Origin of the sequence: Enterobacter genomosp. O (assembly GCF_001022965.1) — a bacterium.
Classification (GTDB): domain Bacteria; phylum Pseudomonadota; class Gammaproteobacteria; order Enterobacterales; family Enterobacteriaceae; genus Enterobacter; species Enterobacter cloacae_L.
Map to the genome: position 1 here is coordinate 173015 of NZ_LECZ01000027.1, position 56780 is coordinate 229794.

At 55.4% G+C, this 56780-nt stretch carries 53 protein-coding genes and 2 pseudogenes (2 of these 55 running past the window's edge); 31 read left to right on the forward strand and 24 right to left on the reverse strand.

Annotated features, from left to right (window positions below; all coding sequences use genetic code 11):
- The 3 genes from tssE to ABR39_RS19730 form a co-directional block, all read left to right on the forward strand.
- A protein-coding gene (gene tssE / locus ABR39_RS19720) for a type VI secretion system baseplate subunit TssE (protein ID WP_047349053.1) crosses the window boundary here: on the forward strand, positions 1-22 show its 3' portion. Its footprint begins 422 nt before the window's first position; the window shows 22 of its 444 coding nt (coding positions 423-444); its start codon lies beyond the left edge, outside the window; it ends in the stop codon at positions 20-22.
- 23 nt (positions 23-45) lie between these two features.
- On the forward strand, positions 46-1359 hold the full coding sequence (locus ABR39_RS19725) for a VasL domain-containing protein (RefSeq protein ID WP_047348318.1): 1314 nt from the start codon (positions 46-48) through the stop codon (positions 1357-1359).
- Between the two features lie 159 nt (positions 1360-1518).
- Positions 1519-1998: a hypothetical protein gene (locus tag ABR39_RS19730; protein ID WP_047348319.1), complete on the forward strand. Its 480-nt coding sequence runs from the start codon at positions 1519-1521 to the stop codon at positions 1996-1998.
- Positions 1999-2064: 66 nt separating this feature from the next.
- Here ABR39_RS19730 and ABR39_RS19735 read toward each other — a convergent pair whose 3' ends face one another.
- The 4 genes from ABR39_RS19735 to ABR39_RS19745 form a co-directional block, all read right to left on the reverse strand.
- Positions 2065-2628 (reverse strand): DJ-1/PfpI family protein, encoded by a 564-nt coding sequence (locus ABR39_RS19735; protein ID WP_047348320.1) that lies wholly within the window; start codon positions 2626-2628, stop codon positions 2065-2067.
- A 216-nt stretch (positions 2629-2844) separates the two neighbouring features.
- The gene (locus ABR39_RS26025) at positions 2845-2985 is read right to left on the reverse strand and encodes an Ecr family regulatory small membrane protein (protein WP_048339062.1); all 141 of its coding nucleotides are present in this window, start codon (positions 2983-2985) and stop codon (positions 2845-2847) included.
- A gap of 73 nt (positions 2986-3058) precedes the next feature.
- Entirely contained in the window at positions 3059-4291 is a 1233-nt protein-coding gene (locus ABR39_RS19740; protein ID WP_047348321.1) for a sensor domain-containing diguanylate cyclase, read from the reverse strand.
- Positions 4292-4383: 92 nt separating this feature from the next.
- Complete coding sequence (locus ABR39_RS19745; RefSeq protein ID WP_047348322.1) at positions 4384-6513, reverse strand: putative bifunctional diguanylate cyclase/phosphodiesterase; 2130 nt, start codon at positions 6511-6513, stop codon at positions 4384-4386.
- Between the two features lie 456 nt (positions 6514-6969).
- Between ABR39_RS19745 and ABR39_RS19750 the strand changes: the two genes are divergently transcribed.
- From ABR39_RS19750 to dbpA, 4 genes are all read left to right on the forward strand, one after another.
- On the forward strand, positions 6970-8112 hold the full coding sequence (locus ABR39_RS19750) for a methyl-accepting chemotaxis protein (protein ID WP_065365752.1): 1143 nt from the start codon (positions 6970-6972) through the stop codon (positions 8110-8112).
- A 155-nt stretch (positions 8113-8267) separates the two neighbouring features.
- A complete protein-coding gene (gene zntB / locus ABR39_RS19755; protein ID WP_047348324.1) occupies positions 8268-9251 on the forward strand; it encodes a zinc transporter ZntB in 984 nt (327 codons plus the stop codon).
- Between the two features lie 273 nt (positions 9252-9524).
- A complete protein-coding gene (locus ABR39_RS26275) occupies positions 9525-9707 on the forward strand; it encodes a hypothetical protein (protein WP_072059265.1) in 183 nt (60 codons plus the stop codon).
- Positions 9708-9734: 27 nt separating this feature from the next.
- The gene (gene dbpA, locus ABR39_RS19760; RefSeq protein ID WP_047348325.1) at positions 9735-11108 is read left to right on the forward strand and encodes an ATP-dependent RNA helicase DbpA; all 1374 of its coding nucleotides are present in this window, start codon (positions 9735-9737) and stop codon (positions 11106-11108) included.
- Between the two features lie 42 nt (positions 11109-11150).
- Here dbpA and ttcA read toward each other — a convergent pair whose 3' ends face one another.
- Positions 11151-12086, reverse strand: a complete 936-nt coding sequence (ttcA, locus tag ABR39_RS19765; RefSeq protein ID WP_047348326.1) for a tRNA 2-thiocytidine(32) synthetase TtcA — start codon at positions 12084-12086, stop codon at positions 11151-11153.
- Between the two features lie 38 nt (positions 12087-12124).
- Positions 12125-12473, reverse strand: a pseudogene (locus ABR39_RS25135) (tyrosine-type recombinase/integrase); the annotation flags it as partial.
- Positions 12474-12915: 442 nt separating this feature from the next.
- On the opposite strand from ABR39_RS25135, the pseudogene ABR39_RS19775 reads away from it, so the two are divergent.
- The 7 genes and pseudogenes from ABR39_RS19775 (at position 12916) to ABR39_RS26280 (ending at position 17571) form a co-directional block, all read left to right on the forward strand.
- Positions 12916-14438 (forward strand): annotated as a pseudogene (locus ABR39_RS19775) (EAL domain-containing protein).
- Positions 14439-14533: 95 nt separating this feature from the next.
- Positions 14534-14878, forward strand: coding sequence for a DUF1294 domain-containing protein (locus ABR39_RS19780; RefSeq protein WP_047348328.1), 345 nt, complete (start codon positions 14534-14536; stop codon positions 14876-14878).
- A gap of 122 nt (positions 14879-15000) precedes the next feature.
- Positions 15001-15450, forward strand: coding sequence for a hypothetical protein (locus ABR39_RS19785; RefSeq protein ID WP_047348329.1), 450 nt, complete (start codon positions 15001-15003; stop codon positions 15448-15450).
- Positions 15451-15704: 254 nt separating this feature from the next.
- Positions 15705-16736 (forward strand): methyltransferase, encoded by a 1032-nt coding sequence (locus tag ABR39_RS19790; RefSeq protein WP_047348330.1) that lies wholly within the window; start codon positions 15705-15707, stop codon positions 16734-16736.
- Positions 16737-16801: 65 nt separating this feature from the next.
- Positions 16802-16999: a hypothetical protein gene (locus ABR39_RS19795; RefSeq protein ID WP_023616678.1), complete on the forward strand. Its 198-nt coding sequence runs from the start codon at positions 16802-16804 to the stop codon at positions 16997-16999.
- 3 nt (positions 17000-17002) lie between these two features.
- Positions 17003-17419 (forward strand): GFA family protein, encoded by a 417-nt coding sequence (locus ABR39_RS25140; RefSeq protein ID WP_072059266.1) that lies wholly within the window; start codon positions 17003-17005, stop codon positions 17417-17419.
- 74 nt (positions 17420-17493) lie between these two features.
- Positions 17494-17571 (forward strand): hypothetical protein, encoded by a 78-nt coding sequence (locus tag ABR39_RS26280; RefSeq protein WP_223239581.1) that lies wholly within the window; start codon positions 17494-17496, stop codon positions 17569-17571.
- Positions 17572-17909: 338 nt separating this feature from the next.
- On the opposite strand, the gene ompC is transcribed toward ABR39_RS26280, so the two are convergent.
- Complete coding sequence (gene ompC, locus ABR39_RS19800) at positions 17910-19019, reverse strand: porin OmpC (RefSeq protein ID WP_047348331.1); 1110 nt, start codon at positions 19017-19019, stop codon at positions 17910-17912.
- Between the two features lie 389 nt (positions 19020-19408).
- The gene (gene nifJ, locus ABR39_RS19805) at positions 19409-22933 is read right to left on the reverse strand and encodes a pyruvate:ferredoxin (flavodoxin) oxidoreductase (RefSeq protein ID WP_047348332.1); all 3525 of its coding nucleotides are present in this window, start codon (positions 22931-22933) and stop codon (positions 19409-19411) included.
- Between the two features lie 272 nt (positions 22934-23205).
- Between nifJ and ABR39_RS19810 the strand changes: the two genes are divergently transcribed.
- Complete coding sequence (locus tag ABR39_RS19810) at positions 23206-23472, forward strand: putative hemolysin (protein ID WP_047349054.1); 267 nt, start codon at positions 23206-23208, stop codon at positions 23470-23472.
- Here the strand turns inward: ABR39_RS19810 and hslJ are convergent, their stop codons facing one another.
- From hslJ to ABR39_RS19825, 4 genes are all read right to left on the reverse strand, one after another.
- Positions 23473-23910 (reverse strand): heat shock protein HslJ, encoded by a 438-nt coding sequence (gene hslJ, locus ABR39_RS19815; protein ID WP_047348333.1) that lies wholly within the window; start codon positions 23908-23910, stop codon positions 23473-23475.
- 131 nt (positions 23911-24041) lie between these two features.
- Entirely contained in the window at positions 24042-24170 is a 129-nt protein-coding gene (locus ABR39_RS24255; RefSeq protein ID WP_008501283.1) for a DUF2474 domain-containing protein, read from the reverse strand.
- A complete protein-coding gene (gene cydB / locus ABR39_RS19820) occupies positions 24170-25180 on the reverse strand; it encodes a cytochrome d ubiquinol oxidase subunit II (RefSeq protein WP_047348334.1) in 1011 nt (336 codons plus the stop codon). The genes ABR39_RS24255 and cydB overlap by 1 nt, the downstream gene beginning before the upstream one ends.
- Positions 25180-26580 carry a cytochrome ubiquinol oxidase subunit I gene (locus tag ABR39_RS19825; RefSeq protein WP_047348335.1) on the reverse strand — a complete coding sequence of 467 codons (1401 nt, stop codon included), beginning with the start codon at positions 26578-26580 and terminating at the stop codon, positions 25180-25182. Before ABR39_RS19825 ends, cydB begins: the two co-directional genes overlap by 1 nt.
- 391 nt (positions 26581-26971) lie before the next feature.
- On the opposite strand from ABR39_RS19825, the gene ABR39_RS19830 reads away from it, so the two are divergent.
- From ABR39_RS19830 to patD, 7 genes are all read left to right on the forward strand, one after another.
- Positions 26972-27160 carry a hypothetical protein gene (locus tag ABR39_RS19830; protein ID WP_047348336.1) on the forward strand — a complete coding sequence of 63 codons (189 nt, stop codon included), beginning with the start codon at positions 26972-26974 and terminating at the stop codon, positions 27158-27160.
- A gap of 82 nt (positions 27161-27242) precedes the next feature.
- Positions 27243-28652, forward strand: coding sequence for a PLP-dependent aminotransferase family protein (locus tag ABR39_RS19835; RefSeq protein WP_047348337.1), 1410 nt, complete (start codon positions 27243-27245; stop codon positions 28650-28652).
- Positions 28653-28924: 272 nt separating this feature from the next.
- A complete protein-coding gene (ydcS, locus tag ABR39_RS19840; protein WP_047348338.1) occupies positions 28925-30070 on the forward strand; it encodes a putative ABC transporter substrate-binding protein YdcS in 1146 nt (381 codons plus the stop codon).
- 17 nt (positions 30071-30087) lie between these two features.
- Positions 30088-31101 carry an ABC transporter ATP-binding protein gene (locus ABR39_RS19845; protein ID WP_047348339.1) on the forward strand — a complete coding sequence of 338 codons (1014 nt, stop codon included), beginning with the start codon at positions 30088-30090 and terminating at the stop codon, positions 31099-31101.
- A 7-nt stretch (positions 31102-31108) separates the two neighbouring features.
- Complete coding sequence (locus ABR39_RS19850) at positions 31109-32047, forward strand: ABC transporter permease (protein WP_430748984.1); 939 nt, start codon at positions 31109-31111, stop codon at positions 32045-32047.
- Positions 32037-32843: an ABC transporter permease gene (locus ABR39_RS19855; protein ID WP_008501291.1), complete on the forward strand. Its 807-nt coding sequence runs from the start codon at positions 32037-32039 to the stop codon at positions 32841-32843. Before ABR39_RS19850 ends, ABR39_RS19855 begins: the two co-directional genes overlap by 11 nt.
- 24 nt (positions 32844-32867) lie before the next feature.
- Positions 32868-34292, forward strand: coding sequence for an aminobutyraldehyde dehydrogenase (gene patD / locus ABR39_RS19860; protein WP_047348341.1), 1425 nt, complete (start codon positions 32868-32870; stop codon positions 34290-34292).
- A 37-nt stretch (positions 34293-34329) separates the two neighbouring features.
- On the opposite strand, the gene ABR39_RS19865 is transcribed toward patD, so the two are convergent.
- From ABR39_RS19865 to ABR39_RS19875, 3 genes are read right to left on the reverse strand one after another with little or no spacing between them, the layout of a single operon-like run.
- The gene (locus tag ABR39_RS19865; protein ID WP_047348342.1) at positions 34330-34512 is read right to left on the reverse strand and encodes a DUF1869 domain-containing protein; all 183 of its coding nucleotides are present in this window, start codon (positions 34510-34512) and stop codon (positions 34330-34332) included.
- Between the two features lie 4 nt (positions 34513-34516).
- Entirely contained in the window at positions 34517-34870 is a 354-nt protein-coding gene (locus tag ABR39_RS19870) for a DUF1971 domain-containing protein (RefSeq protein ID WP_047348343.1), read from the reverse strand.
- Between the two features lie 27 nt (positions 34871-34897).
- Positions 34898-35224, reverse strand: a complete 327-nt coding sequence (locus ABR39_RS19875) for a DUF1971 domain-containing protein (protein WP_047349055.1) — start codon at positions 35222-35224, stop codon at positions 34898-34900.
- Positions 35225-35468: 244 nt separating this feature from the next.
- On the opposite strand from ABR39_RS19875, the gene ABR39_RS24260 reads away from it, so the two are divergent.
- Both ABR39_RS24260 and ABR39_RS19880 read left to right on the forward strand, forming a co-directional pair.
- Positions 35469-35642: a GhoT/OrtT family toxin gene (locus ABR39_RS24260; protein WP_003856960.1), complete on the forward strand. Its 174-nt coding sequence runs from the start codon at positions 35469-35471 to the stop codon at positions 35640-35642.
- Between the two features lie 86 nt (positions 35643-35728).
- On the forward strand, positions 35729-36511 hold the full coding sequence (locus ABR39_RS19880; RefSeq protein ID WP_047348344.1) for an alpha/beta fold hydrolase: 783 nt from the start codon (positions 35729-35731) through the stop codon (positions 36509-36511).
- A 38-nt stretch (positions 36512-36549) separates the two neighbouring features.
- Here ABR39_RS19880 and ABR39_RS19885 read toward each other — a convergent pair whose 3' ends face one another.
- Genes ABR39_RS19885 through ABR39_RS19895 form a run of 3 tightly spaced genes read right to left on the reverse strand, consistent with a single transcriptional unit; the run spans position 36550 to position 43056 of the window.
- Positions 36550-38727 carry a virulence factor SrfC family protein gene (locus ABR39_RS19885; protein ID WP_047348345.1) on the reverse strand — a complete coding sequence of 726 codons (2178 nt, stop codon included), beginning with the start codon at positions 38725-38727 and terminating at the stop codon, positions 36550-36552.
- Positions 38724-41705 carry a virulence factor SrfB gene (locus ABR39_RS19890; protein WP_047348346.1) on the reverse strand — a complete coding sequence of 994 codons (2982 nt, stop codon included), beginning with the start codon at positions 41703-41705 and terminating at the stop codon, positions 38724-38726. Before ABR39_RS19890 ends, ABR39_RS19885 begins: the two co-directional genes overlap by 4 nt.
- Positions 41706-41709: 4 nt before the next feature.
- Positions 41710-43056, reverse strand: a complete 1347-nt coding sequence (locus ABR39_RS19895; RefSeq protein ID WP_047348347.1) for an SrfA family protein — start codon at positions 43054-43056, stop codon at positions 41710-41712.
- Between the two features lie 283 nt (positions 43057-43339).
- Between ABR39_RS19895 and ABR39_RS19900 the strand changes: the two genes are divergently transcribed.
- Both ABR39_RS19900 and ABR39_RS19905 read left to right on the forward strand, forming a co-directional pair.
- Entirely contained in the window at positions 43340-44938 is a 1599-nt protein-coding gene (locus tag ABR39_RS19900; RefSeq protein WP_047348348.1) for an ABC transporter substrate-binding protein, read from the forward strand.
- Positions 44939-45039: 101 nt separating this feature from the next.
- Positions 45040-45273: a YdcY family protein gene (locus ABR39_RS19905; protein WP_047348349.1), complete on the forward strand. Its 234-nt coding sequence runs from the start codon at positions 45040-45042 to the stop codon at positions 45271-45273.
- Between the two features lie 3 nt (positions 45274-45276).
- Here ABR39_RS19905 and ABR39_RS19910 read toward each other — a convergent pair whose 3' ends face one another.
- Entirely contained in the window at positions 45277-45726 is a 450-nt protein-coding gene (locus tag ABR39_RS19910) for a DMT family transporter (RefSeq protein WP_032656841.1), read from the reverse strand.
- Complete coding sequence (locus ABR39_RS19915; protein ID WP_047348350.1) at positions 45723-46241, reverse strand: GNAT family N-acetyltransferase; 519 nt, start codon at positions 46239-46241, stop codon at positions 45723-45725. Before ABR39_RS19915 ends, ABR39_RS19910 begins: the two co-directional genes overlap by 4 nt.
- Before the next feature lie 148 nt (positions 46242-46389).
- Between ABR39_RS19915 and ABR39_RS19920 the strand changes: the two genes are divergently transcribed.
- From ABR39_RS19920 to ABR39_RS19930, 3 genes are all read left to right on the forward strand, one after another.
- On the forward strand, positions 46390-46965 hold the full coding sequence (locus tag ABR39_RS19920) for a helix-turn-helix domain-containing protein (protein ID WP_008501301.1): 576 nt from the start codon (positions 46390-46392) through the stop codon (positions 46963-46965).
- A gap of 65 nt (positions 46966-47030) precedes the next feature.
- Complete coding sequence (locus ABR39_RS19925; protein WP_047348351.1) at positions 47031-48071, forward strand: NADP-dependent oxidoreductase; 1041 nt, start codon at positions 47031-47033, stop codon at positions 48069-48071.
- 255 nt (positions 48072-48326) lie between these two features.
- The gene (locus ABR39_RS19930; RefSeq protein ID WP_047348352.1) at positions 48327-48995 is read left to right on the forward strand and encodes a GntR family transcriptional regulator; all 669 of its coding nucleotides are present in this window, start codon (positions 48327-48329) and stop codon (positions 48993-48995) included.
- A 119-nt stretch (positions 48996-49114) separates the two neighbouring features.
- Here the strand turns inward: ABR39_RS19930 and pqqU are convergent, their stop codons facing one another.
- Positions 49115-51229, reverse strand: coding sequence for a TonB-dependent receptor PqqU (gene pqqU, locus ABR39_RS19935; protein ID WP_047348353.1), 2115 nt, complete (start codon positions 51227-51229; stop codon positions 49115-49117).
- 242 nt (positions 51230-51471) lie between these two features.
- Between pqqU and ABR39_RS19940 the strand changes: the two genes are divergently transcribed.
- Positions 51472-52533: a YncE family protein gene (locus ABR39_RS19940; protein ID WP_047348354.1), complete on the forward strand. Its 1062-nt coding sequence runs from the start codon at positions 51472-51474 to the stop codon at positions 52531-52533.
- A gap of 51 nt (positions 52534-52584) precedes the next feature.
- On the opposite strand, the gene ansP is transcribed toward ABR39_RS19940, so the two are convergent.
- Together ansP and ABR39_RS19950 are read right to left on the reverse strand one after the other, a co-directional pair.
- Positions 52585-54081, reverse strand: coding sequence for an L-asparagine permease (ansP, locus tag ABR39_RS19945; protein WP_047348355.1), 1497 nt, complete (start codon positions 54079-54081; stop codon positions 52585-52587).
- Between the two features lie 328 nt (positions 54082-54409).
- Entirely contained in the window at positions 54410-55300 is an 891-nt protein-coding gene (locus tag ABR39_RS19950) for a LysR family transcriptional regulator (RefSeq protein WP_047348356.1), read from the reverse strand.
- Positions 55301-55412: 112 nt separating this feature from the next.
- Between ABR39_RS19950 and ABR39_RS19955 the strand changes: the two genes are divergently transcribed.
- Complete coding sequence (locus ABR39_RS19955; RefSeq protein ID WP_047348357.1) at positions 55413-55811, forward strand: (R)-mandelonitrile lyase; 399 nt, start codon at positions 55413-55415, stop codon at positions 55809-55811.
- Here ABR39_RS19955 and ABR39_RS19960 read toward each other — a convergent pair.
- On the reverse strand, positions 55808-56780 hold the 3' portion of the coding sequence (locus tag ABR39_RS19960) for a methyl-accepting chemotaxis protein (protein WP_047348358.1). Its footprint extends 563 nt past the window's final position; only the last 973 of its 1536 coding nucleotides appear in the window; the start codon falls outside the window, past its right edge; it ends in the stop codon at positions 55808-55810. The two genes, ABR39_RS19955 and ABR39_RS19960, sit on opposite strands and share 4 nt — an antisense overlap.

Sequence of the window (56780 nt, forward strand, 5' to 3'; positions counted from 1 at the left end):
TGATGCCCGTGCCGCTGTCTGATTTTCCCTTACACTGAAACCACCATGAACGCATATACAGAACGACACCTGAAAACCGGCGGCGACCCGCGCACGCTTGCGGATTACGTCGCCCTTCGCGATGAAATGAACAAGCTGACCCATCCGGCGCGCCCGGACGTCAACTGGCCGCAGGCCGAAAACCTCTGCCTCAGCCTGTTTGAGCACAACGGGGTGGAGCTGCAGACCGCCGCCTGGTACACGCTTGCCCGCACCCATCTGGCCGGTCTGTACGGCATGAACGAGGGGCTGGCGATACTGGAAGCGCTCCTCTCCAGCCAGTGGGGCAATGTCTGGCCGCAGCCTGTGCATGCCCGGATGGAAATCCTCCGCGCGCTCAGCAGGCGGTTACAACAGACGATGCGCACCCTGGCGCTGACGTCTGCCGACCTCAGCCAGCTGTACCAGGCGGAAGCACACCTGACGGCGCTGGGCGACGTCCTGCAGCGTCTGGAGTTAAGGCATGCCAGCCAGCTTGACGTCCTGCGCACTCAGGTGCACAACGCGGCGGTGCGGCTGGAAAACAGCGATGCTGCGGGCGTCAGCCTGCCCGGTGAAGCCCTTACCGCAGCCCGCCCCGGTGAAGAGTATGTGAAACGGGTGTATGTCGTGCAGCCGGAGCCACCGGCAACGTTACCGGCTGTGACAGAACACCCCGCCCGGCCCCTGAAGCCGTTTGCCGCCGGCATGCTGACGATGCTGGTTGCGGGCGGCGCTGCGGTAGGGGGATGGCAAGTGACGCACCGGCCGGACCCGGTGCAGATGCAGTTTGCCGCCACGCTTGCCCCGTTGCCCGCCGCACTGTCTGCAAAACAGTTACAGTCGCTGCGGCAGACGCTGCCGTCAGCGGAAACGGGGCTGAAACAGACGCAACAGCAGCTGGCGAGGATTACGCAGTCGTCACCGGACCGGGCAATCCGCTACGGCGACAGCCTGGTGCAGCAGGCGCTGACCCTGTGGCCGGAAGGGGCGAAACCGCTGGCACAACAGTGGCAGCAGCAGCTGGCCGCCGCCGCGCTCCCGCCCGAAAACCTCAGCGGCTGGCATCAGGGAATGACACAGCTGCAGCAACTGGCAAACCGGCTTAACGCGCTGGATGAGCAGCGGGGGAAGTACATGACGGTCAGCGAGCTGAAATCAGCAGTGTTTACCATGATGCAGTCATTTAACAGTGCCGTGCCGGCAGAGGAACAGCTGCGACAACTGTCAGAACTCCCACAGAACCAGCCGTGGCCTGCCGCGCAGCAGAGCCAGACAGAACAGCACCTGCAGCAGCTGACGGCCCGCTATGCCCTTCTGAAGCAAAAAACGGCGCAATAATCCGGATAAACTCAGGCGCGAGGAAGAAAAGGGCACAGGAGCCGTCAGTCGGTAAAGAAGGCGAGGGAGCGGCTGAGAAAAAGAAAGAGACTGGCCGGGCAGTGCCTGTCGCGATGAATCCGGCTTAACAGAATGTGAAAAGATAACAGGGACGACAACGTGTCAGCCAGAGAACGATTTTTCAGGAAAGTGCAGCAGAATATCACCCGTATCCCGTCCGGCCAGAAAACCGCTGAAGCCGAAATTCAGGTATTCCGGCAGCGGATGGATGACCTCGCGCAACAGGTCAGCCAGTGGCTTGCGGGGTCAGGGATTGAGGTCACCCTGTCGACGAAACATATCCACGACCTGAGCACGCCGGGCTACAGCCTGAACAGCGGCATCTGCCGTTATGACATCACCACTGTCCTGCTGCAGAACGGCGAGCGCAGCGTCAGCATCGTGCCGGAGCAGCTCTGCCGCGGTACGGAGACGGGATGTGTGACCATGCGAATTAATGTCTCCGGCGTTGCTCAGGTGTTTTACCTGAGCATGGCGCCGGAAAGCGGCTGGTTTATCCGCAGTGAACATCAGGGCGCGAAAGAGAATGTCATCATGACAGAAGAGCGTTTTTTCCAGGCGGTCGACAGGCTGGCCTAAGCACCCCTGTGGGGCTTCGGCGTGATATCGCGCCCGCTCAGGCTGCGCTGGCGGGAGCAGGTATTGCTATTCTAACAGCGCATTAAACTTCGCCAGCCACTGCGGATGCGCGGGCCAGGCGGGGGCGGTCACCAGGTTGCCGTCAACGTGGGCCTGATCGATGCCGATACTGGCATAGTGTCCGCCGCTGAGGCGAACTTCAGGGGCACAGGCAGGGTAGGCGCTACAGGTTCGTCCTTTCAGTATGCCAGCAGCAGCGAGCAGCTGTGGGCCGTGGCAAACCGCAGCAATCGGTTTACGTGCGGCGTCAAATGCCTGTACCAGCTTTAACACCTCCTCATTTAACCGCAGATATTCGGGCGCTCGTCCGCCGGGGATGAGCAGCGCGTCGTAGTCCTGCTCCTTAACAGTGGAAAAGTCGGCGTTGAGGGTAAAACGGTGGCCGGGTTTTTCGCTGTAGGTCTGGGCGCCGTCAAAGTCATGGATCGCCGTCATGATGTAGTCGCCCTTTGGTTTGTCTGGGCATACCGCATCGACCTGGTGGCCAACCATCTGTAACGCCTGAAAAGGGACCATGGTTTCGTAATCTTCGGCGTAATCGCCAACCAGCATCAGGATCTTCTTGCTCATCATTCCTCACCTTTATCAATAACGATGATTAAGATATAGCCTGGCGTGGCAGAATTGCGGAAATAAAAAAGCCCGTCAGAGAACGGGCAACATAAGCAAGTGAATAAGTGATTCGTTATCAACGTTGTTGGAGGATAACGCCGCGTATCTTACGCGGCTGTCAGGTATGCAGGTACCTGACAAATTCGGTAGGTGTAACAAGAAATTAAACGTGCGTTACAGTGCATCGAAGGTGGGGTAGAGGCTATTTTCAAGAAACTCGACGAGATACCAGATTTCACCGCTAAAGATAAACCAGAAGCCAAATATAATAAGGAATAAAATAATTATGGTGAGTATTATTTCTGTTTTTCCCATTGCAGAGTCACCCACCTGACGTCAATTTATTCGAGGTGGGCATTGTAGCGGGGCTTTTTCGGATACACCAGTTTCATGCAGCAAGGACTTTATTGCGTCCGTCATTTTTAGCACGATACAGCGCATCGTCGACGCGCTTAAACAGCTCATCAATACTCTCCCCCTGATTATGCCGCGCCACGCCAATGCTGACGGTAAACCGAGGCAAGCCCGGGATCGTGATACGGGCAACTGCCGCTCGGATCGACTCGGCAATCTGTAGCGCGGCGTCAAGAGAGGTATGCGGCAGCAGGATGACGAACTCTTCGCCACCCCAGCGGAACACCATGTCGTCTTTCCTGCTGCAGGCTTCAAGCGTTCGGGAGAGGGCGATAAGCACCTCATCGCCTTTCAGATGACCGAACAGATCGTTGATGTTCTTGAAATGATCGGTGTCCACCAGCAGCAGGCTAAACTGCTGTTGCGCAGGAAGTTGATTGAGGTTGCTTTGATCGGTAATGGTGTAGAACTGGCGACGATTGAGTAATCCGGTCATGGAGTCGCGTAAAGCAGCATGTTCCAGCTCCTGCTCCAGTCTTTTTTGCTCGGTGATATCGTGGATGATGCACAGCATCAGCTTGTCACCGTAGATCTCGATGGGCCCTGCATACGTCTGGACATGGCGCGTGGAGCCGTCGGCAAGACGATGAACAAAGTTGAGCGGCTTATGACCGCCGGGCAGCGCGGCAATTTCAGTCATTATGGGCATCACATCTCGCCCCAGGGTATTTATTTCCCAGGTATGTTTACTGCACATCCCCTCGTGTGAATAACCGTAAAAATTGAGCGCGGCCAGGTTGGCATCGACGATTTGGCCGTCGCGCGCAGGATCGATTAACAGCATCGGTGCGCTGTTGGTGAGAAAAAAACGCGCGTAAAACCCCTGTTTTTTGCGCTGATAGGTGGCGGAGCGGCTGGCCTTCAATCCTGAGACGATTTGCGGGAAGATCCCCTCAAAGACAATCACATCACCCCAGGGCGCGTAGTGGGCAAGCGAGAGACGACAGCTTAACGGCGCGTCGTGTCCATCCCGGCTGATTGTCCAGATTTCAATGATTTCCTGCTCCGTTTTCAGTTCAGGAACATACATTGAGATGAGGGTTTGTGCATTTGCGGAATAGGTCCCTTTGCGCAGCAGGCCGAGAGTTTTATCTCCCATGAGCTGCGTTGCGGTTATATTCGCAAAAATAATCTGTTCCGACACGGGTGAAATGAGCCACACGGGTGTTTTAATTACATTCAACGCATCAAAACAAGGTTGCGACATAGGCGTTTCCTGATCATCGGCACAATGTGCCTGACAGTCATGACAGAATGAACTCGCGCGTACTCCTTTGAAACATACTCTACTTAACCCCGTCAGGCATGATTTTTTTGTGAAATAAATGCGGGGTCCGTTTGAATTTTATTAATGGGTATAATTTGCTTATCTGAGTTTTTCTGCAGCAGCAGCCACGGCACCTGTTCGGCAGGTAATGGTCGTGAGAAAAGGTAACCCTGCAGGTAGTCACAGCCGAGACGGGTGAGCACCGCCTGCTGTTCTTCCGTTTCGATCCCTTCAGCCACCACATTCATCTCCATGGTTCGGGCAATACTCATAATGGTTTCGACCAGCTTGTAGCTTTTTTCATTTTCCAGCATCGACGTGACAAAGCTTCTGTCGATTTTGAGCTCTTTTGCCGGAAGCACGCTCAGCATCAGCAGGTTGGAATAGCCTGTGCCAAAATCATCAATCGAGACGACAATCCCCGCACGATTAAACGCATCCAGCAGCTCAATGCTGCGGTCGAGGTTTTTAAGCGCGGTGCTTTCCGTCACCTCGAGGATCAGCCTGGCGGGCGAAAGGCTATATTTCTCCAGCATCGACGAAACGATATGGAAGATGTCCGGCTGTTCGAACTGGACGGGGGATAAGTTGAGCGACAGCGTCCACTGGCTGAAACCTTGCTCAGTCCAGAAATGAAGCTGTCGGCACGCCGCTTCAATGGCCCAGTTCCCCACAGGAATGATTAAGCCTGTTTGTTCCAGCGAAGGGATAAACAGGTTAGGCAGTAAAACGCCTTGCTCAGGATGCCGCCAGCGCAGAAGGGCCTCAAAACCATGAATAGTCTTATCTTCCGCGTGCCAGGTTGGCTGGTACCACAGTTCAAACTGATCGCGCTCAAGCGCCTGCGAGAGCTCCTGTAGAAAACCGGGTTTAGCCGGGACCGCAGTTGACATCTCGGTTCTGTACACGGCCCAGCCGTTGCGGCCCTCTTCTTTGACGTAATGTAACGCTGCATCCGCCTTGAGTTTCAGCTCATGCAGCGTTTCGCCATCCTGAGGATAGAGGCTGACGCCGGCACTGATTGTTGTGCTCAGCGTGTGTCCGCAGAGCGAAAGCGGACGACGCATATCGTCGAGCAGCGAGGTCAGCAGGGCGTTGAGCTTGTCGTCGTCACATTCAGGCACCAGCAGGATAAAGGCGTCCCCGCCCAGCCTCGCCAGGGTCATCTCACGCGTGAGCCGGGCCGTGATGCGCTGCGCAACGGTGATTAACAACTCATCGCCGACGCTGTGCCCCCAGGTGTCGTTAACGCGCTTGAAGTGATCGACGTTCAAGAAAATGACGGCAAATGGCTTCTTGCTCAGCAGCGCGCTGCGCAGACAATCCTGCATGCGGATATCCATCTGGTGGCGGTTTGCGAGCCCGGTAAGCGCGTCAAAGCGCGCCTGTAGCTCAAGCTGGCGATTGAGCTGCCGCAGGTTGTCCGTCAGCCGGCCGGTGCGCCAGTGAGAATCGATAAGCGAAATAATTAACATCACGCCGAGCAGGCAGAGGGTGGTGACCGACACCCAGATGGATAACCCCAGCTCGCCAATACCGCCGGGGAGGGTATGCGACATTTCCTGAAACTGCGCAGCACTCATGCCGGTATAGTGCATCGCGCAAATGGCCGTGCCCATGACGAAGGCCGCGAGAAGGCGATCGATAAAGACCCCTTTGTGTTTATCCCGCAGACGGAAAGCCAGCCACAACGCCGCGCCGGAGGCAATAACGGCTATAACCACGGACAATGCCACAAGGCGTCGATCCCAGATGATGCTGCCGTCCAGCATCAGGGCAGCCATACCGGTGTAGTGCATAGAGACCACGCCAGCGCTCAGGATCGTGGTGGCAAGGATCAGTCGTAAAGAAGAGAGTTTTTTTCCCGTGACGGCAATATTAATGGCAGTGGTCGAGGCAACCACCGCGACGCCCAGAGAGGTAAGGGTTAACCAGAGGTCGTAGCTCATCATCATTGGCATTTGCATGGACAGCATGCCGATGAAATGCATCGACCAAATCCCGATGCCCAGCGTGATCCCTCCGGCAATGCGCCAGAACAGGGCAGCCTTGCGGCTGGAAAGCGGTATTTTTCCGGCGCTGTCCAGCGCTACAAAGGAGGCAATAAAAGCCACCAGATAAGAGATAGCGATCAACACAGGGTCCCACGATATATTGAGCATTATGCAATCCCACGCTTCAGAGGGTTACCGATTTCGCCTGCCAACACATCTTAATCTGGCAGCGAACATGCGCATTCAAACAATATGAGTTATTTATCGTGAAAAATGACCGGTCATATTAATACTCTACAGCTCATTAAGAATATAAAATATATTCTCGTTGTTAACGTATTAAGCATTGCTAAACAAAAAAGAATAACAGTAGCAAAGCGCCTTAAATATGAGGGCGATCGTATCGTCTCACCGCAGAGAATGGTATCGCTTCACATGGCCGGAGACCAGTATCGCAGCATGCCGGGAATAACATTTTTACTAATACGCTCTTTTTGTCTGACTTAAGCAAAATCTCAGGTTGCTAACGGCGAAACAAAAAAACAGCGTTGTTTGCGAGGAAAAACCGCTGAGCCAATGCTATAAGTCTAAATGCCGACCAAAATATAAAACGTGGATATCATCATGCTAAAAAATATTAGTGTCAGGACCTTTATTATCGGGTTCCTTTTATCTCTTTTTTTGGTAAATGCAGGTGTCGTTGTTCTATTTTCCAGCAATTCCTCTCTCTTTATTTCCCTTAACGTAATCAACTTCGTTGCGCTATTTTTGCTCTGGGTCTACATGACGAAGTATCTTGTGACGCCGATCAATACGGTGAAGAAAAGTATTGAAGAGGTGACCGCGGGCAACCTGGGAGTGTCTATTCCCGAGTTTGGCAACAACTGTGCGGGTCGACTCATCCCGGGGATCAATAGTCTTTCCGGCAACATCGCTACGCTGGTGCGCGAGATCAGGGCGTCATCGCAAACCGCGATGACCTTATCGGACCAACTCTCGCAACGTAGCGCGCAGCTTTCGGTTAAAACCGAGCAGCAGTCCGCATCTTTAGTGCAAACCGCAGCCAGCATGGAACAAATGGCGGCGAGCACCAAAAACAATGCCGATAACACCCGCCTGGCAAGCGAGCAGGCCAATGTTGCGACGCTGCAGGCGCGCAAGGGTGGGGAGCTGATGGGGCAGGTCGCCACCAATATGCAGTCCATTACTGAATGCGCACAGCAGATGACGGAGATTATTTCGCTGATCGACGGCATTGCATTCCAGACGAATATCCTGGCACTTAACGCGGCCGTTGAGGCGGCGAGGGCGGGAGATCATGGCAAGGGTTTTTCTGTGGTCGCGGAAGAGGTCAGAAACCTGGCGCACCGCAGCGCAGAGGCGGCGAAGAATATCAAAACGCTGATTGAAGTGACCAGCAATAACGTTACGCAGGGTGTTACCGTGGTGTCACAGGCGGAGAAGAATATGCATGAGATCGTGACGGGCTCCGGGAACGTCAGCCGGCTGATGGACGACATCTCCGCGTCGACGTCAGAGCAGGAGAAAGGCATTTCTCAGATCACGCTGGCGCTCTCGGAGCTGGAGCGGGTCACGCAAAGTAACGTAGCGATGGCAGAAGAGCTCAACGGTTCCTCTGATGTATTGCGTAATCAGGTGATTGAGCTGCAGGCCCGAACGCGTAATTTCAGGCTTGATCAGGGCTTTTCTTCCTCATCACCTGCCGGCTCGCCGTCCTTCCTTCATCGGCCAGAACACTCTCTCTGATTGAACCTCAAAGCCTGGCGTGCCGGGCTTTTTTTTCGCCTCTCGTCAGCATGTTCATTTCCTGAGCGATTTCAGGGCGATGGGAAACATAGTTGTTGCTTAAGCCCTGATGGAGGCTAGACTGACACCGAAAGAGCTAAAAAGGTGGAGGTGGTGTGGAAAGCATTAAAGGATCTGAACTTAATGTTCCTGACGCAGTTTTTGCGTGGGTGCTGGATGGTCGCGGCGGTGCACGACCGCTGGAAGACAATGATGTGATCGATAATGCGCATCCCTGCTGGCTACATCTGAACTACACCCACACGGACAGCGCTGACTGGCTGGCCTCGACCCCGCTCTTGCCTAATAACGTGCGCGATGCGCTGGCGGGTGAGAGCCTGCGTCCCCGCGTGAGCAGAATGGGTGACGGCACGCTGATCACCCTGCGATGCATTAACGGCAGCACGGATGAGCGTCCGGATCAGCTGGTTGCGATGCGTGTCTATATGGACGACGGGCTGATTGTCTCCACCCGGCAGCGTAAAGTCCTGGCGCTGGATGATATCGTGAACGATCTGAAAGAGGGCACCGGGCCAACCGACTGTGGCAGCTGGCTGGTGGACGTGTGCGACGCGCTTACCGATCACGCGAGTGAGTTTATCGAAGAGCTGCACGACAAAATCATCGACCTGGAAGATAACCTGCTCGATCAGCAGATCCCACCGCGCGGTTTTCTGGCCTTACTGCGTAAGCAGCTGATTGTGATGCGCCGCTATATGACACCGCAGCGCGACGTGTATGCGCGTCTGGCCAGCGAAAGGCTCGCCTGGATGAATGACGATCAGCGGCGCAGAATGCAGGATATCGCTGACAGGCTGGGCCGCGGGCTGGATGAAATTGATTCCTGTATTGCCAGGACGGCGGTGATGGCGGACGAAATCGCGCAGGTAATGCAGGAGTCGCTGGCGAGAAGGACCTACACGATGTCTCTGATGGCGATGGTATTTTTGCCGAGCACGTTTCTTACCGGGCTGTTTGGCGTGAACCTGGGCGGCATTCCAGGCGGTGCGTATCGCTACGGCTTTACCGCGTTTTGCGTCATGTTAGTTGTTTTGATTGGTGGTGTTGCATGGTGGTTGCATCGTAGTAAATGGCTGTAAATTTACGCTTTTTTCACCTTTTACAGAGATCAAAACGCTCTTTTAATTGAGCGAAGTCAATAAAACTCTACCCCGTAAGGTGCAATATTACTCCCGCAGGTGAATGCAACGTCAAGCGATGGGCGTTGCGCTCCATATTGTCTTACTTCCTTTTTTGAATTACTGCATAGCACAATTGATTCGTACGACGCCGACTTCATAGTCGGCTTTTTTTTGCCTCCTGATTCTCAGCGTCTACCCTAAAAGGGATGACAGCAAATTCTGGAGGGAATGATGAGCATTCTTAACGCTCTGCTACTGCCACAATGGCGTCAATCCGATCCCATCCCCACCGATCCGGTGCCGATGCCCGATCCCATCCCGCGTCCTCAGCCGATGCCCGACCCGCCGCCAGATGAAGAACCGATTAAATTGTCGCATCGGACCGCGAGATCTGCGAGGATACGCGCCATCTGACCGCAAAGATGACCACGAGAGACTACTGTGACCGCTTTTTCTACCCTGAATGTTCTGCCCGCCGCCCAACTCGATAACCTCAACGAGTTGGGTTACCTCACGATGACGCCCGTTCAGGCGGCCGCCTTGCCCGCTATCCTTGAAGGCCGTGACGTGCGCGTACAGGCGAAAACGGGCAGTGGGAAAACGGCGGCATTTGGCCTCGGCCTGTTGCAGCATATCGATGCGGCGCTCTTTCAGACCCAGTCTCTGGTGCTGTGCCCGACCCGCGAGCTGGCGGACCAGGTCGCGGGAGAACTGCGTCGCCTGGCGCGTTTCCTGCCAAACACCAAGATTTTAACCCTCTGCGGCGGACAGCCGTTCGGCGCGCAGCGTGATTCACTCCAGCATGCGCCGCATATTATTGTCGCGACGCCGGGCCGCCTGCTGGATCACCTGCAAAAAGGCACCGTCTCGCTGGATGCGTTACAAACGCTGGTGATGGATGAGGCAGATCGGATGCTGGATATGGGCTTCAGCGATGCGATTGACGAGGTGATCCGTTTCGCACCGGCCGATCGTCAGACGCTGCTGTTCTCTGCGACCTGGCCGGAAGCTATCGCCGCCATCAGCGGGCGCGTGCAGAAAAACCCGCTGACCATTGAAATCGACAGCGTAGATGCGCTGCCCGCAATCGAACAGCAGTTCTTTGAAACCTCGCAGCAGGGAAAAATTGCGCTCCTGCAGAAGTTGCTGAGCCAGCATCAGCCCGCGTCCTGCGTGGTGTTCTGTAACACGAAGAAAGACTGTCAGTCGGTTTGTGATGCCCTGAATGCCGCCGGACAGAGCGCATTGTCGCTGCATGGCGATCTGGAACAGCGCGATCGCGATCAGACGCTGGTCCGTTTCGCCAACGGCAGCGCCCGCGTTCTGGTTGCAACCGACGTTGCCGCGCGTGGCCTGGATATTAAATCGCTTGAACTGGTCGTGAACTATGAGCTGGCGTGGGATCCCGAAGTCCACGTCCACCGTATTGGCCGTACCGCGCGCGCGGGAAACAGCGGCCTGGCCATCAGCTTCTGCGCGCCGGAAGAGGCGCAGCGCGCCAACATTCTCTCTGAAATGCTGCAGATTAAGCTGAACTGGATGAATGCCCCTGCTGGCGTCAGCCTGGTGCCGCTGGAGGCCGAAATGGCGACGCTGTGTATCGATGGCGGTAAGAAAGCCAAGATGCGTCCTGGTGATGTATTAGGTGCGCTGACCGGGGATGTCGGTCTGGACGGGGCGGATATCGGTAAGATTGCGGTCCACCCGGCGCATGTCTATGTGGCGGTTCGCCAGAGTGTTGCCCACAAGGCATGGAAGCAGCTGCAAAACGGGAAAATTAAAGGTAAAACCTGCCGCGTACGTCTGCTGAAATAAAGAATGAAGCGTCTCAGAAGGTCCTTCTGAGACGCTAATCGCTTACTTCACTTCAAGCACGTTCAGACGCAACTCTTCAAACTGATTGTCATCTTCTTCCGGCTGCCAGCCTGCAGGCTGCATGGGGATATCTTCCCGGTCAAACGCCAGATCGCCGCCATCCACCACGTCTGAATCGTGGTTGATGCCTTTAAAGTCGAACAGCTCAACGTCCGCGAGATGTGAAGGAACAACGTTCTGCATCGCGCTGAACATGGTTTCGATACGACCCGGATAACGCTTATCCCAGTCGCGCAGCATGTCGCCAATCACCTGACGCTGCAGGTTCGGCTGAGAGCCGCAGAGGTTACATGGAATGATCGGGAACCCTTTAGCCTGAGAGAAACGCTCAATGTCTTTTTCGCGGCAGTAGGCCAGAGGGCGGATCACAATGTGTTTGCCGTCATCGCTCATCAGCTTAGGCGGCATGCCTTTCATCTTGCCGCCGTAGAACATGTTGAGGAACAGCGTTTGCAGGATATCGTCGCGATGGTGGCCCAGCGCAATTTTGGTCGCGCCCAGCTCCGTCGCGGTACGATACAAAATGCCGCGGCGCAGACGAGAGCAAAGAGAGCAGGTGGTTTTCCCTTCCGGAATTTTCTCTTTCACAATACCGTAGGTATTTTCTTCGACAATTTTGTACTCAACGCCCAGATTTTCGAGGTATTCCGGCAGAATGTGCTCCGGGAAGCCCGGCTGTTTCTGGTCAAGGTTGACCGCCACCAGGGAAAAATTCACCGGCGCGCTTTTCTGAAGATTACGCAGGATCTCCAGCATGGTGTAGCTGTCTTTACCCCCTGACAGGCAAACCATGATGCGGTCGCCTTCTTCAATCATGTTGAAGTCTGCAATGGCTTCGCCCACGTTACGGCGCAGTCGCTTTTGCAGTTTATTCAGGTTGTATTGCTCTTTTTTGTTAATCTCTTGATTCTGTTGCATTCAATGCTACCTTCGGAGCCAGTAGGGGCAAAAATTTATCAGCGTGCCGGCGTATCGTTAAGCATAGGCACCTGTTCGCCATTCATTTCTTCAATCCACGCACCGTAGACTTCATAAACCATTTGCGCGCTTTCATGCCCCATCTGGCTGGCTATGAAAGACGAGTTAGCGCCGGCAGATGACAGCCAGCAGGCAAAAGTATGCCGCGTATGGTACGGATTCCGGCGACGAATGCCAGCACGTTTTACAGCGGCGTTGAATCTGGAACCGATACTCGATAAAGCGTAGTCGGCTTTCCTCCCACTTTCGTGCACAGGCAGGCAGGAATACAAAGGGTTGCACGTATTGGTTGTGTAAATATATCCTTATGGGGTTATCTGTATGGTGAATCTCCCCATGCATTTTCTGTAACTTTTATCCCATTGGAAGGGGTTAACGTGTTCAAGCTTAATTTATCTCTCCTGGCGGTTTTGCTCCTGTCAGGCTGTAGCTCCGATCTGGTTCTCAACCCACCTAAGCAACCAGAATACAAGTCGATGCCTGAAATAACGCAGTCTGTGACGCCATCACAACAGCGCGCAATCATGGCTGGCGAGCGGCCTGACTGGTCAGAAAGAACGCCGACCAATACAATAAAACGATATTAATAAACACTTATCCTTCAGGGCTGCCGTTCGGCGGCCTTTTGTTTTCCTTCAGTCTGGTGTACGAGAAAATTTCTGACGCCTGGCGTGGTATTTCTTTCTTTATCAACCATGCTTAAGACGATGACAATTCAATCACTTCAGCATTATTGAAGCGGCAACTTCACTCTAATCGAGATTTCTAAATGCGCCACGCATCTATCCCCTTAGCTGCAGCCACGACAATTTTTATGCTGGGCGTTTTTATCATCAATTTACAGGTTTGGTATTCGGCACGTGTTGACAGTCTTGCAGGGGCACACTTTGTTGCAAAAACCTAAACGTCATGCTTAAAGAAGCCCATCATGCAACCCAGTTAGCGATGCAGCTTGCTGATAATGAGTGTGATACTGAAGGACAATATCAGCTAGGTACCGAAGCGGCATTACAGCCACACCTGAGAACCATCGTTATTCTGAAAAGATATGCGGTCTGGTGCTCTTCGTTGCCGGGTAATCGCGTATTGTTGGTCAACAGCTCTGCGCTACCGGAATCATCATTGTTGCTTGTCCCTTCAGGAAGTACGGTAAACGGCCTGCCGGTTCTCTTATACCAGACAAACTATGCCGGAAGCCGAATCATAGTAAGTATTAGCGACAGCCATATCCGGGATGCTCTGGACGTACCATTAAATGGCGTTAAGTACTCACTCAGAGTAGGCGATCGTATTTTAGGCCTGTCAGGCGATGTGGTAACGGGAGTCGATTCAAGCAAAAAAGTATTAACGGTTAAAGCCTCTGATTATCCTTTCGCGATTCAATTTAACTCTCCACCCCTTTTTAGCCTGACGAGATTATTTAACCGTGCCGGAGGCCTGTTGTTATTCCTGCTTATCATTTCTTCGCTCCCTGCGTATATTCTTCAGCGATATCTTTCCAGAGATATTTCGCCCGAAGAGTCGCTGCGCACCGCCATTTACAGAAATGACATTATTCCCTATTACCAACCCGTAGTGAGCGGTAAAGAGGGGTCGTTGCGCGGGGTAGAAGTGCTGGCCAGATGGAAGCATCCACAGTCAGGGTTTATCTCCCCCGCGTCGTTCATTCCTCTCGCTGAAAAATCCGGCTTAATCATTCCACTAACCCAGAGCTTAATGCGTCAGGTTGCAGCGCATATGAATTCCATCTCTACGTTGCTGCCAGAAGGGTTCCACGTCGGTATTAACTTCAGCGCGTCTCATATCGATGCCTCCACCTTTGTTGAAGAGTGTCTCCACTACAAGCGCAGTTTTATTCGACAGGATCTTAACCTCGTCATTGAGGTGACCGAGCGTGAACCCCTCCATATTGATGAACATCTCGTTAAAACGCTGAATGAGCTACATGAGATTGGTTTTGCTATTGCTCTGGATGATTTTGGAACAGGATATTCTGGTCTGTCCTACCTGCAGGCTTTGCACATTGATTACATCAAAATCGACCAAAGCTTTGTTGCCAGGGTTAATGCCAGTGAGGACTCAACCGTTATACTTGATTCGGTACTGGAACTGGCGAAAAAATTGTCAATCAGTATTGTGGCGGAAGGCGTTGAAACACAAGAGCAGCTTGATTATCTCACCCGAAACCACATCAAGTTTTTACAGGGTTTTTACTTCTACAAACCCACACCGTTTAAGGAACTGGTAAAAGTCCTTTTGTCGAAGCCAAAGATTAAGGTGAGGGTGGAATAACGTTTATTCATGTTTCAACGTTTCAGCCTGATACAGGCGTAAGATAGCGTATAATGCGTCTTCGAAAACCGCTTAACAGCTTTGTGGCCTGAACGATGACTCTCAATCGCTTTTGTTATGTACTCCTGATTTTCGCCGCCGTCAGTAGCCTTCTGACCCAGAATCCGTTGATCGTCTGGTTTCTGCTGATCAATATGCTGACGATGGGCATGTATGGCGCCGATAAAATGGCGGCGCGCAAAGGCCTGCGCAGGGTCCCGGAAGCCACGCTGCTGGTCTTCGGCGTTACAGGCGGCTGGCCTGGCGCCATTGTGGGTCAGCAACTCTTTCGCCATAAAACCCAAAAGCAGCCCTTCAAAACCTACTTTTTTATCAGCGTCGTCGTTAGCATCGCTGTGATGGCTGCAGTTTACGCTCTCTTGCCTGTTTCTCCTTTATGAAGACATCGCACATCGCTAATTAATCCGCCATCACTGCCAATAGTAGTAGGACTATTCTTAAGGGGTTGCTGTTTTTTGCACAATCTGAATAATACGTGCAACAACACGGACGACAACATCCCATGAAAATAGAATCTATTACACTGGCAGTGCTGGTGGTCTTTTCTGCGCCTTCCTGGTCCGCTTTTCAGGAGCGGGAATATAATACCTGGTATATGAAAAACGCCGTTCTTTATGATATGACGCAGACCTCGGAGGGTTTTCCTGTCATGGTAAGCGTCTCTCAGCCAGGGAGGAAATCCGCCAATTTGCTGGTGTCATATATTACGGAAGGCCGTTGTGGTGAGAATTACCTACCGCTTAATGTGAACGGTAAATTGCTGCCTGCCAAATATCACTGTGTTCAGGTTGGGCAAAACAGAATTGAACATTTTTCAGTGGTAGATGCGGCGAGCGTCAATGATATGGTGACGCATTTGAAATCAGATTTCACTCTTCTGCTGCAAAACGATATCAAGATTTGGGCCGCCAATATTAAAACGCCAAAATACGGAATGACGCCGCGATTCTAAATGTGGAATGTTTGTTTTGACAAGAATTTAAATGGCGTAGCAATCATGTGGAAATTAATAGTTTCAGAGCATGACTAATCAAATTGAGGAGTAAGTGGCCTCGGTTTTTTACGTATTTAATTAAACTGTATGCTAAACGGTACGATACAGCCTAAGTAAACCTTCCTGTAATTATGGATAAAGCTCACTACCAGACTTACGCTTGCTAGCGACTTTTCGTTGTTCAGCACATCTTTATTGGTAAGGAGCAGAAAATGTCACAACGTAATAGCCTGGATTTACTGAGTCGTAAAGAAGGAATGTGTTTGTTAGAGCAAAGCATGGGGTTTGTCTGGCAGGCAGCACTTCGGGCTGTCGCGGTAATAGGCGTTGCAGATCTTCTGGTTGAAGGAAAAAAATCCGTTAAGCAGCTGGCGAAGGAGCTCAATGTCGACAGCGACTATCTTCATCGAATCATGCGCTTATTATCCTCGCGAGGTGTGTTCAACGAATTATCCGAAACGGAATACGGTCTTAGCCATTCAGCGCAATTCCTGCGTTCCGATCATGAATTTTCCTTACGTGCAGCGGTGATCATGCTGACAGACCAAACGTTCTGGCAGCCAGCGGCTAAAATGGATGAGTTATTGCAGGGCAAAACTGTTTTTAATGAGTTGTTTGGAAAGCCTTTTTACGAGTACTGGCAGCATGACGACAAAGTGACTGAAAGCAATATTTTTCATGCCGGTATGGCCTCTATGTCATCTGTGGAGAATGAAGTCATTGCAGATAGCTATTCGTTCCCTCAAAACGCTGTCGTTGCCGATATCGCCGGTGGCCTGGGTAATTTATTGCTGGCAGTTTTACGTCGAAACCCGACCATAACAGGGATCCTGTTTGATCAAAAAGACGTACTGGCGCGGAATCGACTGTCATTATTGAATGATAATCGTCGATGGAAGACTGTAGAGGGCAGCTTTTTTGAATCTTGTCCTGCAGCGGACATTTATCTACTTAAATATATTTTGATGGACTGGCCTGATGAGAAAGCAATTCAGATACTTCAATGCTGCAGAAATGCAATGAAAGAAAACGCCCGTTTATTAATTTTTGAACCGCTTATCAAGAAAGACAATAATGAGCAGGGAAGATTTGAAATTGACCTTCTTCTGTTAACAAGCTTTGATGGCGGGCGGGCTAGAACAGAGCTTGAGTATCAGATCTTGTTTGAACAGACCAATCTTAAGCTAAATAAAATAATACATACCCGTTCGTATCTGTCGATTTTAGAGGTCGTACCTGTCTAAACGTGTCCGTCATTTCGTTTTAGCGTATTCCTGCTACGCTTGTTTATTGTACCAGGAGCATGAATATGATGAACAAAGATGAACAGACAGGATTAGTGGGGCTGGCGATTGGGGCGGCCGTTATTGGGCTGGTTTCAGCGCAGAAACCGATCCATCGCAACAGTATTGTCGATGAACTGGTCAGGCTAGGCAGGCAAAAAGGCGATGGTGTAGAAGACGAGGTTTTCGTTAAAGCTGCCGAGCTGGTGAGGAAAGGGGTATAACCAATGGCCGAAAGACGAAATGCGAAGTGCCATTGCGGTGCGGTTACGTTCACCGTTGAGCTCACGGATGGCCTGAACACCGCTCGGCGCTGCAGCTGTTCCTTTTGCCGAATGCGGGGGGCGGTTGTCGTCTCTGCGCCGCTGTCGGGGATTACGGTGACCAAAGGTGAGGATAAACTCACGGAGTACCGTTTTAACACGGGAACGGCTCGACACTTTTTCTGCTCGGTGTGCGGAATTTATACGTTCCATCAGCGGCGTTCTAATCCGAATGAATACGGCGTTAATGTCGCCTGTTTTGAAAACGTATCACCTTTTGATTTCCCTGAGGTAACGGTAATGGACGGCGTTAATCATCCAACTGATGGGAGGAGTGGGGTGTTTGGCTATCTCTCCTTCCGTGAAAAAGGGGCGAGTTAAGCCTGATTGCCGCCTGGCCACTTTTCAAACAGCCTGGCTATAGTGGAGAGTGGTTAACTGAAACAGGAGAAATTATGCTCTGTGTTGAAAAAGACGACCCGCGTGAGGCACCTGAATCAGGGGACAAAAAGCCTCAACCTGTGAAAAAATAACGTTACGTATGCGTTTATCCGCCACCGGCACTGCTGGTGGCTTTTTATTTCACAGGAACAAGGTTAACTGCCATCCAGATGGTTTAACAGAGCGCCAAGATGCCCGACAATATCTGCAAAATCAAAAATTAACGCCATCCAGATTAGCGCTAAAAGGGTAAGTACGGCAACGGATACACGACCAAACAACGCTGTTATCCTTAGTGATGAAAAGGCTATCACCGCAGTTTAAACAGCTTTCTCTCAACTTACCCTCAACCACACGACTCCAGTACCACTTTTTTGTGACAGGCTTCAAAAAAGTGAGTGAGCCCGCATCATGATGCGGGCTCTGACCATCAGAACTGGTAAACCAGACCTAACGCAACGACATCATCTGTGCTGATGCCGTTGTCTTTGTAGAAGTTGTCATCTTCATCCAGCAGGTTGATTTTATAATCAACGTAGGTGGACATGTTTTTGTTGAAGTAGTAGGTGACGCCTACGTCAGCATATTTAACCAGATCCTGGTCGCCCTGGCCGTTGCCGAGGTCCTTACCTTTCGACTGCAGGTAGGAAAGGGACGGACGCAGCCCAAAGTCGAACTGGTACTGTGCGGTCACTTCGAAGTTCTGCGTTTTGTTCGCTACGGCGTCGGTGTTATCGCCATACGGAGTCATATTGCGGGTTTCAGAATACATTGCCGCCAGATAGATGTTATTAGCGTCGTATTTCAGGCCCGCGGTCCATGCATCCGCTTTGTCACCACCCGCAGTGGTATTCATCACCTGCTCGTTGGTACGGTCAGAAGAGGTGTACGCGGCACCCGCAGTAATCCCCATACCAAAATCATAGGTGGTAGAAATACCGAAGCCGTCACCGTTCTCGTGACGCGTGTCGCGACCGTTGTTGGTGCCTTCCTGGTTGTTGCTGGCGTCTTCATTTTTGCCCTGATACTGCAGCGCAAAGTTCAGGCCCTGTACCAGACCATAGAAGTCGGTGTTACGGTAAGTTGCTACGCCATTGGCGCGGCCGGTCATGAAGTTGTCGGCTTTGGTGTAAGAGTCGCCACCGAATTCAGGCAGCATATCGGTCCAGCCTTCCACGTCGTACAGGACGCCGTAGTTACGACCGTAATCGAAGGAGCCGTAGTCACCCACTTTTACGCCGGCGAAGGCCAGACGCGTCCAGGACTGATTATCAGACCCTTCCGTGTTATTGGCCTGAATGTTGTATTCCCACTGCGCATAGCCGGTCATCGTGTTGTTGATCTGCGTTTCACCCTTGAAACCCAGACGCATGTAGGTCTGATCGCCGTCAGCACCTTTGTCATCGGAGAAGTAGTGCAGACCATCTACTTTTCCGTACAGATCTAATTTGTTACCGTCTTTATTATAAATTTCTGCCGCATGCGCAGCACCAGCCATTAACAGAGCCGGAATCATCAGAGCCAGTACTTTTCTTTGCATTATGATATTCCTTTGCAGTTGTTTTTATTTAATTACCTGTTGAACTTCCCGAATGAGAAAGTTGTCTCATGCTAAATCACTCCTGTGTAAGAGTAATAAAATATAATTGTTACGAACTAAGTAAAATCTAAACTGGATAAATCAGCGGAAATGGTCATTGGTTTGATGAATGATTTAAAACTAAGCATATTAAATTAAAATTATTAATCAGGCGTTAATTACGTTAATCTCAGCGGCGTTATATGCCTTTAAGATTATTTATCCATAATCCGTATGAATGTTATTTGGGAAACTAAAGAGATATTCATTGATTATCTGGATTAGCCCGGTGTGAAGACACCGGGCTTTTTTTATGGCAAAAAAATGCCCGGACAAGCCGGGCAGGGAAGTTAGTCGCTGGTTGATTTTTCGGCTTTACCCGCCAACTGTGCCAGGAAATCGTAGCGTTTTTGCAGATCGGCCGCCGCGTCTTTCCATAGCTGCTCAGCCACTTCCGGCTGCTGCGCGTTAAGGCGACGGAAGCGCTGCTCCTGCATTAACGTCTCGGCCAGGGCATCAGACGGCGGACGCGAATCCAGCGCCAGCGGTAATTTACCCTCATCCGCACGGCGCGGATCGAACCGGTACAGCGGCCAGAAGCCGGTCGCCGTCAGCTGACGCATCTGATCGTGGCTGAGCGCCAGGTCGTAGCCATGCTCTTCACAAGGGCTGTAGGCGATGATCAGCGACGGTCCAGGATAGGCTTCCGCTTCCTGAATCGCTTTCACCGTCTGGTTAAGCTGTGCCCCCAGCGAGATTTGCGCGACGTAGACGTGACCGTACATCATCATGCTCACGCCGAGATCCTTGCGCGCCTTCCGTTTACCGTGTTCACCGAATTTGGTCACGGCGCCTAACGGCGTGGCTTTTGACGCCTGACCGCCGGTGTTGGAATAACACTGCGTATCGAGAACCAGGATGTTGACGTTTTCGGTTAGGCTCAACACGTGATCCAGACCGCCGAAGCCGATGTCGTAGGCCCAGCCGTCACCGCCAATCAGCCAGATCGATTTTTCGACCAGGGCGTCCGCGTCGGTCAGCAGCTGTTCAGCACCCGCCACGCCCTGAAGCGCCTGACGCAGCTCAGCAACCTGCTCACGACGTACTTCTGGCGTTGCGTCCGCGTGAAGGGCGTCATTGAGCTCGGCTGGGATCTGCCCGGCAAACTGTTCCAGCAGGCGCATCACGCGCGCCCGATGCTGGTCGACGGTCAGTCGGAAGCCGAGACCGAATTCGGCGTTATCCTCGAACAGCGAGTTTGCCCACGCCGGACCGCGACCGTTGGCGTCGGTGGTGTAGGGGGTGGAGGGGAGATTGCCGCCATAAATTGAGGAGCAGCCGGTTGCGTTGGCAATCAACATCCGGTCACCGTACAGCTGGGTCAGCAGCTTGATATACGGCGTTTCACCGCACCCGGAGCAGGCACCGGAGTACTCAAACAGCGGCGTGATCAGCTGTGACGTACGAATATCAATACGCTCCAGTTTGCTGCGATCGATTTCCGGCAGATTCAGGAAGAAGTCATAGTTGACCTTCTCCTCCTCTACGTGCTCCAGACGCGACATCATATTGATGGCTTTGATCTCCGGATTCTGCCGGTCTTTCGCCGGACAGACTTCGACGCACAGGTTACAGCCGGTGCAGTCCTCCGGCGCGACCTGCAGAACGTATTTCTGTCCGCGCATATCGCGGGACTTCACATCCAGCGAATGCAGGCTGGCCGGCGCGGCTTCCATCTCTTCTGGCGAAACCACTTTGGCGCGAATGGCAGAGTGCGGGCAGGCCGCCACGCAGTGGTTACATTGGGTACACAGCTCTTCTTTCCAGATGGGGATCGCTTCGGCGATGTTGCGTTTTTCCCAGCGGGTGGTGCCCATCGGCCATGTCCCATCCGGCGGTAGCGCAGAGACGGGCAGGGCGTCACCCAGACCGGCGAGCATGGCCGCCGTCACGGTCTTCACGAAATCAGGCGCCTCATCGGACACCACCGGAGGACGGTTCGGGCTAGCGCCATTGACCGGCTGCAGAGGCACCTCGAACAGCGACTCGCGCGCCAGCGCCAGTGCCTGCCAGTTGCGCTCGACCAGCTCCTGCCCCTTGCTGCTGTAGCTTTTGGCAATCGCGCCCTGCAGTTCCACCAGCGCGCTGTCGCCCGGCAGGATGTTGGTCAGGTGGAAGAAGGCCATTTGCATAACGGTGTTGATACGCGCTGCCAGGCCGCATTCACGGGCAATTTTCGCGGCGTTAACAACATAGAAACGGGCTTTTTTCTGGTTTAACACCGCCTGAACTTCCTGCGGCAGGCGCGCCCAGACTTCATCAGCGCTGTATGGGGTATTGAGGAGGAAAATACCGCCGGGTTTCAGGCGCTCAGCCATCTGGTATTTATCGATAAACTGCAGCTGGTGGCAGCCAACAAAATCAGCCTGAGAAATAAGATAGGCGGAGCGGATAGGCTGTTCGCTAACGCGCAGGTGGGAAACGGTCAGGCCGCCGGCTTTTTTAGAGTCATAAACGAAGTAACCCTGGGCGTACCACGGCGTTGAGTTGCCGATGATTTTGATGTTGTTCTTGGTCGCGGAGACACTACCGTCGCTGCCCAGACCATAGAACAGCGCCTCAAGTTTAGCGGTCGACGGCAGAGTGTTTTCCGGCAAGGCCAGGGAGAGGTTGGTCACATCATCATAAATGCCGACGGTGAAGCGCGGCTTGGGCTTCGCCTCGCTTAGCTCGTTAAATACCGCCAGCACGCAGTCCGGTCCAAACTCCTTGGAGGACAAACCGTAGCGACCCCCGATGGTGCGCGGCAGCGTCTCACGTTCGCCATTATTAAAGGCTTCTGCCAGGGAGGTCATCACATCCAGATACAGAGGTTCCGCCTGCGCGCCCGGCTCTTTGGTACGGTCAAGCACCGCCACCGCGCGGGCGCTTTCAGGTAAAACGGAAAGCAGATGTTTAGCCGAGAACGGACGATAGAGACGCACTTTAAGTACGCCGACCTTTTCTCCGCGCGTCAGCAATTCGTCAACCACCTCTTCACAGGTGCCGATGGCTGAACCCATCAGCACAATCACCCGTTCCGCCTGCGGATGGCCGTAGTATTCAAACGGCTTATATTCCCGGCCGGTCGCAGCGGCAAAGTCGTTCATCGCCTGTTCAACATGGTCGTAAACCGCGTTGTACCACGGGTTCGTGGCCTCGCGGGACTGGAAATAGGTATCCGGATTGGCCGACGTTCCGCGAATAACCGGATGTTCCGGGTTAAGAGCCCGGGCGCGATGGGCGTCGATCTCTGCCTGCGGCAGCAGGTTCAGGATAGTATCGTCAGCCAGCGGGACAATTTTGTTGATTTCGTGAGAGGTGCGGAAACCATCAAAGAAGTGAATAAAAGGAACCCGGCTTTTGAGCGTGGCGATATGCGAAATTAAGGCAAAGTCCTGGGCTTCCTGAACGCTGCTGGCGCACAGCATCGCGCAACCGGTCTGGCGCACGGCCATCACGTCAGAGTGATCGCCAAATATCGAGAGCGCGTGGGTGGCAACGGTACGCGCGGCGACGTGCAGAACGAAGGGAGTCAGCTGACCGGCGAGCTTGTACAGCGTAGGGATCATTAACAACAATCCCTGAGAAGAGGTAAACGACGTGGACAGCGCGCCTGTCTGAAGCGCACCGTGTACCGTGGCAATCGCACCGGCCTCGGACTGCATTTCAACCACTCTCGGGACATCGCCCCAGACGTTTTTTAACCCGTTACCCGCCCAGGCATCCGCCTGCTCAGCCATGGTAGAGCTCGGCGTAATCGGGTAGATGGCGATAACTTCACTGGTGCGAAACGCGACTGAGGCAACCGCACCATTACCGTCAATAGTTTGCATAGGACAACACCCTTACATTGCGCAAAAAAATAGGGGTCTGTATTACGGCAACAAACCCTGAATATTATCTGTGTATTCTAGCAAACGGGTGATTTTTCGATTTTCGCTTTTGTGTCCTCGGTATTCTCGCCATCAATGAGTAGATCAAACTTTTGGCGAAAAAATTGCGAGAAATTGTTTCAGGAACGCATAAATACGCACTTCCGCTCTCGACGACGCGGGATGTGATGCCTATTATGCATAGGTTTCGCATTATTCATGGGGGAGAGAGCATGCGCTCAGCATTTTTGGTAGGGTGTGCCGCATTATTGTTGTCGGCATGTAGCAATGAACCTGTCCAGCAGGCAACGGCAGCCCACGTGGCGCCGGGAATGAAGGCGGCGATGTCCAGTTCCGGTCAGGCTAACTGCGCGATGATTGGCGGTTCGCTGTCGGTTGCCCGCCAGCTTGATGGTTCTGCTATCGGGATGTGCGCCTTGCCAAACGGCAAACGCTGCAGTGAACAGTCGCTTGCCGTTGGAAGCTGCGGTAACTACTGATTAGTCTGCGCGCTTAAACATCAGCGTTTTATCGGCTGTCGCCAGCGTTAACTGGTCTTCTGTCAGGTCGACCTGCGCCCCGTTGCGCAGCATGTCGCCGATGGCCTGATCCAGCTCATTCAGCTGCGGTTCAGTACAGAGCTTGCGCGTCATGGCCAGCGTTTTCACCTTAAGCTCGCCTTCGGACAATTTCCCCTGTCCGTTAAAGCGGTTACACATCGCACCAGACACGCTGATGTTATTAACCAGGCTGATATCTGGCAGCGCGCTAAAACCGATCTCAGGCTGCGCTGTCGCGGTCTTCACGGCCTTACCGTTCACATTTTCCAGCACAAAGCGGTGGTTTTTCAGTTGCTCCGGCTGTACGGAGGCTTTGCCCGGATTAACGCAGCCGGTAAGGACAAGACTAATAACACTTATCGCAATGAGCTTTTTCATTTTTCTTCTCAAACTATAAATACTGTGAATCTTTTTCCAGTGTAACGATACTCCGCGGTGCGTTAATGGGGTTTATCTGAAAGTGCGGGGGGGGAGGTGCCGGGCAACGCAGCGGCTGCCCGTAATTAAGGTTAATGCGATTTAAACCCTGCCGCCGTCATCAGCATACGGAAGAGCATGCTGACAGCCGCCAGCGCCAGTACGCTGCCACCCCAGATAATGGCCAGCCAGAGTAATCTTTTCCAGACCGGTTGTTGCATCAGTGATATCCCTCCCCATGCTGAACTTTGCCGCGAAATACGTAGTAGCTCCAGAAGGTGTAGACCAGAATAACGGGAATGATCAACAGCGCGCCCACCAGCATAAAGCCCTGGCTTTGCGTCGGCGCGGCGGCCTGCCACAGGGTGATCGACGGCGGAATGATGTGCGGCCAGATGCTGATCCCAAGCCCGCTAAAGCCGAGGAAAATCAGCCCCAGCGTGAGGATAAACGGTCGGCTATGGCTGTCGGGATTGTTCAGGCAGCGCCACTGGTACAGGCTAAAAATCACCACCAAGGCCGGGACAGGCAGCAGATAAAACAGATTCGGTAGCGTAAACCAGCGCGCAGCGATGTCCGGGTGTGCAAGCGGCGTCCAGAGGCTGATCGCCGCAATAAACGCCAGCAGCACGAGTAACAGCGTTTTCGAGACCTCGCGCATCCGCTGCTGCAGCGCGTTTTCGCTTTTCATCACCAGCCACGTAGAGCCTAACAGCGCATAGGCCACCACCAGACCTGCGCCGCAAAACAGATTAAACGCGGTAAACCAGTCAAAGGGCCCGCCGGTATAGGCCCGGCCGGTGACGGTAAAGCCGTTAATGACGGCCCCCACCGTCACGCCCTGGGTAAACGTTGCCAGAATGGAACCGCCTATAAACGCCTTATCCCAGAAGGGGCGGTGGGCCGGCGTGGCTTTAAAGCGAAACTCAAACGCCACGCCGCGGAATATAAGTCCGATCAGCATTAACGTCAGCGGAATGGTCAGGGCATCAACGATCACCGCATAGGCCAGCGGGAATGCGCCGAAGAGGGCGGCTCCGCCAAGCACCAGCCAGGTTTCATTTCCGTCCCAGACCGGCGCAACGCTATTGACCATCACGTCGCGATCGTCGGTGTTTTGCGTTGCCGGGAACAGAATACCTATCCCCAGATCAAAACCGTCCATCACGATATACATCAGCGTGGCGAAGACGATGATGACAAACCAGATAATGGAAAGATCGATACCCATTATGGCAGCTCCTTATGTTCAGCGGTGACGGCAGAAAGCGGGCGCGCCGGACGTCCGTCGGACTCGGTGGCGAAAGATTCATGCGGCTGCGGGCCTTTTCGGATGAGGCGCACCATGTAGCTGTAACCCACGCCGAATACCGAGGTGTAAACGACAAAGAAGGCCAGCAGGCTCACGCTCATATGCAGATCGCCATGGGCAGAAACCGCATCCTTCGTTCGCTGAAGTCCGTAGACCACCCACGGCTGGCGGCCCACTTCGGTGGTGATCCATCCGGCCAGAATCGCAATCAGCCCGGAGGGCCCCATCAGCAGTGCAAACCACAGGAAAGGGCGGGAAGAATAAACGCGCTTTTTATAGCGCAGCCAGAGTGCGGTTACGCCAAGCAGCAGCATCAGCATGCCCAGGCCCGCCATAATGCGGAATGACCAGAAGACGATGGTGGAGTTAGGGCGATCTTCCTTCGGAAACTCTTTGAGTGCCGGAACCTGTTTTTCCAGGCTGTGGGTCAGGATAAGGCTCCCCAGCGCCGGGATCTCCAGCCCAAAGCGGGTGCGCTCCTGTTCCATATCCGGCCAGCCAAACAGCAGCAGCGGGGTAGGCTCGCCCGGCGGATTTTCCCAGTGCCCTTCGATGGCGGCAATTTTCGCGGGCTGGTGCTTCAAGGTGTTCAGCCCGTGCATATCGCCCACCATGGCCTGGATGGGCGCGACGATCAGCGTCATCCACAGCGCCATTGAAAACATTGCGCGGATCGCAGGGGTATTATTCCCGCGCAGCAGGTGCCATGCTGCAGATGCGCCAACAAACAGGGCGCTGCTCAGGAACGCGGCTATCGACATATGCAGCAGGCGGTAAGGGAAGGAGGGGTTAAACACCACGGCGAACCAGTCCACCGGTACCACTTGACCGTTGACGATCTCATAGCCCTGCGGGGTTTGCATCCAGCTGTTCGAAGAGAGGATCCAGAAGGTGGAGATAATGGTGCCCAGCGCCACCATGCAGGTGGAAAAGAAGTGCAGTCCCGGCCCGACCTTATTCCAGCCGAACAGCATCACGCCGAGGAACCCGGCTTCGAGGAAGAAGGCGGTAAGCACTTCATAGGTCAGCAGCGGGCCGGTAATGCTGCCGGCAAACTGCGAAAAACCACTCCAGTTGGTGCCAAACTGGTAGGCCATTACCAGCCCGGAGACCACGCCCATGCCAAAGTTAACGGCAAAAATCTTCGACCAGAAATGGTACAGCGAGCGCCAGACCGGATTTTTTGTTTTCAGCCACAGGCCTTCGAGCACGGCAAGGTAGCTTGCCAGGCCGATGGTGATGGCCGGGAAAATAATGTGAAAGGATACGGTAAACGCAAACTGTATCCGCGCAAGGTGAAAAGCATCTAAACCAAACATGCACAGCCTCAATGTCAAACGGTGTGCTGTTATGGTATAGGGGCGAAAATCAGACTATCAGACGCAGAAAAGCGATTTTTAAACATAACAGTTGGTGTAAAAACCCTGCTCTAGGCATCTGATATACGTCGGGGTTAGGGAATAAAAATACTCTTTTTATGAATTTTACGCATAAAACTGCTTGCCTTGTCGTCAGCGCCGTGCGTTAATGGTCTTCTGGTTTTGAGTCCAAATAAATATCTGACGTAGTTTTATAAAGCAGTTCTCATCACGTTGTGCCTCTCCGCAGCCTCTCTTGGGTCTTTATCTACTTTCCGATTAGTTTTGTTTAAAACCATTATTGCCCAATCGGCCCATTAGTAATTTACGTTTTACGTTTCAGGAGAATCCTATGACTTCTTACATCCATTTTCGCTGCCCGTGCTGTCATGGCTCGCAGTACCGTACCTCAGTCTTTGATGTGTCTGAGAAAAACCCGCTCGGCGCGAAATGCATCTTTTGCAAATCGTCGATGATTACGCTCGACCACCTGGCCGCTGCGCGTCAGGCGCAAAGCCACATCACCGAGTACCGTAAGTAATTCATTTTCAAAACTATAACAGTTAGCTAAATCTTCTCTTTTTCTCCTGCTGATATACACTGTCAGTCATAAGGAGAATCTGATGAAAAAATACCAGCGTCTGGCGCAACAAATTATCTCGCAGATTGAGCTTGGCGTATGGCTGCCGGGCGATAAGCTGCCTTCCCTGCGAGAGCAGGTGGCGAGCAGCGGCATGAGTTTTATGACCGTTGGCCACGCGTATCAGATGCTGGAAAGTCAGGGGCGCATTGTCGCCAGACCGCAGTCGGGCTATTACGTTGCCTCGCGCCCGACCGCACAACAGCCTGCGCCACCCGCTCAGGTGATGCGTGACGAAGCGGTGGATATCAATACCTACATCTTCGAGGTCTTACAGGCCAGCCGCGACCCCTCCGTTGTTCCTTTTGCTTCCGCGTTTCCCGACCCTCGGCTTTTCCCGCTTCAGCAGCTCAACCGCTCGCTGGCAAACGTAAGCAAAACCGCGACGGCGATGAGCGTGATTGAAAACCTGCCGCCGGGTAACGTCGATCTCCGTCACGCCATTGCCCGCCGATACGCGCAGCAGGGAATGAATATCTCCCCAGAAGAGATCGTGATCACCGCCGGCGCGCTCGAAGCGCTCAATCTCAGCCTGCAGGCGGTAACCGAGCCCGGCGACTGGGTGATTGTAGAAAACCCCTGTTTCTACGGTGCGCTGCAGGCGCTGGAACGCCTGAAGCTCAAAGCCTTGTCGATTGCAACGGACGTCCGCGAGGGGATCGATCTCAACGCCCTGGAACAGGCGCTGAATGAGTATCCGGTCAAAGCCTGCTGGATCATGACCAACAGCCAAAACCCGCTTGGCTTCACGCTGAGCGCGGAGAAAAAAGCGCAGCTTGTCGCGCTGTTAACGCAGCACAACGTCCCGCTGATTGAAGATGATGTCTACAGCGAACTCTATTTTGGGCGTGAAAAGCCGCTACCGGCGAAAGCCTGGGATCGTCAGGACATGACGCTCCACTGCTCGTCCTTTTCAAAATGTCTGGTGGCCGGTTTTCGCATCGGGTGGGTCGCGGCGGGAAAACACGCGCGGCGCATTCAGCAGCTGCAGCTGATGAGCACGCTCTCAACCAGCTCTCCCATGCAGCTGGCGCTGGTGGATTACCTGGCGACCAGGCGCTACGACGCCCATCTTCGCCGCCTGCGACGAACCCTGGCCGAGCGAAAGCAGCAGGCCTGGCAGTCACTTCTGCGCCATATGCCTGCCGGCGTCAAAATTCATCATAACGACAGCGGCTACTTTTTATGGCTGGAACTTCCGGCACCGCTGGATGCGGGACTTCTGAGCGAAAAGGCCTTAATGCACCACATCAGCATTGCTCCCGGAAAGATGTTTTCCACCTCGGACGCGTGGACGCCGTTCTTTCGTTTTAATACCTCGTGGGCCTGGGGAGAGCGGGAAGAGCAGGCGGTCATTCAGTTAGGGAAATTAATTAGCAGCATGCTGGAATAATTTTCCTCGCCCGCAATTAAATAATCATTTCTTATCCTGATGACGGCACTGTGAATATTTCGAGGTGCCGTATCATAGGAAATCTGCATACCGTCTCTCGCGGCTAACTCCTTGTCTATAATCCAGTTAACGGGGAATGCGCCCTCGGTCACACCTTGATGAAATTTCCTTAAGCCGCACGGTGCGGCGCATTTGCGCGGTCTACGTTTAATTAGGGAGATATTTTTACGGCACGGCTGCCGCTAAATTTCATTGCGACAGGAGTAATTCTTATGAGCAAAAAATTTGCCCGCAGCAGCCTGTGTGCGCTCGGCATGACTATCATGACAGCGCAAGCCGCAGAACCGCCGAAGGCCATTGGCGACGGGGAAGGACGGCTGGATATTATTGCCTGGCCGGGATACATCGAGCGGGGGCAGACGGATAAAAACTATGACTGGGTCACCCAGTTTGAAAAAGAGACCGGTTGCGCGGTCAACGTCAAAACGGCGGCCACGTCGGATGAAATGGTCAGCCTGATGGCGAAAGGGGGATACGACCTGGTCACCGCGTCGGGTGATGCGTCGCTCCGCCTGATCATGGGTAAACGCGTTCAGCCGATTAACCCCGATCTCATCCCCAACTGGAAAACCCTCGATGCTCGGATAGTGAAAGGTGAATGGTTTAACGTCGGCGGTAAAGTCTACGGCACGCCGTACCAGTGGGGGCCAAACCTGCTGATGTACAACACCAAAACCTTCCCGACGCCGCCGGACAGCTGGAGCGTGGTCTTTACCAAACAGGATCTTCCGGACGGTAAAACCAATCAGGGACGCGTTCAGGCCTATGACGGCCCGATTTACATCGCCGATGCGGCGCTGTTTGTCAAAGCCACTCAACCTCAGCTGGGGATCAAAGACCCGTACCAGCTCACTGAAGAACAGTATGCCGCCGTGCTTAAGGTGCTTCGCGATCAGCATGCCCTGATCCACCGCTACTGGCACGACACCACCGTTCAGATGAGCGACTTCAAAAATGAAGGCGTCGTGGCCTCCAGCGCCTGGCCATATCAGGCGAATGCCCTGAAGGCCGAAAACCAGCCCGTTGCCACCGTCTTCCCGAAAGAGGGAGTAACCGGCTGGGCGGACACCACCATGCTGCACGCGCAGGCAAAACACCCGATGTGCGCCTACAAGTGGATGAACTGGTCGCTCACGCCAAAAGTGCAGGGCGATCTGGCCGCCTGGTTTGGCTCGCTGCCCGTCGTCCCGGAAGGGTGTAAGGCCAGCACGCTGCTGGGGGATAAAGGCTGCGAAACAAACGGCTATAATGAGTTCGACAAAATCATGTTCTGGAAAACCCCTATCGCAGAAGGCGGCAAATTTGTGCCTTACAGCCGCTGGACGCAGGATTACATCGCCATCATGGGTGGCCGTTAATCGCCCGGGAGCAGAACATGACGTACGCGGTAGAGTTTAATAATGTTTCCCGCCTGTACGGTGACGTGCGGGCGGTGGATGGGGTCACCATTGCGATCCGTGACGGAGAATTTTTCTCCATGCTGGGGCCTTCGGGCTCCGGCAAAACCACCTGCCTGCGCCTGATCGCCGGTTTTGAACAGCTGTCAGGCGGCACGATTTCTATCTTCGGCAAAGAGGCGAGCGAACTGCCGCCCTGGGAGCGGGACGTGAACACCGTGTTCCAGGACTACGCGCTGTTCCCGCATATGTCGATCCTCGATAACGTCGCCTACGGGCTGATGGTAAAAGGCATCGATAAGAAAAAACGCCATGCGCAGGCTCGTGACGCCCTGGAAAAAGTGGGCCTGAGCTTTGCCGTCGCCCGCAAACCGTCGCAACTTTCCGGCGGCCAGCGCCAGCGCGTCGCCATCGCCCGAGCGCTGGTCAATGAGCCGCGCGTGCTGCTGCTGGACGAGCCCTTAGGTGCGCTCGATCTCAAACTGCGTGAGCAGATGCAGTTCGAGCTGAAGAAACTTCAGCAGGAACTCGGCATCACCTTTATTTTCGTCACCCATGACCAGGGTGAAGCCCTTTCCATGTCCGACCGGGTGGCGGTGTTCAATAACGGTCGCATCGAGCAGGTGGATACCCCGCGCGATCTCTACATGCGGCCGCGCACGCCGTTTGTCGCCGGTTTTGTCGGCACGTCCAACGTTTTTGACGCGGCCCTTGCGCAGAAACTGTGCGGCATGGAGGGCGCTTATTCGCTGCGCCCGGAACATATTCGCCTTAACGAGAGCGGTGAAGTTCAGGTTCAGGGATGCGTGCAGGCCGTTCAGTACCAGGGCGCCGCCACGCGTCTGGAGCTGAAACTCGACAATGGCGCAAAACTGCTGGTGAGCCAGGCCAACCTCAGTGACGCCTCGCCGCTGAGCGGCGTTGCGCCGGGGCAGGTCGTCATGGCGTCGTGGTCGCGCGAGGCGATGATCCGCCTTCACGAGGAGAGGTGAAATGGATATGAGCGTTGCGCATCCTCCCGCCTCTCGCAGCCAACTGAGCCGCCTGACGGCACTGTTCTGGCGTAGGCCGTCGCTCGGGTTGTTCCTGCTTCTGCTTGCACCGCTGATGTGGTTCGGCATCGTCTATTTAGGATCGCTGCTGACCCTGCTGTGGCAGGGGTTTTACACCTTTGACGACTTCACCATGGCGGTCACGCCGGACCTGACCCTGGCGAACATTCAGGCGCTCTTTAACCCGGCAAACTACGACATCATCCTGCGCACGTTAACCATGGCTATTGCGGTGACCATCGCCAGCGCCATCCTGGCGTTCCCGATGGCCTGGTACATGGCGCGATACACCCGCGGCAAGTGGAAAGCGTTCTTCTATATCGCCGTGATGCTTCCGATGTGGGCGAGCTACATCGTCAAAGCCTACGCCTGGACGCTGCTGCTGGCGAAGGACGGCGTGGCGCAATGGTTTCTCAGCCACATGGGGCTGGAGCCGATCCTGACCTCGCTCCTTACGCTCCCGGCGATTGGCGGCAACACCTTGTCCACCTCAGGGCTGGGGCGGTTTCTGGTCTTCGTCTACATCTGGCTGCCGTTTATGATCCTGCCTGTCCAGGCGGCGCTGGAGCGCCTGCCGGCTTCTTTACTGCAGGCCTCTGCCGACCTTGGCGCACGACCCCGACAGACCTTTCGCTACGTCGTTCTGCCGCTGGCGATCCCAGGCATTGCGGCGGGCTCGATATTCACCTTTTCCCTGACGCTGGGGGATTTCATTGTTCCCCAGCTGGTGGGGCCGCCGGGCTATTTCATCGGCAATATGGTTTATTCCCAGCAGGGGGCTATCGGCAATATGCCGATGGCCGCCGCGTTCACGCTGGTTCCCATCGTGCTGATTTCTCTCTATCTGGCGTTCGTGAAGCGCCTGGGAGCATTCGATGCACTCTGAACGCGCACCATTGTTCCTGAAAGTGGCAGCGTGGGGAGGGGTTATCTTCCTGCACTTCCCGCTGCTGATTATCGCAACCTATGCTTTTAATACCGAAGATGCCGCCTTCAGCTTTCCGCCGCAGGGGCTGACGCTGAAGTGGTTTAGCGTGGCGGCGGGGCGTGGGGACATTATCGAATCCGTGACGTTGTCACTTCAAATTGCCGCGCTCTCCACCGCGATAGCCCTTGTGCTTGGCACGCTTGCTGCAGCGGCGCTGTGGCGAAGCGAGTTTTTTGGCAAGAATGCGATCTCACTGCTGCTGCTGTTGCCGATTGCATTACCGGGGATCATCACCGGCCTGGCGCTGCTGACCGCATTCAAAACCATCAACCTTGAGCCGGGCTTTTTCACCATCGTGGTGGGACACGCCACCTTTTGCGTGGTGGTGGTGTTTAACAACGTGATTGCCCGGTTCAGACGCACTTCCTGGAGCCTGGTGGAAGCGTCGATGGATCTCGGGGCCGACGGCTGGCAAACCTTCCGCTATGTCGTGCTGCCCAATCTGGGTTCAGCGCTGCTGGCCGGGGGAATGCTGGCGTTTGCCCTGTCGTTTGACGAGATAATCGTCACAACGTTCACGGCGGGACACGAGCGCACGTTACCGCTGTGGTTGCTCAACCAGCTCGGGCGTCCGCGCGACGTGCCGGTCACTAACGTCGTTGCACTGCTGGTGATGCTGGTGACAACCATCCCCATTCTGGGAGCCTGGTGGCTAACCCGCGACGGCGAAAATATTGCCGGTAGCGGGAAATAACATTGATTTCAACAGGACAATGCTATGCAAACACATCTGCTGATTAAGGGTGAACTGGTTGCCGGAGAAGGCGAGAAACAGCCGGTTTATAATCCGGCCACCGGAGAGGTACTGCTGGAAATTGCTGAAGCCTCGCCGGCCCAGGTCAACGCGGCGGTAGAGGCCGCTGACCAGGCTTTTATCGACTGGGGGCAGACCACGCCCAAAGCGCGCGCTGAGTGCCTGCTGAAGCTGGCCGACGCCATTGTGGCGCAGGGTGAAGAGTTTGCCCGGCTTGAGTCTCTCAACTGCGGCAAGCCGCTGCATTGCGCCCTCGGGGACGAAATTCCGGCGGTGGTCGACGTTTTCCGCTTCTTTGCCGGGGCGGCCCGCTGCCTGAACGGGCTGGCCGCCGGAGAGTACCTTGATGGCCACACGTCAATGATCCGTCGTGACCCGGTGGGCGTGATTGCTTCTATCGCGCCGTGGAACTACCCGCTGATGATGGCCGCGTGGAAGCTCGCACCCGCGCTGGCCGCCGGAAACTGCGTGGTGATCAAACCCTCCGAAATTACGCCGCTGACGGCGCTGAAGCTGGCGGAGCTGGCAAAGGATATCTTCCCTGCGGGCGTGCTGAACGTGCTGTTCGGACGGGGTAAGACGGTAGGCGATCCGCTGACCGGGCATGAAAAGGTCCGCATGGTCTCGCTGACCGGTTCGATTGCGACCGGGGAACATATCATCGGCCATACGGCGTCCTCCATTAAACGTACCCACATGGAGCTGGGCGGAAAAGCGCCGGTTATCGTGTTTGATGATGCCGATCTGGATGCGGTTGTCGAAGGCGTGAGGACGTTTGGTTTCTACAATGCCGGGCAGGACTGTACGGCGGCCTGCCGTATTTATGCCCAGAAGGGGATTTATGCCCAACTGGTGGAAAAACTGGGCGCAGCGGTAGCCAGCCTCAAAATGGGCGCCCCGGAGGATGGGAATACCGAACTGGGACCGCTCAGCTCGGCGGCCCATCTTTCACGCGTCTGTCAGGCGGTCGACGAGGCAAAAGCGCTCGGCCATATCCGCGTTGTCACTGGCGGGAGCAAAAAAGAGGGGGCGGGCTACTACTTCCAGCCAACCCTGCTGGCGGGGGCAAAACAGGACGATGCCATCGTTCAGCGCGAGGTGTTTGGCCCGGTGGTGAGCGTCACCGAGTTTGACGACGAGGCGCAGGTGCTGGCCTGGGCGAACGATTCACAGTACGGATTGGCATCGTCGGTCTGGACGAAAGACGTGGGCCGCGCCCATCGTCTGAGCGCGCGCCTGCAGTACGGCTGCACCTGGGTGAATACCCATTTTATGCTGGTGAGCGAAATGCCGCACGGCGGCATGAAATTGTCCGGCTACGGAAAGGATATGTCGGTATATGGGCTTGAGGACTATACGGTTGTCCGGCATGTGATGATAAAACACTAAGAATCATGCCCGGCGGCCAGTACCGCCGGGCGTTTTCTTACCAGCCACAAACCTCGTGCTCATTTTCCGTGTCATAAGCGCGAACGGTATTCACCAGATCCTTCACTACGTCTGCGGCCACGTCCGGGATGAGCAACTCCATTGGGGCGTCTGTTTCATAGTCCACCGAGACGCCGTTGCTGTTGTTGGTCACGGTCACGGTGTACGTTGCTTTACCCACGCTGTTACTCCTTATGTGTATTAACCACTTTTCCGATACCTGCGCCCTGAAGCGTAACGTCAGGGTCGGCAAAAAAGTCGATATTGAAATACGTATCGTCGGTCAATAACTCAATGCGGTGCCATTTTTGCGGCGGTGAGATGCCAAACGATCCGGCTTCGATCACCAGTTCCAGATCCGGTTCTGTCGCGTCTCCATCCGGGAAGCCAAAATAGCGCACGGCGCCCTGCATCACGGACAAACGGCCGTAGACGCTGGCTTTCGTATTATGATGGGTGAAAAGGGCTTTTGGTGCCGTGTCTTTGTTCCAGAATGGCGTGGAGCGGGTATGAACAAAATTCTCAGGAATACGTAGCATAATGGTTTCCTCGTAAGTGCAAGCCACTTAAAGCGACCTCAGTACCTCGGGTTCGACGAAAAAGTCGATGTTGAACAGCGTGTCATCGGACATCACTTCGATGTGGTGCCATTTCTCAGGCGGAAAAACGCCGAAGTGGCCAGCCTTTATAATCAACGTGCTGTCAGGCTCGGGAGTCAATTCATCGGCATAGCCTAAGTAACGTACGGCACCCTGCATGACGGTCAGGCGAGGATAAACGCCCGGACGGGTACCCGTGTCGAGATGACGCTGAAAGATCCCGGCAGGTGCGGTGCTTTTATTCCAGAAAGGGGTGGAGCGGGTATGAATACAACTCGGCGGAATGCGTAGCATATTGCCTCCCATGAATGTCTGCCTTTATTAGACGCCTTTTCAGGAAACAGCATTTATCAAAAAGTGCATTTTAAATGCATCTTATCAATAATAGTTATTACCCGCTCTCCCGGCTTGTTACGCAAGATACTCAGTTGTTATTAGCCATAATATTTAAGTGGTTATCGTGTAACGAAAAAACTTGATCTGTATCAACATATGACGCATATTGCGTGCGGTTATTTTTTCGGCTCTGGTATCAAGAATGACGTTGTATCAAAAGATGTTGGTTTTTTACGCAATCATGGCTTCCATCTGCGCATTAATTACCTGGTTCCTCTCCAAAGACCGCAAACGTATCCGCCTGCTCAGCGCTTTTCTGGTGGGATCAACCTGGCCAATGAGCTTTCCCGTTGCGCTGCTGATCTCGCTTTTCTGAAGCACGCTTCCCGTTTTAAAAAATGAACGTAGCATTCCGGATGTGATGACTGTATAAATACACAGTGAGTCATAAAAGGAGTGCTTATGAACAGTTTTTACTCGCAGCAGGCCGGCTGCACCGTGCGCTGGCATGATTTGCCCGGCACCGGCGATCCCGTGGTGTTCATTCACGGTCTGGGCTGCGCCGCTTCCTATGAATATCCCCGTGTCGTTTGTGACCCTCTTTTTAGCGCGCGCAGAGCCATTCTCATCGATCTACCCGGCAGCGGTTACAGCGACAAACCTCTGCATTACTCCTACCGAACAACTGACCAGGCCCGCGTCGTCGTTGAGCTGATTAACCATCTCAAGCTTGATGCCTTATGGCTTTATGGTCACAGCATGGGCGGCAGTATTGCTATCGAAACGGCGGGGCTGCTGGGCAACCGCGTTAAGGGACTGATGGTGTCAGAACCTAATTTTCACGCGGGCGGGGGCATGTTCAGCCGGTCTATTGCGGCACACACCGAGCAACAGTTTCTGGAGCAGGGTTATGACGCCATGCTGCGGGCAGAAACCACGGCGTGGGCGGGGTGCCTGCAGAGCAATGCCCCTTATGCAGTCTGGCGCGGTGCATCGAGTCTGGTGGAAGGCGTTGAGCCAGACTGGGAGGCGCAATTCCTGTCACTCCCGTGCCCGGTGACGTTGATTTTCGGCGAGCTGTCGCTGCCTGATGACGACGTGGATAATCTGAAGCAGAAGGGCGTTGCGGTGAAAATTATCCCTGCGGCGGGGCACTCAATGTCGTGGGAAAACCCTTCTGCGCTGGCGCAGACGCTAGCGGACTGTATGGCCCGCACTGCTGCGGGCCAAAAAATCAGAATGTAGGCCGGGTAAGCGCAGCGCTACCCGGCAAGAAAGGCTAATCAACGCAATAACGCGTGCAACGCCTGACGCGCACCAGGCTGGACATCATGCGGGTGCTGGTAATCAATGTTCTCTATCGCTCGGCTATAGAGCGCGACCAGCCAGTCGTAAACGTACGCGGTGGCCGCGTGCACGGGCTGTTCCCCCAGGCGCGTCAGGCGGGGCTCGGCGCTGCTGACCACTGGCGTAATGAAGATTGGCTGTCCCTTGCGGATGCGGCTTGCCGGACGCGTCGCCGCGGGCGTCTGGTCGTAACCCAGCCAGCCAATGAAGTTACCCATTACGGCATGCAGCTGTGCAGCGCTGCTTTTGTCCGCTTCGACAATACGCTGAAGCTGCTGAGGCAGATCCAGCCGGTAGCTGGTGACGACCAGAACATCCGCGATTTGCTGTAACACCGCGGGTTCCAGCCCAAGACGGGCGGCCGTGGCCTCATTGCGGCTCCACTGACGCAGATGGTTTATCCATACTCTGTGCGCCATACGCGCTTTGTCTTTTGTCTGGAACAGTCCGGCGCTTTCCTGGGTGCTATCGGCAAACAGGTCAATGCTATCCGTAAACAGCCCGTTAACCTGTTCCTCGCGCGGCTGCTGAACGGCCAGCAGCGTTTCAAAGGCTTTTAGCGGCGGCAGCAGGCCATCAAGCAGCTCGCCGTGGCGGGCGGCGCTGCTTTGCAGCGTACGCACCATGCTCTCTGCCTGAGTGCGTCGGGTACCCGGCTCTTCAACCAGCGGTGCCAGATAGCTTTGCATCAGCGACGAGAGTTCCTGCCGCAGCGCGTTTTTCAGCGTGCTGAGACGCTTTATTCGCTGCGCGGGGAGCGTGGCCTGAGACAGCCACTCGATGACGCGCTGCATGCTGTGGCTGTCCAGCGCCTGCAGCGTGCCCCAGCGTAAACCCGGTTTCCCGAGCAGATGCTGTACGGCTTCATCAAGATTCTGCCGGGTGGTAAAGCGGGCGTCGTGCGGGGTAATCGCCCATACCAGGCCCGGCAGGGCAGAGTCTTCAGCAGGCTGCGTCTCTTTAACCCAGTTCATCAACACTTTTGCTTTTTTAGCCGTCTGTTCGTGGTGCGCCGTTGCATTGCAAATGACCAGCACATCCGGCTGCAGCTGTTGACGGTAGTGCTCGAGTAGCCACTGGGATTTTGCCTGGCGCAGCGGGTCGGCACGGTTATCTTCGAAAACCGGGATATCTATAATATCGACGTTATCCAGCGCGCCGTTCTCAACCGGCAGCACCAGCTCGCGGGTCAGGAAGGCAAGCACATCGACGGGAACGCTGATGGCGTTGAGCATCTCACCGTTATTCAGCGGATGAAGCAGCGTCTCCTGCGCGTCCTGAAGGGCCGGCGTGCCGTCGTGCGTCAGGAACCCTTCACCCGGCAGACCAAAGCTGTCCACCAGCAGGCTGAGCGGGGCGGCAAGCTCGCTGGCGTGGCTGGTCTGATGCAGCACGTGGGCCAGGCTTAACCACTGCTGGGTCAGCTCCTGCTGCTCGCCCCACAGCAGCGACCAGACGCTGGCCCGGGTGCTGAGATCGAGCGAAGGCACCAGCTGGGCAAACGCATGCCACAGGGCATCGTCAATTTGCTGTTTGGCGGCGGGCACCGTGCTCTGCCAGAAGCGGGCAATCGCGCCGACTTCCTGAGCCGTGATGCCGGGTACGCCCTGAGGCTGGCGCAGGCCGCGCCATTTTTCCAGACGCGTTTCAATGACCGCCTTATCCACCGCGCGCATCTGCGGATGCAGCGTCGTGCGGGCAATAAACAGCTGCACCAGCTCGGCCTCGGTGACCAGGCTCAGGCGCAGCGGGAACGCCTCATCGGCCACCGCCGGGTTTTCCCGGGTGAAGCGGACGGCCATGTTAGTCAGGGCATGTCCCGGATTGATATGCGAAAAATAGTCAAACGTGCGCTGGCCCGGCGTCACGTTCAGGCGTCCATTGCCGCTGCCGCACAGAGACAACAACAGGTGCGCTTTCGCGCTCTGCGAATGGCCGTAAAGCCCGATGCTGCTCTGGCGGGTCATGGCGCGTTCAATAGCCTGCTCCCGCGCCTGCGCCGCGTTGATGCGGGCAAGCAGGGCGTCGGCATCGTTATCCAGCACAGGGGCGTTCAGCCGCGTCTCATTAATCCACCCGATTAAGGCCTGAGTGGTGGTCGTCGTCGCTGTCATTTCAGGTATACGCTCCCGCTGTCGATCCAGTAATGGCTGCCGCTGTGTCGGCGATCGGCCAGAGTATTCAGTTTGAAGGTTAATGCGTCAGGAGCCACCGGCGTGCCGTCCTGCAGCCAGGCATCGCTCAGCTCGAAGGCCTCCGGACCTTCCTGCTTGCTGCCGCCGCAGAGCTTGAGGCGCACGTTCAGCACGCCATCGCCGGCAATCGCTTTCGCCAGTTCAGCCGAGTTAATGCTGAGCGTGTAGAGCGGCGTGGCGGGCCAGCGCGCGTTCGCCAGCTGGCGGAAGCCGAGGGTGACGTTACCGCGCAGCGGGAAGTGCAGACGCGCGTCGAGCTTCGCGCCAGGCTTATCGAGATCGATATCCTGATACCAGACGTTTTCCTCGCGCAGGGTGTTGACGGTGTTATCCAGCACGCCCAGATAGCGCACGGTTGAATACGCGCCAATGTCCGCGGCTTTAAAGTTGAAGCGCGGCAGGCGCAGGTCGAGCGCCAGGCTGCAGAGCATGGCCCCCACGGCTGCCGTCGATTTCGGGTTGCCAATGCGCCCCTGCTGGCTGAACGGATACCACTCGTGCACCTGATATTTATCCAGCCAGACGATGCGGTTGACCGGCACCGGCTGCAGATGGCGAATGAGCGCCTGAACGCCGGGCAGGCAGCCAGGGCGACCGGTGATCAGCAGAATATCGCAGCTGTAATGTGAAATTGCCTCACACACCGCATGGAGCGGTGAGGCCAGCGTAAACTGCCCGGCCAGCATCGCATCCTGCATTTCGCGGAAATTGACGTGCAGCGGCACGGCGAAGAGGTCAAAAGCGTCTGAACCCGCAGGCAGCGCGTGATCGATCGCCTGCTGCAGGTAATTCATTACGTTGCGGGTCGGTTTCTGCGCCAGGAGATCGCCAAAGGTGGCATGCAGACCGGCCAGCGGATCGTCAACGTCGCTTGACTCCCACGCGGCAAGAATGGCATGGCCAATCGGCATAAAGAGCTGAAGTGCCGTCTGCTGGCGGAGTACGGCCTGGGTATCAATGCGCCCGGAGTCGCCGAACAGTGAAGCCATCAGCAGCGAGGCGTCCGCGATACCGGATTTCTGCAGCTGCGTTTGCAGGGCGGGCAGCACGTAGCGCTGGATCACGTCGAGAAGCGTGTCGTCGCCCGCCACCTTAAAGCCTTCGCGGAACAGCAGCTGCGGGGTAATTTTGACGTTATTCCCGGAGCCGTCGTCCAGCTGATAGTGGGTGATCGCCATGTCCGTTGTGCCGCCGCCGATGTCGATGGAGGCAACGCGCAATGCGCGTCCCGGCTGAACACCCGGCTCAGGGGCGCGGTCCGGGCGGGCAAGGGAGGCGAAGAAGGCTTCCGTCTGGCCGCCAAAGCGGGAGATCGCTTCGTTATACAGCCAGACCAGCTGACCGCAGCTGGCTTCATCCCACTCCATCTGAATTTCAGGCACCGGCACCACGCTCTTATCCTGCTGCTTGCGGGTGACAAAATCCTCATCCTGCGGGTGCCAGCCCATCGCTTTCCAGACGATAGCGATGGCTTCGAACATGCGGCGACGGAAAATCTCGCGCTCCTGCTTTGGCATGGCGGAGGGCAGCGTCAGGATCAGGGTGCGCAGCTGGCGTGGAGACGCCGGGAAGCCGAGACGCAGGCGCGTGGCGACGCTGTTGATCTGCCCCAGGGCCTGAGCCAGCAGCTCGCACAGCATGTGCGTCATCAGCGTGCTGCGGCTGTACTGCGGCGAGAAGACCGGCAGCCGCTCGTCCTGCGGCAGCGTGAAGAGCGGCTCACCGTCATCGTTCATCAGGTTCATCAGCGGAAACGCGGTGGCAAGCGGCTCACGCTGAGTTTTGCTGTTCATCTGGCTAAAGCGCCAGTCCTGTACCACCGGCGTTTCATCCCACAGGTAGCGACGCGGGCTGGAGATACCGCTGTTGCCTTCGGTACCCAGACGCTGCATCGCCAGCTTGCGGGCTTCATCGCCGACGCGGACAATCGACGGCCAGACAAAGGCATCTTCGCGACCGCTTTCAACCGAGAAGTGCTGCTTGCCAAAACGCGCTTCGGAAAACTCGAGGCGGCTGGTGAACAGCGGCTCGTTCAGGAACTGCGGCTCGCTTAATGAGCGTACCTGCAGTTCGGCGGTCTGGCGCAGCCCATCGTTCGCATCGCCGTGGTCTTCAATAATGACGCCGCAGGTGTGGGTATTGCCCACGTCGAGGATCAGGTCGACCGGAATGGCAGGCGTGCTGAGCGTATGGGTAACAAATTTCACTTCCGGCACGGTGAGCTGCTCGCCGAGCATGGTCAGCACGTTGAGCCAGTGGGCCTGATACTCAAAACTGCGCATCGCCTGCTGGAGATCGCGTTCCGAGCGGTTCTCAACGCCGTCGGCGTACTGGGTAAAAGCCTCGCGCAGCCAGCCGTCAATCCAGGTCTGGTCAAGGAAGCTTTCAACCTCATTGTCTCGCCAGGCCAGCGCGAAGCGGGTGCCGTTCAGAATATCGTTTTCGACCGGGGACAGGGCGGACGTGGCATGTTCGGCAATCTGGCTGTCAAGCGCGAGGGTCACGCGGTGCGTATTGCCTGCCGCGTCGGGTGTTTCAAGCTTGCGCACCTGAACGCGGGCCCAGTTATCCGGGCCTTCAACAAAGGTCCGCGGCGGGTTGAAGCGCAGGAACGGAACCGGAAGCCAGACGCCATCGAGCCCCGCCAGCGACTGATGTAGCGGGATGGTGGTTTCCGGTTTGACCACTTCAGGCTGCCCGCCGTTCGTTCCCGGCAGGGTGTAGCGCCCGTTGACCAGGTCGAAATCGAGTCGCAAAAGCGGGCCGTTCGCGGTTTTACGTACGAAGCGCCCGTGGCTGGCGGTGTCCTGCGGCGTCAGACCGAAATCAAGGAACTGCACGCCGCTGTTAGCGATAAGCGTGACGCTTTGTTTATAGTCGCAAAGATTTACCAGCATAGGATCAGGCACCTGCTTTCTTGAACGTCAGAGGGACGACGGTATTTGCGTCATAACGGGCGCGACATTCTGCGATATCGCTGGCACCTGCTTTACAGGCAACCTCCGGCATCGGGTAGCGGGAACCGTCGGTGCAGCGGGCATGACCGCGACTCTTAATCATCAGCTCGCCGTTGCTGTGCAGCCCGGAGAACACTTCCGCGCGGCAGACAACGTTGTCGCCGTGGACAACGCGGGCGAAGCCTTTGTTGTTCTGGATCTGATAGCGCAGCGAAGGCGGCTTGCCGGTCACCGGATCTTTCACATCAAGGATGGCGCGCCAGGTTCCGTTCAGGAAACGCGTGGATCCGGCTTTCACCTGGTTCGCTTCCATCACCATGGCATCTTTCGGGATGGCGACAATCACCACCGGAGCGGGCTGTGGCGCAGGAACTGGAGCCGGTTCTTTTTCTTTGCTCGCCACAACTTCAGCCTGATGCAGCGGTAAGTTCATGGCCAGCGGCTCAACCGCCTTGATCGGCTTTGGCGCAATCTCTACGGGCTGAGGTGCGGGCGCCGGCGCGGGCTCGGCGGAAGGCGCCTGTTTCGGCCACAGCAGCGGCGCGGCGATGGCGGCAACAATCACGGCGGCAACCGGCAGCGTCCACAGAGGGATACGGCGCTTTTTCGCGACAATTGCCGGAGCCGGTTCCTGAACGGGTTGCGCAACCGCCGGAGCTGGCTCGGGTTCATACAGCTCCTCCGGCGTAATGCGCACCACCGTGGAAGGGGCGATCAGCGGCTCGTCAGCGTCCTCAAAGGTCATCACCGGTTCGGGTTCTGGCTCGGGTTCAGGATCTTCAATGACAACGGGGGCAGGCTCAGGGATCAGCGATTCACGCAGGCAGTCGAGGACATCGTCGCGCGCATTTTCGTTCAGGTTTACAAACCCCCAGAAGCTGATGACCGGCTTTCCGTCCACCAGGAACAGGAAATTTTCCCCCGGGAACTGGAACGCCTTCGACAGCAGAGACCCAAAAAGCTGTTGCGCGGTTTTGGGCGACTGGAGGCATTTCTTGCTTAACGACTCGACGCTGGCAAGCGTGTTTTCCAGATAGCGCAGGGCGCGATAGCGGTCATCTTCATCGGCCGCTTTCCAGCTGGTCACGTTCCCTTCAACAGGGGAGTACCAGTCCACGCGGTCCCCGCTGTCGTTGACCTGAGGAATAGCCAGACAGTCGACGATAGCCTGTTGTTTGCGCAACCGGAGCGCTTCCCGGATTTGTAACGCTGATTCAAAAACGGCTTGTCCGCCGCCGCCAACGGCCTGAAAATCATCCAGGTTACCGCTGCGTAAAAGAGTTTTTGCCACGATTTGATCCCATATACTTCTTCACACCGTTACTTTAACGAAACGAGGAAGCAAACAAACGGAGGAAGAGACGCCAAAAGGGCCGATTTCTTGCGGCATAGAAAGTGACGGTTGTGCTTGACGAATAATGGCACTTAAGGCAAATCATCTTTTTGGGCGCTGGCTGTAAAACCAGCGAAAAACGCGGCTTTAGAATAACCTGATAGTGTTTCGTTATTTGCCAGGTCATAACGCCTGTGCTGTTATTACTGTCCTATATAATAAAACTGTCAGGGTTATAACCATGTCTACAGGGAAAACACTGCTCGCCCTTGCGCTGAGCGCTTTTTTACCAGCCGGTGCCGCATGGGCGGCAAACAACGACACCCTTATTTACTGTTCTGAAGCGTCCCCCGAGTCGTTCAACCCGCAAATTGCCAGCTCTGGTCCGTCTTTTGTGGCCAGCTCTCAGGTGCTGTATAACCGCCTGATCAATTTCGACCCGGTGAAAAATACCCCGGTTCCGTCGTTGGCAGAGTCCTGGACGATTTCACCGGACGGCAAGACCTATACCTTTACCCTGCGCAAAGGGGTGAAGTTCAACAGCAATAAATACTTCAAACCAACGCGCGACTTTAACGCCGATGACGTTATTTTCTCGGTCATGCGTCAGAAAGACCCTAAGCACCCGTACCATAATGTGTCGCAGGGCAACTACGAATACTTCAATGATGTGGGTCTCGACAAGCTGATTCAGGACGTTAAAAAGGTCGATGATTACCACGTTCAGTTTACCCTCAGCGAGCCCAACGCCGCGTTCCTGGCCGACTGGGGGATGGATTTCGCCTCTATTCTTTCCGCTGAATACGCCGACGTGATGCTGAAAAAAGGCACGCCTGAGAACGTTGACACCTGGCCGATTGGGACCGGGCCTTATGTCCTCCAGCAGTACAAGGTGGATTCGCTGATCCGCTATGTTGCTAACCCGAACTACTGGGACGGCGAGGTTCCAACGAAGCATCTCATCTTCTCCATCACGCCAAATGTGGAAACGCGTCTGGCGAAGCTGCAGACCAACGAGTGCCAGATCGTTCCTGCGCCGTCCCCGGTGCAGTTCGATGTTATCAAGAACAACAAGGACCTGACGCTGCACGCCGTCGATGCGCTGAACGTCGGCTACCTGGCGTTCAACACCGAGAAAAAACCGTTTGATAACGTGCTGGTGCGTCAGGCGCTGAACTACGCGACCGACAAGAAAGCTATCGTTAATGCGGTCTTTATGGGATCGGGCACGGTGGCAAAATCGCCGATCCCGCCAAACATGCTGGGCTTTAATAAAGACCTGAAGGACTACAGCTACGATCCTGAAAAAGCGAAAGCGCTGCTGAAGCAGGCCGGGCTGGAGAAGGGCGCGGAAGTCACGCTGTGGTCAATGCCGGTTCAGCGTCCGTACAACCCTAACTCACGCCGTATCGCGGAGATGATCCAGAGCGACTGGGCCAAAGTCGGCGTGAAGGCCAAAATTGTCTCCTACGAGTGGGGCGAATACCTCTCCGGAATGCGCAAAGGCGAACATGACTCCGCGCTGTTTGGCTGGATGTCCGATAACGGCGATCCGGACAACTTTGCCGATGTACTGCTGGGCTGCAACAGCATCAAAACCGGCTCAAACGCCGCGCGCTGGTGCGATAAGGGGTATGATGATCTGGTACAAAAAGCGAAGCTGACCAGCAACCCGGCCGAGCGTGCGAAACTCTACGGCCAGGCGCAGGAGATTTTCTACCAGCAGGCGCCGTGGATTGCGCTGGCAAACGGTAAAACGTTCTATGCGACCCGCAGCAACGTGACCGGATACAGCGTGAGCCTGATGGGCAGCGATTTCTCGAAAGCGAAGCTGAACTAAGCGTTTTATTGCCGGGTGGCGGCTACGCCTTACCCGGCCTACATTTGGCACCCGTAGGCCCGGTAAGCGTAGCGCCACCGGGCTCGTGAAAAGGAGTGACAATGTCACATTTAAACGAAGTTATCGCCCGCGTCGATGCCGCGATTGAAGAGAGCGTCATCGCCCACATGAATGAGCTGCTGATTGAACTGAGCGATGACGCTGAGCTGAGCCGCGATGAACGCTACACCCAGCAGCAGCGCCTGCGTACCGCGATCTCGCATCACGGCAAGCAGCATAAGGAAGAGTTAGAGGCGCGCCAGGAGCATCTCACCAAAGGCGGCGTCATTCTGTAACGTTCAAAACTGGCGTCGCGCCACCAGCCAGGCACCGACGACCAGCATCACCGCGCCGCACACCGGGCCTATCAGGGCGCGCAGCGGAATGCCGTTGCTTCTCAGCACGTCCATCACCAGCCCGCCGATGAGCTGGCTTGCTACCAGCACGGCGATAGTCGTCGCCGCGCCAACGTTCTGATACCCGCTGATGCTGGCAAACACGAAGAACGACCCCAGCAACCCCGGAATGAGCGTCCACCAGCGTACCGTTGCGGCCAGCTCGCTAAACCCGGCGACGCCCTGTTTCAGCAGCAAAATGCTGACAAACAGCACAATGCCGACCAGGGAATTCAGCAGCATCGCGATAAGTATGGTGGAAGAGGACTGGGTGATACGCACCATTAAGGTGTTTTGCACCACCAGGCCAATGCCCGCCGCCACCAGAAACGCCAGCGTCAGTGACTGATTCATGGGATGGCGTCCGGGTCGCTGCGCTCGTCCAGCTGCAGTTGCATGAAGGTTAAGTCCAGCCAGCGGCCAAACTTGGTGCCCACCTGCGGCATCTGTCCCGTCGTCACAAATCCCAGCGTTTCGTGCAGATGAATCGAGGCGTGGTTCTGCGCTTCAATTCCCGCCACCATGACGTGTTTGCCGATCTGACGAGCTTCGATTATCAACGCCTTCATCAGCGTACGGCCAATGCCTTTGCCCTGATGCCCCGGGTGGACATAAACCGAGTGCTCAACCGTATGGCGAAAACCGTCAAACGCGCGCCAGTCGCCAAAAGAGGCGTAGCCGGTGATAACGCCGTCTTCTTCGCTTACCAGAACCGGGTAACCCGCGAGCGTGCGTGCCTCAAACCAGGCGATGCGGTTGTCGGTATCGACGGTTTTATCGTTCCAGATCGCGGCAGTATGCAGCACCGCGTGGTTGTAGATCTCTCCTATCGCAGCGCAGTCTTCTTTGCAGGCGTGACGAACGATCATGATTAAACCTCTGTGTGTTGTTCACTATAGTATTACGTTGTTGCTACGATATTACACAACCGTATAGCCCGAACGCTACGGCATAAGCCATATTTTTTTGTTATCAAAAGCCCATTGAAATGCCGTTCATACACTATAGTATGACGTCATGAACACCATAACAGACACGATGAATCAACGGATTAGCGCAAGAATTCGCCTTGAACGCGAGTCTCGCGGATGGTCCCTGAGCGAGCTTGCCGACCGGGCAGGCGTCTCCCGCGCCATGATCCATAAGATAGAGCGCGGGGACAGTAGCCCAACAGCGACCTTGCTTGCCCGCCTGTCAGGCGCGTTTGGCATCAGCATGTCCACGCTGATTGCCCGGGCCGAGATGCAGGAGGGCAAGCTGCTCCGCCTGGCAAACCAGCCCGTCTGGCGCGACCCGCAGACGCACTATCTCCGCCGCCACGTTTCTCCCCGCACCGATCTGCCCATCGACCTTGTTCAGGTTGAGCTGCCTGCGGGCAGCGATGTTCCGATGCCTGCATCTTCATACGCGCTGGCGCGTCAGCTTATCTGGCTGCAGTCCGGTGAGCTGGTGTTTCAGGAGGGCGATACGCGCCACGAGATGCACGCCGGAGACTGTCTGGAGCTGGGGCCGCCAAATGACTGCCGGTTCATTAACGAAACGAATGAAACCTGTATCTATCTGGTTGTACGGCTTAACCAGTCTGGCTCGTAATGCTAATGCGGTAACGCCGATCGTGAGCCAGGCTGTAATGACATTTGTACCAGAAGGAGATCCTGATGAATCAACCTGTTTCGCAAAATCGCCGCTGGGTACTGGCCTCTCGTCCACAGGGCGCGCCGGTCGCGGAAAATTTTCGTCTGGAAACGCAGCCTGTTCCGGCGCCTGCTGAGGGGCAGCTTTTGCTCCGTACCGTCTGGCTGTCGCTGGACCCGTACATGCGCGGCCGCATGAGCGATGCGCCATCCTATTCGCCGCCGGTAGAGCTGGGTGCGGTGATGGTGGGGGGGACGGTCAGCCGCGTTGAGCAATCCCATCACCCCGATTTCAAACCCGGTGAGTGGGTGCTGGGCTACAGCGGCTGGCAGGAGTATGAACTTTCAGACGGAAGCGGCCTGGTGAAGCTCGGCGAAAATCCGACTCATCCTTCCTGGGCGCTGGTTATTCTGGGCATGCCGGGCTTTACCGCCTATATGGGGCTGCTGGATATCGGGCAACCCAAAGCGGGCGAAACGCTGGTGGTTGCCGCGGCGACGGGCCCGGTGGGCGCGACCGTCGGGCAGATCGGCAAAATCAAAGGTTGCCGGGTGGTCGGCGTCGCCGGTGGTGCTGAAAAATGCCGCCATGCCGTAGAAGTCCTCGGGTTTGACCTGTGCCTGGACCACCATGCGGCGGATTTTGCCGAACAGCTGAAGCACGCCTGCCCAAAAGGAATTGACGTTTATTATGAAAACGTCGGCGGAAAAGTGTTTGATGCCGTTCTGCCGCTGCTGAATACCTCCGCCCGCGTGCCGGTTTGTGGTCTGGTGAGCGGCTACAATGCGACGGGTCTGCCTGAAGGACCGGATCGTCTGCCGCTCCTGATGGCGACCATTCTGAAGAAACGCATTCGTATACAGGGCTTTATCATCGGCCAGGACTACGGGCACCGCATTAAGGAGTTCCAGGAAGAGATGGGGCGCTGGGTGCAGGAGGGCAAAATTCACTATCGTGAACAGGTCACGGACGGGCTTGAGAACGCCCCCGAGGCGCTGATTGGCCTTCTTGAAGGGCGCAACTTCGGCAAAGTCGTGATTCGCGTCGCGGGTGACAATAAATAAACAGCGTTATGGCGGGGTTTCCCGCCATATTTATTTGTGAAGATACGATATATTGTCTTTAATTAATGGACATGGCATTTCGCGCCCTCATCCTGGATGAGCCCGAAACCGATAAAAAAATGATGTTTGCTTTTTTTGCTGTTTTTACGTACTTCCCACCACCAGGCATGACGATACAGGATATATCGGACCAGCGTCGTTTTATTAAAACTGGCGTTTAAAAATAGCATTAAGTTTTAGCTACAGGAATTGAACATGCTTGATTTGGATCACTTAGAAAAAGCCCAAAGGATCAGTCTTACCATGCAAGTTGAACTCAGTTTGAAAGGCGCGTTAATTACGGGCTCACTCAAACCTGGGGCACGACTGATTACGAAAGAGATCGCCGATAAATTAGGGACCAGTATTACACCGGTTCGCGAGGCGCTTTTGCGCCTGGTGTCATCAGGGGCGTTACACGCCACGCCGGCGCAGGCATTTCTGGTTCCGGAGGTGACGCTGGAGCGGTATAACGAGATTAACGCCATCAGAAAACAGCTTGAGCCGATGGCGGTTGCTGCCGCATGCCAGAATATGTCAGACGGCAAGCTGGAGGCGTTGCGCAAAATGTCAGAGGTATTCCATGAGGCCATGCGCAACGGAAACGTTCAGCAGGCATTGCATGCGAACCGCGTCTTCCGGTTTACGCTTTATCAGTATGCGGAAATGCCCACGCTTAACGCGTTAATTGAACAGCTCTGGGTGCGCATCGGGCCCTGTATGAACTATCTGCACCAGGAGCTTAACGACATTAAAGCGTCGACCTATCACTATGACGAACTCCTTTCCGCCCTTGAGCGAAGAGATGTTGATGCCAGCCAGAAGGCGATCGTTAAGGTGATTGATGAGGCGAATTCTCTTTTACAGCGACAATATTTTAACTAAGCGATTATTTAACAGAGCGACTATATACCGCGCCTAATTATTTATCTGGTGAATAACTCCTGATGGCTTATTGCCATCAGGAGCGTTATTTTATTTATAAAATAAACTTTTCTTTTTGCTTACTCGAAGCGATAAGAGACCGACAGGCCGACACCGTAGTTACGGCCTGGTGCAGGCTCGTAATAACGCCCGTTGGATTCGTTGACAATAACTGAGCCGACGTACTCTTTATCGAACAGATTATCGACGCGACCAAAGACGTCCATGCCCCAGTTGCCGTAGTTGAATTTATACCCGGTATTCAGCCCGACCACGGTATACGACGGCGCTTTCGCCGTGTTCTCGTCGTCGGCCATGATATCGCTCATGTAGCGCACGTCAGAACCCGCGTACCAGCCTTCTTCAGGCTGCCAGCCAAACGAGGCGTAACCCATATTGCGGGCGATGCCCGGCATACGGTTACCGTTGCAGTCTGCGTCGCCGCATACGTTGGTGCGGTAGGTGGCATCCAGATACGTCCACGCCAGCTTCAGCTTCCAGTTCTCAGCAAACTGCTGGTCGAGGGAAACTTCCACACCCTGACGACGGGTTTTACCGGCATTTTTATAGCTGGTACGTCCGCCAGAGCTGGCATCCACCACGATCTCATCATCCGTATCGGTGCGGAACAGGGCCGCGGTCAGCAGGCCATTGCCAATGCGGGTTTTGCTGCCCACTTCATAGGTGTTGTTGGTGGACGGCTTAAGGCCAATGTTCAGACCGCCCTGATTATCGGCGCGGTAGGAGAGTTCGTTGATGGTTGGCGTTTCAAAGCCACGCCCTGCAGCAGCGTACAGGTTCCACGCGTCCGTCACGGCATATTTCACTGAACCGGCCGGGAGCCATTTGTGATAGCTTGCGTCGCCGCTGTCATCGCCATTGCCCGGCGTAACGTAATGGTCGTTGGAATCAAACCAGACCGAGCTGTAGCGTACCCCCGCATCCACTGACAGCTTCTGCGTCAGCTGCCAGCTCGTTTGCAGATAAGGATCGACGTTCCACATCAGGTTACGTTCGTTACGACGTTTGTCACCCTTCACGCCGTAATCCGGCACGCCGTTGTTCATCACGAAGTTTTCGTATCCGCGACGATCTTCGCTCAGGTTTTCGTAGTTCAGGCCGGTGGTAAAGGTGACCGGCACCAGCAGCTCGCCACGGTGCGTCCAGCGGGTATCAATGCCCTGATAGTGGCGCTGCATATCAATCACCCCGCCGGAGTGGGAAGGTTTGAGCTGCGGCTGATAGGGAATCGACTGGTACTGCGTCATTTCACGCTCGCCGGCGTACATCATCACGCTGAGGTCGTCCTGCGTGCTGAGCTGGCGGTCGTAGCGCAGGCCTGCCTGGGTCTGCTTAATGGTCTTACGCGTGTTGTACTGATCGCCGCGCGGAGACTGGCGCGGGTTGTCCCGCCACTCCTGATAGTTCAGCCCGCCCGGATCGTTGGCCTTCATGTCCACGCTGTTGAAGATAAGCGTCAGCTTGCTGACGTCATCAATCCGCACGCCCAGTTTGGCGTTGGCGAGATTCTTACGCGCGCCGCTGTGGTCGCGAAAACCTTTGGTGGTGAAGCGGGTGGTGGAAACGGTGTAATCCACATCGCCCGCGTGGGTGCCATCACCCATCGCTCCGGTGGCTTTCATGCCGTAGCGCCAGGTCCCGTAGCTGCCGTAATAGCTGCTGGCTTCAATGGTCGGCGGCTGCTGCCCGGTCTGGGTATTGATGTTAATCACGCCGCCAGAGGCGTTGCCGTACAGGGCAGAGAAGGGGCCGCGCAGCACTTCAACGCTCTCCACGCTGGAGAGATCGATGTTGGAGGTCTGGCCCTGTCCGTCCGGCATGGTGGCAGGAATACCGTCGACGTACATACGGATACCGCGCACGCCGAAGGTTGAGCGGGCACCAAACCCGCGCATCGAAAGCTGGAGGTCCTGGGCATAGTTCTGACGGTTCTGAATTTGCAGCCCCGGGACGCTGCCGAGGGACTCAGACAGGTTGATACGAGACGCGGCCTGGCGCATATCGTCGCCACTAACGACGCTGACCGCCGCCGGGGTATCGAGTTCCGATACGGTTTGCGGCGTGGCGCTGACGATCATGGTTTGTTCTTCCGCGCTCATTGCGCTAAGCGGCGCCAAAATAACGGGAACCAGCAGCAGCGGGAGAGAAGCCTTACGGGCAGAAATGATTTTCATGAATAAAACCGGTTGTGGTGTATAAACGAACCAAATGGAACATGTCCATACATGTTAAATGTTTTGTAAATGTTTTGAAAACTATAACCGCACATTGCGTTAATGAAAGGCGAAACGGGAAAGAAAAACTCCACATTCGTTTGATTAATGATTACTATTCTCATTATCAAAAGGCAATGCCATGACGTTGCCTGCAGGAAGTGATGTCAGCAGAAAACCCTCTTTTCAGAAAAGGAATTGTTATGTCTTTACGTCATCTGAGCTCGCCGCGTCTGAGCGTGTCGCTGCTGTCTGCCGCTTTACTGTTTGCCGGAACGTTCCAGGCGCATGCTGCCGAAGAGGTGCTGCGCAAAGCGGTGGGCAAAGGGGCGTATGAAATGGCGGTGAGCCAGCAGGAGAACGCGCTGTGGGTGGCAACGGCGCAAAGCCGTAAAACAGACAAGGGCGGCGTTGTCTATCGTCTCGATCCGGTAACGCTGGACGTCACGCAGGCCATTCATAGCGATCTCAAGCCCTTTGGTGCCACCCTTGACGGCGCGAGCCAGACGCTGTGGTTCGGCAACACCCTCAATGGTGCGGTAACGGCCATTGACGCCAAAACGGGCGACGTAAAAGGGCGTGTGGTTCTGGATGGGCGTCAGCGTAGTGACACCGTTAAACCGCTGCAGCCGCGCCAGCTGGTGGCAGACGACAGCACCCACACCGTTTACATCACGGGCGTGGGGAAAGAGAGCGTGGTTTGGGTAGTGGATGGCACAACGCTGAAGCTGAAAGAGACCATTGCCAACACCGGTACGTACGGCACCGGCCTGGCCCTGGACGCGCAGGCGAAACGTCTCTATACCACGAATGCGGACGGCGAACTGGTGACGATTGATACTGCCAGCAATAAAATTATCAGCCGTAAAAAGGTGCAGGATGACGGGAAAGAGCACTTCTACCTGAATCTGAGCCTCGATGCTGCCGGTCAGCGCGCGTTCCTGACCGATTCAAAACAGCCGGAAGTGCTGGTAGTGAGCCTGAAAGACGGCAGCGTGATCGAGAAAATCGCCGCGCCGGAATCGCTGGCCGTCCTGTTTAACCCGGCCCGCAACGAAGCCTACGTGACGCACCGTGAAGCTGGTAAGGTGAGCGTGATTGACGCGAAATCGTATAAGGTCACTAAAACCTTCGACACGCCGGTCTACCCGAACAGCCTGGCGCTCTCAGCGGATGGCAAAACTCTGTACGTGACGGTGAAACAAAAATCCACCCGCCAGCAGGAAGCCACCCAGCCTGACGATGTGATTCGTATCGCGCTGTAAAATAAAAAAAGGGAAGGCTAATGCCTTCCCTTTTTGATGCTTACTGGATACTTAACGCGACGTTTCTTCTACCAGCGGTGCGTCGTGTTCTTCATCGTCAGGATGAACCGGCGCGGTGCTGTGGATTTCGTGAACGCGTTTACGCACGCCAAACCAGCCGGCAATCAGCAGCACGGCCAGCAGCGGAATGGTCGCGATGGTGTAGGTGCCGTTCGGGTAGTCGAACGCCATCAGTACCAGCACGCTGAACAGGAAGAGCAGGGTGAGCCAGGAGGTCACCGGCGCGCCGGGCAGCTTAAAGCTGACGTCAGCCGCTTTCCCTTCTTTAATGGCTTTACGCAGACGCATCTGGCAGACCACGATAAAGGCCCAGGACGCGATAATACCCAGCGCGGCCACGTTCAGAACGATTTCGAATACCTGAGACGGGACCAGGTAGTTCAGGAACACGCCGAAGACGTAGACCACCAGGGTTGCCAGAATGCCGGCGTACGGTACGTGCTGCTTGCTCATTTTTGACATGAATTTCGGCGCAGAACCGCCCATGGACATGGAGCGCAGGATACGACCGGTAGAGTAAAGGCCGGAGTTCAGGCTGGAGAGCGCCGCCGTCAGCACCACGATGTTCATGATGCTGCCAACGTAAGGCACGCCCAGCTTAGAGAAGAAGGTCACGAACGGGCTCTGACCCGCCTGATAGGCGTTCCACGGCAGCAGCAGAACCAGCAGCACCACGGAACCTACGTAAAATAGACCGATACGCCAGATCACGCTGTTGATGGCCTTTGGCACCATCGTCTGCGGATCTTTACATTCACCTGCCGCAGTACCCACCAGCTCGATGGAGGCAAAGGCGAACACGACGCCCTGAACCAGCACCAGCGCAGGCAGCAGGCCGTGCGGGAAGAATCCGCCGTTATCGGTTATCAGATGGAAGCCGGTAGCATTGCCATCCAGCGGCTTGCCGCTGCCGAGGAAGACGGTACCGACGACCAGGAACACCACGATGGCCAGCACTTTTACCAGCGCAAACCAGAACTCCATCTCCGCGAACCACTTCACGCCGATCATGTTCATGGTGCCGACAATCGCCAGCGCGCCAAGCGCAAAGACCCACTGCGGCACATCGCCAAACGCGCCCCAGTAGTGCATATACAGCGCAACGGCGGTGATATCGACAATACCGGTCATCGCCCAGTTAACGAAGTACATCCAGCCCGCCACGTAGGCCGCTTTTTCACCGAGGAATTCACGGGCGTAAGAGACGAAGCTTCCGCTGGAGGGACGATGCAGTACCAGTTCGCCCAGCGCGCGTAGAATGAAGAAAGAGAAGATCCCGCACACCAGATAGACCAGGGCGAGAGCCGGGCCAGCCATCTGCAGACGTGCACCCGCACCTAAAAACAGACCCGTTCCGATAGCGCCGCCGATGGCGATCATTTGAACCTGACGGTTGCCCATCGCTTTGTGGTAGCCCTCTTCGTGGGAGTTTAACCAGCGACGTTTAGCAGCATGATGATCGGCTGCGCTTTTATTGCTTGTTTTCATTGAGTTACCTGTTTGCCTGTCTGAACCATTATCGTGATAGTCCTGCCTGGCAGAAAGCAATACAAACGATTGCTTCTGCGCAAACACATGTCGCCTTCCCAGTCATTCTGCGTATGGATAAGGCGAAACATGGCGAGGCATCCTACCTGCAATTCATAAGCGACGCAAAATATAACCGTGCCGAAAGTGATGCACGTCGAAGGAAATCGTGTGGTCAGAGCAGACGGCGATCGCAACACGCTGAATCGTGGCGCATTTTTAGACAAAACAGTTGCGGGGTTGATTATTTAATCATCAGATTCGCTTAATAATTACCAGGTGGTAAAGTTTATGACTGCCGCAGGGCATCCAGCAGTAATCTGAAAGCGGTAGTGTGCTGGCGACGGCTTGGATAATAAAGATGGTACCCTTCAAAAGTGGGGCACCACGGCTCAAGGACGCTGACTAACCGCCCGTCATTCAGCGCCGCCAGAACCGACGCTTCCGGCACGTAGGCGAGTCCGAGGCCATTCTCAGCGGCGTCGATGCGCTGGGACAGGCTGTTCAGCGTAAGCTGCCCCTCAACCCGCACGCGCAGCTCGCGCCCGTCGCGTTCAAATTCCCATTGATACAGCCCCCCACGCGTGGGCAGGCGCATGTTGATGCAGCGGTGGTCAGCGAGCTGCTCCGGCGTCTGCGGCACGCCAAAGCGTGCCAGATAATCCGCGGAGCCGACGACGGCCATGCGCATGTCCGGTGCGATCCGCACCGCAATCATATCTTTTGCCACCTGTTCGCCCAGGCGTACTCCCGCGTCGAAACGGCCGTCCACGATGTCCGTCAGGCCGTTATCGACCGTCACCTCGACGTTAATCTCCGGATACTGCAGCATAAACGTCTTCAGTACCGGCCAGAGCACGGCGTCCATCGCGTGCTCGCCGGCGACTATGCGGACAGCGCCTGCGGGTTTGTCGCGGGCGCTACGTAGCGCCGCAAGCTCCTGCTCGATCTCCCGCAAATGCGGGCTTAAGCGCGCAAAGAGCTGCTCACCCGCCTGGGTGGGCACCACGCTGCGGGTTGTGCGGGTTAACAGGCGAACGTCTAACCGCGCTTCAAGCTTGCGCATGGCATGGCTAAGGGCCGATTGCGAGACGCCCAGCTGCGCCGCTGCGCGCGTAAAGCTGCGCTCGCGGGCAACCACCATAAAAGAGAGCAGGTCGTTGAAGTTATCTTTTAGCATCGCGGTTGCCTCTATTTATGAATTGCAATCATATTTCCTATCTGATTATGCACGCTAATCGTTCGGATTGCTTTGCGCTACTGTTAACGCAACAGACAACGAGGAGCACAAGATGAAAATTATCCGCAGCGGTTCATTACCTTCAGCACAGGGGCCGGAAGCCTGGTTCACCGGCACCGTCCGCATTGACGCGCCCTTTCAGGCGACCGAACCTGCCCGCGTCGGCGGGGCAACCGTGACCTTTGAGCCTGGCGCGAGAACGGCGTGGCATACGCATCCCCTGGGGCAAACGCTGATTGTGACGCAGGGGCGCGGCTGGCTACAGGAGTGGGGCAAAGCGGCGGAAGTGCTGAACCAGGGCGATATCGCCTGGATCCCACCCGGCGTGAAGCACTGGCACGGGGCAAGCGCGCAAACGGCGATGACGCACATCGCCATCGCCGAATCGGAAAACGGCAGCCCGGTAGCGTGGCTGGAAAAAGTCACCGACGAGCAGTACCCGAACGGCTAACCGCCAAACACGGCAATCGCCTGCTTAAGGCGCGTCGTGCGCTCCGTCAGCTGATTCGCGGCGTGGGTGACGTTATCCACCATCCCCGTATTGGTGTGGGTCATGGCGCCGATACGGGAGATGGACGCGTTGATGAGCGTTAGCGCCTGGGTTTGCTCCTGCGTGGCGTGACCGATCTCCTTAATAAGGGAGGAGACCTGCAGAACGTTTTCGATCATCACCGTCAGCTGCGTTTCGGTCTGTTCCACTTTCTCCACGCCCGCGTTGACGCTGGCAACGTTTTTCTCAATCAGCGCTTTGATCTCTTTCGCCGCGGTCGCCGAGTGCTGCGCTAGATTGCGCACCTCCGCCGCCACCACGGCAAACCCGCGGCCGGCCTCACCGGCGCGCGCCGCTTCAACGGCAGCATTCAGCGCAAGAATATTGGTCTGGAAGGCAATACGATCGATAACGCTGATGATATCGACAATCTGGCTGTTATCCTGCGACACGGACTGCATCATGCCGATGGTTTCTTTCATCATCGCTTCACCGCAGCGGGCGCTGGCGCGGGTGCGATCCGCCATCTCCGTGGCCTCTTTCGCGGTTTCCGCCGTCTGCTTCACCGCGCTGGCGATCTCTTCCACCGCAGAAGCGGTTTGCTGCAGAAAGTCTGCGCTCTCTTCGGAGCGCGTCTGCAGCGCTGCACCTTCTTTCGCGACCTGCTGGCTGATGGTGCCAATCCCGCTGATTTGCGCCCCGACGTCGTCTACCAGCGAATTCAGGTTTAAACCGGACTGATTCACCAGGCGCATCATCAGCCCGATGTCATCGATCCTGTCAAAATGGTAATAGGCCGTTTTACGCCCTGAAACCACGCGCTGCATCTGTTGCACGATGGATTTTAATGGCCGGGCGATCTGCGCGTGTAGATAACAGGCGAGGGCAATAAACAGCAGCACCAGACTTCCGGCCTGAACGCGACTATCA

Excerpts from the sequence above, each read along its gene's own strand:
- ABR39_RS24255 (WP_008501283.1), bottom strand. The coding sequence starts at position 24,170 with ATGCAACAACCGGTCTGGAAAAGATTACTCTGGCTGGCCATTATCTGG.
- ABR39_RS19740 (WP_047348321.1), bottom strand. The coding sequence starts at position 4,291 with ATGTCGCAACCTTGTTTTGATGCGTTGAATGTAATTAAAACACCCGTG.
- pqqU (WP_047348353.1), bottom strand. The coding sequence starts at position 51,229 with ATGAAAATCATTTCTGCCCGTAAGGCTTCTCTCCCGCTGCTGCTGGTT.
- ABR39_RS19780 (WP_047348328.1), top strand. The coding sequence starts at position 14,534 with ATGACTCTCAATCGCTTTTGTTATGTACTCCTGATTTTCGCCGCCGTC.
- ABR39_RS19950 (WP_047348356.1), bottom strand. The coding sequence starts at position 55,300 with ATGCTAAAAGATAACTTCAACGACCTGCTCTCTTTTATGGTGGTTGCC.
- ABR39_RS19875 (WP_047349055.1), bottom strand. The coding sequence starts at position 35,224 with ATGCTACGCATTCCGCCGAGTTGTATTCATACCCGCTCCACCCCTTTC.
- cydB (WP_047348334.1), bottom strand. The coding sequence starts at position 25,180 with ATGGGTATCGATCTTTCCATTATCTGGTTTGTCATCATCGTCTTCGCC.
- ABR39_RS19955 (WP_047348357.1), top strand. The coding sequence starts at position 55,413 with ATGAAAATTATCCGCAGCGGTTCATTACCTTCAGCACAGGGGCCGGAA.
- ABR39_RS19925 (WP_047348351.1), top strand. The coding sequence starts at position 47,031 with ATGAATCAACCTGTTTCGCAAAATCGCCGCTGGGTACTGGCCTCTCGT.
- ydcS (WP_047348338.1), top strand. The coding sequence starts at position 28,925 with ATGAGCAAAAAATTTGCCCGCAGCAGCCTGTGTGCGCTCGGCATGACT.
- ABR39_RS19790 (WP_047348330.1), top strand. The coding sequence starts at position 15,705 with ATGTCACAACGTAATAGCCTGGATTTACTGAGTCGTAAAGAAGGAATG.
- ABR39_RS19855 (WP_008501291.1), top strand. The coding sequence starts at position 32,037 with ATGCACTCTGAACGCGCACCATTGTTCCTGAAAGTGGCAGCGTGGGGA.
- ABR39_RS19795 (WP_023616678.1), top strand. The coding sequence starts at position 16,802 with ATGATGAACAAAGATGAACAGACAGGATTAGTGGGGCTGGCGATTGGG.
- ABR39_RS19825 (WP_047348335.1), bottom strand. The coding sequence starts at position 26,580 with ATGTTTGGTTTAGATGCTTTTCACCTTGCGCGGATACAGTTTGCGTTT.
- ABR39_RS19900 (WP_047348348.1), top strand. The coding sequence starts at position 43,340 with ATGTCTACAGGGAAAACACTGCTCGCCCTTGCGCTGAGCGCTTTTTTA.
- ABR39_RS19810 (WP_047349054.1), top strand. The coding sequence starts at position 23,206 with ATGCGCTCAGCATTTTTGGTAGGGTGTGCCGCATTATTGTTGTCGGCA.
- ABR39_RS19940 (WP_047348354.1), top strand. The coding sequence starts at position 51,472 with ATGTCTTTACGTCATCTGAGCTCGCCGCGTCTGAGCGTGTCGCTGCTG.
- ABR39_RS19745 (WP_047348322.1), bottom strand. The coding sequence starts at position 6,513 with ATGCTCAATATATCGTGGGACCCTGTGTTGATCGCTATCTCTTATCTG.
- ABR39_RS19885 (WP_047348345.1), bottom strand. The coding sequence starts at position 38,727 with ATGACAGCGACGACGACCACCACTCAGGCCTTAATCGGGTGGATTAAT.
- ABR39_RS19930 (WP_047348352.1), top strand. The coding sequence starts at position 48,327 with ATGCTTGATTTGGATCACTTAGAAAAAGCCCAAAGGATCAGTCTTACC.
- nifJ (WP_047348332.1), bottom strand. The coding sequence starts at position 22,933 with ATGCAAACTATTGACGGTAATGGTGCGGTTGCCTCAGTCGCGTTTCGC.
- ABR39_RS19880 (WP_047348344.1), top strand. The coding sequence starts at position 35,729 with ATGAACAGTTTTTACTCGCAGCAGGCCGGCTGCACCGTGCGCTGGCAT.
- ABR39_RS19850 (WP_430748984.1), top strand. The coding sequence starts at position 31,109 with ATGAGCGTTGCGCATCCTCCCGCCTCTCGCAGCCAACTGAGCCGCCTG.
- ABR39_RS26275 (WP_072059265.1), top strand. The coding sequence starts at position 9,525 with ATGAGCATTCTTAACGCTCTGCTACTGCCACAATGGCGTCAATCCGAT.
- ABR39_RS25140 (WP_072059266.1), top strand. The coding sequence starts at position 17,003 with ATGGCCGAAAGACGAAATGCGAAGTGCCATTGCGGTGCGGTTACGTTC.
- ABR39_RS26280 (WP_223239581.1), top strand. The coding sequence starts at position 17,494 with ATGCTCTGTGTTGAAAAAGACGACCCGCGTGAGGCACCTGAATCAGGG.
- patD (WP_047348341.1), top strand. The coding sequence starts at position 32,868 with ATGCAAACACATCTGCTGATTAAGGGTGAACTGGTTGCCGGAGAAGGC.
- ABR39_RS26025 (WP_048339062.1), bottom strand. The coding sequence starts at position 2,985 with ATGGGAAAAACAGAAATAATACTCACCATAATTATTTTATTCCTTATT.
- ABR39_RS19910 (WP_032656841.1), bottom strand. The coding sequence starts at position 45,726 with ATGAATCAGTCACTGACGCTGGCGTTTCTGGTGGCGGCGGGCATTGGC.
- ABR39_RS19890 (WP_047348346.1), bottom strand. The coding sequence starts at position 41,705 with ATGCTGGTAAATCTTTGCGACTATAAACAAAGCGTCACGCTTATCGCT.
- ansP (WP_047348355.1), bottom strand. The coding sequence starts at position 54,081 with ATGAAAACAAGCAATAAAAGCGCAGCCGATCATCATGCTGCTAAACGT.
- ABR39_RS19785 (WP_047348329.1), top strand. The coding sequence starts at position 15,001 with ATGAAAATAGAATCTATTACACTGGCAGTGCTGGTGGTCTTTTCTGCG.
- ABR39_RS19915 (WP_047348350.1), bottom strand. The coding sequence starts at position 46,241 with ATGATCGTTCGTCACGCCTGCAAAGAAGACTGCGCTGCGATAGGAGAG.
- ttcA (WP_047348326.1), bottom strand. The coding sequence starts at position 12,086 with ATGCAACAGAATCAAGAGATTAACAAAAAAGAGCAATACAACCTGAAT.
- ompC (WP_047348331.1), bottom strand. The coding sequence starts at position 19,019 with ATGCAAAGAAAAGTACTGGCTCTGATGATTCCGGCTCTGTTAATGGCT.
- ABR39_RS19905 (WP_047348349.1), top strand. The coding sequence starts at position 45,040 with ATGTCACATTTAAACGAAGTTATCGCCCGCGTCGATGCCGCGATTGAA.
- ABR39_RS24260 (WP_003856960.1), top strand. The coding sequence starts at position 35,469 with ATGACGTTGTATCAAAAGATGTTGGTTTTTTACGCAATCATGGCTTCC.
- ABR39_RS19870 (WP_047348343.1), bottom strand. The coding sequence starts at position 34,870 with ATGCTACGTATTCCTGAGAATTTTGTTCATACCCGCTCCACGCCATTC.
- ABR39_RS19830 (WP_047348336.1), top strand. The coding sequence starts at position 26,972 with ATGACTTCTTACATCCATTTTCGCTGCCCGTGCTGTCATGGCTCGCAG.
- ABR39_RS19920 (WP_008501301.1), top strand. The coding sequence starts at position 46,390 with ATGAACACCATAACAGACACGATGAATCAACGGATTAGCGCAAGAATT.
- ABR39_RS19845 (WP_047348339.1), top strand. The coding sequence starts at position 30,088 with ATGACGTACGCGGTAGAGTTTAATAATGTTTCCCGCCTGTACGGTGAC.
- ABR39_RS19835 (WP_047348337.1), top strand. The coding sequence starts at position 27,243 with ATGAAAAAATACCAGCGTCTGGCGCAACAAATTATCTCGCAGATTGAG.
- ABR39_RS19735 (WP_047348320.1), bottom strand. The coding sequence starts at position 2,628 with ATGAGCAAGAAGATCCTGATGCTGGTTGGCGATTACGCCGAAGATTAC.
- hslJ (WP_047348333.1), bottom strand. The coding sequence starts at position 23,910 with ATGAAAAAGCTCATTGCGATAAGTGTTATTAGTCTTGTCCTTACCGGC.
- ABR39_RS19725 (WP_047348318.1), top strand. The coding sequence starts at position 46 with ATGAACGCATATACAGAACGACACCTGAAAACCGGCGGCGACCCGCGC.
- ABR39_RS19750 (WP_065365752.1), top strand. The coding sequence starts at position 6,970 with ATGCTAAAAAATATTAGTGTCAGGACCTTTATTATCGGGTTCCTTTTA.